The sequence below is a fragment of the Paenibacillus lentimorbus NRRL B-30488 genome (assembly GCF_000411595.1).
GTDB classification, from domain to species: Bacteria; Bacillota; Bacilli; order Bacillales; family Bacillaceae; genus Bacillus; species Bacillus velezensis.
Map to the genome: position 1 here is coordinate 1 of NZ_ANAT01000023.1, position 57,671 is coordinate 57,671.

Sequence of the window (57,671 nt, forward strand, 5' to 3'; positions counted from 1 at the left end):
ATATTAGCAGAGCTGGATAAGTTCACAACGTCATTCATGGGGAAAGTGGACGAAATCGCAAGCAAATTCAGCCCGGCAACGATATTAGCTGAACTGGACAAGTTCACGACCTCATTCATGGGGAAAGTAGACGAAATCGCAAGCAAATTCAGCCCGGCAACGATATTAGCAGAGCTGGACAAATTCGCTGATTCGTTTATGAAAAAGGTAGACGGGGTCGTGAGTAAATTCAGTCCGGAAGCCATATTGAAAGAACTGGATAAATTCACTGATTCATTTATGAAAAAGGTTGATGACGTTGTCAGCAAATTCAGTCCGGAGACCATATTGAAAGAGCTGGATCATTTTACTGATTCGTTTATGAAAAAGGTTGATGACGTTGTCAGCAAATTCAGTCCGGAGACCATATTGAAAGAGCTGGATCATTTTACTGATTCGTTTATGAAGAAAGTCGACGACGTTGTCGGTAAATTCAGTCCTGATAAGCTAATCGACCGTGCTGAACAATTTGTAAATGACACGATTGACCGAATTTCTGAGAAATTCGATTTTCTCAATCCGGATAAGATTTTGGAAAAAGTGGAGCAGTTTACTTCCTCACTGTTCGGAGGCATTGATAAAAAGTTCGGCAAATTCAGTCCTGATGCGATCATCGAAAAAGCTGAGGCATTTGTTGATAAAATTGTCAGCAAGATTGCCAAGAAATTTGAGAAATTCAGCCCGGACAAAATCATCGAAAAAGCCGGGGAATTAATAGAAAAAATATTTTCAGGAATCGCTGAAAAATTAGGCAAACTCAATGTCGGCGGATTATTAGGAGGCGGCACGAAAAAAGAAAAGAGTAAGGGCAGCCTTTCTGCCGGCGGCACCAACAGCCCGAAGCGTCCTGATCTGACAAAGGGTCCGCAGCGCACAGGACCATCACCGAAATCTTCAGGAAGGTCAGCCAAAAAAACCGGCGGGGCTTTGGGGGGCTGCTGCTGTACCGGAGTGACGAGAGGTAAAAGCAGTAAAGTCGAAGGGCGGAATAAATCTTCGAAAAGAGGTTCCTCCGTAAAGGAAAGCAAACAGGCATCCGTAAACACGCCGAAAACAAAAGGGGCAGGTAAAGGCATCGGCGGGCTTTTGAAAGGCTTAGGAGATTCAAAGGCGCTGAAAGGCGGTATGAAAGGGTTAAAAGGTGCCGCTAAAGGAATTCCCGGCATAGGTGAATTGTTATCACTTACTGATTTAGCCGGCATCAATAAAGATAATGCAGGAGAGAAGGTCGGCTCAGCAGGCGGCGGTCTTGCAGGAGCCGCGGCCGGAGCGGCAATCGGCAGCGTTGTTCCCGGAGTGGGCACATTAATCGGCGGCGCGGTAGGCGGCATCGCCGGCAGTTTAGGCGGTTCCAGCTTGGGAGAGGCCTTTGATTCAGGGGCTTTGAAAGACACATGGAATGATATTTCCGAAGCGGCGCAAAGTGCTTGGACAACAATACAAGATACTTGGGGAAGCGTTTCATCCTGGTTCATGGAAAATGTATGGACGCCGGTTTCATCAGCTGTCGCCGGAGTGGCGACAAGCATCTGGTCAAATATCGTGAATGCGTGGACGACGATTCAAGGGATTTTCAGCACGGTGTCATCCTGGTTCATGGAGAATGTATGGACGCCGGTTTCAACGGCTGTCGTCGGAGTGGCAACAAGCATCTGGTCAAATATCGTGAATGCGTGGACGACGATTCAAGGTGTCTTCAGCACAGTATCCGGCTGGTTTATGAGCACTGTCTGGGAACCCGTAAAATCGGCTGTCGTCGGAGTGGCGACGTCCATTTGGAGTAAAATCACAGGAGCTTGGGATAAAATTAAATCTGTTTTCAGTACGGTATCCGGCTGGTTCATGGATATTGTCTGGAACCCGGTGAAAAACATGGTGGAAAAAGTCGGAAAAGGAATATCAGACGCTTTCACGACTGCTTTAGATACGGTAAAGGATATATGGAAAGGGTTAAGCGGCTGGTTTGAGAAACATATAAAAGAACCTCTTGTCAAAGTGGGAACAGCCATATCAGATGCTTTTTCTGCAGCATTCGACTGGGTGAAAAAGATTTGGGATAAAACCGGCGGCAAATTGATTTCAGGCGTAATGGACTTCGTCACAGGCGGCGGAGATAAAAAGAAAAACCGGACAAAAACGCCACGGGCGGCTACATTACAAAGCCGACCATTTCCTGGATCGGTGAAGCCGGAAAAGAATTTGTCATCCCCGTCGACAACAATCGCGGCCGCGGGAAGATGCTGCTTTCACAAGCTGCGTCTAAGCTCGGCATGCGTGTTGTCGATGATATGGGTGCGGCTTCAACTCAATCTTCTGCTGTGCCGGCGGGAGCGGGCGGTGTTTCTTCTTCTGCATCTGTATCGGCCGCAGCGTCTGTAGAGGCATCCGGACTTGGCGGGACGGCTTCATCACTCGGCAAACAGTTTACTGAAGGCTTTGACAGCGGAATCAGCAATAAATCGGTGGATATGGACGGCTGGAAGGAGAAAAACATCGGAACGCCGTTCAATGCCCTCATTTCGTCTTCACCCGGTTACGGAAAGCAAGTCGTTGCGGGCTATGCCAAAGGTCAGAATACATCGCCGACGGGCACCGATTCATTTTTAAAAACAAAGGTGAAAACACCTTATCAATCGGCGGTTAATCAATCGTCATCATGGGGCGCCGCAACAGTGAAAGGATATTCGGCCGGACAGAATGCAAAAGATACGGGAACGTCGCAATACGTAAGCACACATATCAATAAACCGTTTGTTCAATCAAGAGATTCCGCGAACGGCTGGGGATCAGGCCTGATCGGACACTTCGTATCAGGAATGACTGCAAAAGGAAGCGAAGTCAAACAGGCGGCCAAAGATATGGCCAAAAAAGTCGAGGACGCATTCAGGGAAGAGCTTGATATTCACTCTCCTTCCCGTGTCATGATGAGTCTCGGACGCTTTGCTTCAGTCGGCGTCGTCAAAGGCCTCAGCTCAGTTGACGTGAAAAAATACGCCGAAAAACAGGCAGGCTCGCTTGCAGCAGCCTTTTCCGGCATGGGTGCAGCGGGAGGAAGCGTCAAAGAATGGCTTTTGGCCGCAATGAAAGCGACCAATACGCCGATCAGCTGGCTTCCGGGATTAATGACGATCGCACAGCATGAGTCAGGCGGCAACCCTAATTCCATTAATCTATGGGACAGCAACGCCAAAGCCGGACACCCGTCACAGGGGCTTATGCAGACGATTCCGAGCACCTTTGAAGATCACAAAGCGCCGGGCATGAATGATATCAGAAATCCAATCCACAACGCCGCTGCCGCTATCGGCTATATTAAAAGCCGATACGGCTCGATCAGCAATGTCCCCGGGATTAAAAGTATGGCTCATGGCGGCCCTTACGTCGGTTATGCCAATGGGGGTCTGATTACCAAGGAGCAGATCGCCCGTGTCGGCGAAGGGAACAAACGGGAGTGGATCATCCCTGAAGAGCGGGGCATCCGCGGCCGTTATCTGCTGCAAAAAGCGGCTCAGGCGCTCGGCATGGAAGTGTCCGATCCGTCCCAGACGGAACCGGCGGCGCTTTCAGCCGGCACGGTATCCGCAGCCGTTAAAGGCGGCGGACAAACCGTTCAAAAACGGGAACAAAAGAAATTAAAATCGAATTCAGCGGCGATCAGCATTTCCATAACGGACAGGACGCCGACAGCCTCGCCGCCAAAATCAAACAGGCGCTGATTGATGAACTGCAAAAAGATATTTATACCGGAGCAAAGGGGGCCGTTGCTTTTGACTAAATCTGTTTACGAATTTTGGCTGTCTCAGGGGAAGGACAAGCTCCGGCTTCCCGTTCTCCCTGAAGCGATTGATATCGCAAACAGCGTGCAGAATGATTCCGTGAAAGTCACCGGACTTGGAGAGGTGACGTTTATCGAAGAACCGGGAGCGAAAGAAATTTCGTTCTCTTCTTTTTTCCGAAACGGTACAGCCCGATTGCCGAATATCAAAGCATTCCTTCGCCGGAAAAAGCCATTTCAGTCATTGAAACATGGATGAAAGCGAAAAAACCCGTTCAGTTTTTGATTACAGGGACAAAAATCAATGTCGCATGCAGTATTGAAAGCTTTAATTACAGCGAAGGTGACAATGAAATCGGCGACCGGAATTTTGATATCGTACTGAAAGAATATAAAACCGCTTCGCCAAGAAAAATCAAACAAAAGAAAAAACGAAAGCGAAGCGCCCGTCCAAAGCTTCACCCAAAACATATACCGTCAAAAAAGGGGATACGCTTTGGGACATCGCCGGTAAGTTTTACGGAAAACACACAGAGTGGCGGAAAATCTGGAACGCGAATAAAACCGCCATGATTAAACGCAGCAAACGGAATATCCGGCAGCCGGGGCATTGGATCTTCCCGGGGCAGAAGCTGAAGATACCGCAATGAAACGGGTGAAAAGATGATTGAACTATTTGTCATAAAAGAAACGGAGTGGCTCGAGCTTGTCACAGAAAGCGTAACGCTGGAAGGACACAGATATCAGGCGCCCCGCTCCATCGAAGCGACGATTGTCGTAAAGCAGGGCAGCCAGACGTATTACGGCGTATCAGAAGGGGATACGGTTTTGTTCAAATGGAACGGAAAAGAGCTGTTCCGCGGCATTGTTTTTGCAAGAACGCCCGATGAGCATACCGTCGCCTTCACCGCATACGATATGCTCCAATACCTTGTGAAAAACCAGGACGTTTACGTGTTTTCCAACAAGCGCGCCGATCAAATATTAAAAAGGATCGCCAGCGATTTTCAAATTCCCGTCACATCCATTGCCAACACAGGCCATACCATTAAATCACTCGTTTTTAAAAATGATACAAGCCTTTACGATATGATGCTAAAAGCGTTAAAGCAGACAAAAAGCCAGACGGGGCGCAATTATCAGCTCTATTCAGAAAAAGGCAGGCTCGGCTTGCGTGAATGGCCGGAGCCGTCTGACATATGGGTGCTGGAAACAGGAGTTAATATTACAGGGTATCAATACAGCACCTCAATTGATGACACCGCAACCCGTGTCGTCATGCGGCTGCAAAAAGACAATAAAACGATAAAGGCTTCCGCCTCAGACAGCGCCGGCATGAAAACATTCGGCGTTTTGCAGTATACCGAAACGGTTTCTGACGACATTAACGAAGCCCAGCTGAAACAGCGCGCAAAAGTGAAGCAGGCTGAGAAAAAAGGCATTAAAAAAGAGCTGAAAAATATACAGGCGATCGGTATTCCTGGGTTGGAAAGCGGATTGCCCGTCTATATTTCAATTCCGGAAATCGGGCTGAAGAAAACCTATTATGTAGATACGGACCGCCATGAATTCCAAGGAACAAAACATACCATGACGATTGATGTCACGGAGAAAAATTCACTTCCGGAGGGGACATCCTGATGAGATTAAGTGATGCCATTAAACATTTAGCCGTCGGAGCGGTTGACGCCGAAGCGCCGGTGGAGCTGATGCCGGCCGAAGTGACCTCCGTTTCGCCGCTCGAGCTGAAACTGAAAGATCACGACAAACTTTTGATTCCGTCTGATGCACTCATTGTGCCGAAGCGGCTGAGATCCGGGGGAGAGGATCAGCTCCAGGCGGGTGATCGGGTGATGACCGCCGCTTTAACAGGAGGACAGTCTTTCTTTGTACTGGACAAAATTTAACCGGCATCCGGACGGAGATATACGAGAATATCAGCCTATTAAAGCCGCTTCATCTGCCGAAGAGGGCTTTTTTACATGAACAAATCTAAAAGGAGCGGGTGCAATGGCCCTGACACCGGAAATCGAATTTGAAGATTTGGAGGATGCGAGTGAGGCCGTTGAGACTTCACAAACCTACCGAATTGATTTTGAAAACAACCGGATTACCAATGAACTGATTAACGGACTGGACGCAATCAGACAATTCGTCTATATCGCTCTTCACACAGAACGGTATTCATATTCGGTTTTCAGCCATGATATCGGAAACGAACTTCAGGAAGTGCTTTCAGATCAGAACACGACGGATGCTTATAAAAAAATGGAGATTCCAAGACTGATAGAAGAAGCCTTGCTGTATGATGACCGGATTTTGGCCGTTACCAATTTTGAGATTGAGAAAAAAGATGATGCTTTCATCGTCTCTTTTACCGTTGAAACTGATGAGGGCATGCTTGAGATAGAGGAGGTGCTGGGTGAGGATGTTTGAAGCTCAGACGTTTGACGACATTATGGACAGAATGCTGGCGCGCGTTACGGCGGACATTGATACGAGAGAAGGCAGCGTCATTTACAATGCGCTCGCGCCTGCGGCCGCTGAGCTCGCAAAGTCTTATATTTGGCTGGATACCGTGCTGGAGCTCGTGTTTTCCGATACGGCTCAGGGAGAATTTCTGGACAGGCGTGCTGCTGAAGCGGGAATTGAACGGACACCTGCCACAAAAGCGGTCAGAGCCGGAGAATTCACAGCGGGCATTACCATTCCGCCAGGCTCCCGTTTCTTCGTTGATAACCTGTATTTTCAATATACGGGGGATGGAACGCTTGAATGTGAAACAGCCGGTGAAGCGGGCAATGCCGGCATTTCGGGGCGGAACCTGCTGCCGCTTGATACGATACCCGGGCTTGAGAAAGCAGTCATGCGCGATATATTAATTCCCGGCCGTGAGGAAGAAGATGACAACAGCTTAAGGGCGCGCTATTTTACCCGTGTCCGCCGGGAAGCAGTCAGCGCAAATAAACAGCACTATAAACAATGGGCCGAAGAGGTTGACGGCGTCGGCAGGGCAAAAATCTTTCCGCTTTGGAACGGAGACGGAACGGTGAAAGTTGTCATCACAAATGCGAATTTGGAACCGGCATCAGATATTCTGATCAAAAAAGTAAAGGATTATATTGATCCGGACGAAGGGCAGGGAGAAGGACAGGCGCCGATCGGAGCGGCAGTAACGGTGGAAAGCGCCGTATGGAAAGAAATCGAAATCTCCGCTTCCGTGCTGCCTGAGCTGAACAGCTCGATCGATGACGTAAAAGCGGAGATTGAAAAAGGCGTCCTGAATTTATTTAAGAAAATGGCCTTCGAAGAAAACACCGTCCGTTTATCACAAATTAACAACATCGTTTATAACTCGGCATCCGTCAGTGACTACGCCGATATCAAAATGAACGGTGCGGCGGAAAACCTCGTGCTCAGTGACGTGGAAATTCCTAAACTCAAAGAGGTGAGAGTCCTTGAGCAGACTCGATGAGATGACGGCGTACCTCCCGCCGTTTTTAACCCGATTAAAAGAGATGGCACAACTGCTTGAGGCGGAAGCTCCTGAGTTTGAGCGGCAGAATAACGATATTTTCGATTTGACGGATCAGCTCTTTATTACGACGGCGACATGGGGGCTTGACCGCTGGGAAAAAATATTAAAAATACCGCGGGAATCAGGTGACACGGAGGATATGAGACGGCTCAGGCTGATTTCGAAGATGTCGAATATTCCGCCCATCACACATCAAGCGATCGAGCAGGCGCTAAACCGTTTTTTAAAACATCCGTCAGCTTATGTTCGGATGTTCCCGGGGCAGTATCGTTTTTATGCCGATATCGGGCTTGATGACCTGCAGCACATGAACGAGCTGATTGAAACGCTTGAAAAAATCAAACCCGCTCATTTGGCGTATACACTGAGAGCCGCATTAAACGAAACACTGGAAATCAAAGACCGGGTCATTCTCAACAATCGGAGATACCGAAAAGTCAGTGAACTGAAGGTCGGTTATTCCGTCACACTCAACAATAACGAGGTGGTCTTACCATGATATCAGCCGCTTACAGACAGCGTGCCGCAGCCGATCTGAAAAACAGGATCACGAAAGTGCTGTTAAACGGCAAAGAAACTCCGATTGCGGACATTTCCGTAAAAGATGCCGCAGTCACCGTTCTCACACGCAGAGAAGAAGACGTCAAACACATTGAAACCGTGCAGATGCTTGACGAAACAGGAAGCGTCATTACAGAACGAAAAACAAATTTAGATCTCAGCAATAACAGAACGCTTGATTTAAGATTTACCTTTGAGGTGGTGTAACGATGGCTTACGAAGAAAAAACAGACTGGCTTCCGGACGATCCGATTAATGAAGATGATGTCAACCGCTGGGAAAAAGGCATAAAAGACGCCCACACGGCTCTGGCGGCCCATAAAAACGACATGAACAACCCGCACAAAACGACAAAGGCGCAAATCGGTCTCGGAAACGTGGACAACGTCCAGCAGGCAGCAAAAAAAGATTTCGACCGGCACAATCAAGATCTGGACCGGCATGTGACGAAAGAAGAGCGGGCTGTTTGGAACGGTGCTCAGCTTTCTAAAATCACAAAAGATAATGGCTCCGCTTTTATTGATATCTCTGACGGACAGGATTTTCATCAGATCGCTGCCAGCCAGAATAAGACCTTTACTTTCTCAGCAGCTGCAACTGGAATAAATACACCGCCTAAACCGTCAGAGGGTATATACCTTTATTCTTCAAAGAATAACGGAGAGGCGGCCGCTTTCTCAGATGACGGGGGATTTTGGAGAAAAACACTGAAAAACGGCATCTGGACGGAATGGATGCCATTTGAAACAGCTGCCGGAGCACAAGCAAAAGTAAATGAGCATGCCGACAAAACAGATCTTCATGTAACCAAATCTGACAAAGACAAATGGAATGCAGGGCAGTTATTCAATCTGACTGACAATGACGGGAATGCTAAAACGGTAACGGAAACAAACTTAGACAATATAAAAACGTCCGGCATCTACTATATATCAGTTCAGCATACGGAAAATAAGCCTGCGGAATACGGACAATTAATTGTCATGCAAAGAACCCGCGGAGCATCACCGACTTTTGTCCAAATGTTTATAGACACAGTGGCCGCCGGAAATCCCATATACGTCCGAAGTTTCAGCACTAAAGGCGTATGGTCGGAATGGAGCCAACAAGAAACAGATTCAGGCTCTCAAGCAAAAGTAGACGCTCACGCCAATAAAAAAGATATTCATGTCACACAGGCGGATAAAGATATGTGGAACGGCGCACAGCTTTCGAAAATAACAAACGATAACGGCGGCTATCTTCTGACAATTGGTGATGATGATAACTTTCTTGAAAAATCGTTAAAAACGGCAGGGCGTTCGGCACCTTTTATTCAACCGGCAAAGCGGCAAACAGTCCGAGCAACGCTTCAACCCGCGGCATGTTTCATTTTACCTCTCTTGACAGTGAGGGGAAAGGAACGTTTGGGTATGTCATTGCCGTCGATTATAAAAATAATATGTTCACGAACTATTTGGATTTGAACTTGGGCTGGCAGGGCTGGCGTCGCCTCGTTACCGAACTTGATACTGAGAATGTACCTTGGATAAATGTTCCTTATAAAAATGGGGCTAAATCAGGAGACAGGCCGCTTCAATACCGCAAAGTGGGAAACACCCTTCACCTGAACGGACACGTTCTTACGGACAGAGAAGTGGTGTTCGGGAGTGTGCCGTCCTCTTGTGCGCCGGCCAAAGGCGTTGTGACTATGGTTGCAGCCAGCGGCACCACCGGTTACAGCAAATTTATTATCTATTCTAATGGAGATATGAAGCTGACGGGAATTATGGCCAATATAGAAAATAACGTGAACGGCTATTATATTGACCTTGTTTTGGCACTCACGTAAAGGAGCGAGAATATGAAATTAATATTTCCGTATGACAATGACAACATTTATACAGGCACTCCGGTTGAGCTTTATCCGGATTCTGAGACAGGAGATTATATGATGCCGCCTAACGCTGCGGACTTTCCGCCGGAAATAAACGGCGAAGGCATGTGGCGCCCATTTTTTGATGAAGAGAAACATGAATGGGTGGAAACCGCTGACGAAGCATATAAAGAGAGCTTAAAAAAAGATACGGCTCCCGATTCAAACCAGCTTGCGGGCCTCGGCGGACAGCTGGCGAATGAGAAATTGGCCAGAAAAGCAGCCGAACAAGCGCAGCAGTCACTCGGCAGGCAATTAGCGTCTTTAAAACTGGAACTCTTACACGTAAAAGGAGAATGAAAAAATGAAAAAGCTTAACTTTTGGGTTTACGCCTTGTTTTATGAGTGGGCCTCAACAGAAATGGTAAAACAGGCTATGGGCTATGATGACTGCTCTGCCGAAGATCTGGCTGAAGGTGTGGCCGCGAAGTATGTCACACCTGAGGAATTTCAAGAAATAACGGGTGAAACATACGAAGACTATAAAAATGCTGTGTCATAAGCCAGACGGCTTTTTTTATTTGTCATTTTTAATAAATGAGAAAAGGAGGACGGCCGATGAAAAAGCATCCATTTGAATTTCCCGCCGATCAACTTGGCAGGCCCGGCGCTGTAAAAGCTTATCGCGGTAACAAAAACGATTATGTCACACCGGTTGCTGATTTGTCCGGAATGGCAGAGCTTCTTACCAATACGCCGCTAGAAGCGATTGAAGTTTACAGTCAATTCGGACAAGACCGTTTAGGAGCCGTCTTAATAAACAGAGCACAGGGGTGGGCTTATTCGGACCGCAGCGGAACTCTTTTTATCGAAGAGAGCGAGGATAACAATTCGTGGACAGCTTCACATTCTGTCGCAGTAAAAGGCGGAGTGCTGACCGCTTCGGGGTGGGTCTGCCTGACAAAAAGATATTACCGGTTCCGTTTTGAAAATGGAAATCAAAAACAGTCCGAATTTGTTTTATACCAATCTGTCGGTTCGGGCGGTGATATGGCGTTTTCATATACTGACGTGATTTTTCATGAAAATGCAGCAGAGGCGGGCGTGGGAAGTATCTTCTCAGCGGGCGCTTGGAAAAAACTTCTCGTCGAAATCACCGGCACGGCTGAGTCGGGCCATGTCGCGTTTTGGGGGAGATCCATCTCGGGAAAAAATGTGCCGATCAGAGGAATCAGGTCTGATGACGGGACATCAGCCGCCGGTACGTCAGGCACAGAAGAAGTGTGGTCATTTGATATTGCCGGCTTTAAGGAAATCGTCATGGAAATCAAAAGCATTTCCGGCGGGAGCCTTTCTGTCAAAGGCACGGCATTTTCTTAAGAATGAAGCTTCCGAAGGGAGGTGAGAACAATGTAAGAGGGGGGAGCGGAAGTGCTTCTGGATGAACAAGCGGTGCAAAAAGAATTCGCAGGCATCAAAGGTGAACAAAAGGTGCTTGAACAGCGGGTAGCCGCATTAGAGCGGGTATCAGACCGGCAGGATCAGCAAATCATGACGCTGAATGAAAAACTGAACAAAATTGACGAAAACACAACATGGATTAAGCGGACCATTACAGGAGCGATCGTGACAGCAATCTGCACGGGCGTCATTGGCGGAGCCATCGCCATCATGTACAATCTGCTGCAAAAGTAAGGGGGAAACCGATATGAAATTCGCGGACAAAGGCACGGTCGTCAGGACAGTGCTTCTTTTGCTTGCTTTATTGAATCAAACTTTGCTGATGTTCGGCAAATCGCCGCTGAATATTCAGGAGGACCAGGTCAGCCAGCTTGCAGATACGCTGTATGCCGCCGGGTCGGCCGTTTTTACAATCATAACGACTGCCGCCGCCTGGTTTAAAAACAATTATGTTACAGCAAAAGGGAAAAACAGCAGGCTTTATTAAAAATAAACAATTTATCGAAATAGGAGAGATGAGAATATGGTAAAAATCACACAGGATTTTATCCCGGCAGGAAACAATAACCGCCCAGGCTATGCAATGACACCGATTTACATTACGGTGCACAATACAGCCAATACCGCAGTCGGAGCTAACGCCAAAAGTCACGCAAGCTATGTGAAAAATCCCGATACACCGACAAGCTGGCATTTCACAGTCGATGATACGGAAATTTATCAGCATCTTCCGCTGAACGAAAACGGCTGGCATGCCGGTGACGGAAACGGGGACGGCAACCGTAAATCCATCGGTATTGAAATTTGTGAAAACGCAGACGGCAACTTTTCACAGGCCGTGGCAAACGCCCAATGGCTCATCCGCACATTAATGACGTCGCACGGCATCCCGCTTGCGAATGTCGTTGCGCACAAGCATTGGTCAGGAAAGCTTTGTCCGAGAAGACTGCTGGATACATGGGATGAGTTTAAAGCGGGAATCGGTTCTGAGGAAAGACAGACGTATACCGTCCAAAAAGGAGATACGCTGTCGGCGATCGCGCGGAAATTCGGCGTCAGCGTGGCCGATCTGCAGAAATGGAATAACATCGCTGACCCGAACCTGATTAAAGTCGGACAAGTGCTGATCGTCAGCCCGCCGGTTGAAGCACTGTATTCTCTTCCGGACGAGGTGATCAAGCTGACAGAGCCGTACACGTCCGGTGAAAAGGTATACCAGGTGCAAAACGCGCTCGCCGCGCTTTATTTCTATCCTGAAAAAGGAGCTGTCAATAACGGCATTGACGGTATCTACGGTCCGAAAACGGCAGATGCCGTGGCCCGCTTCCAATCTGTAAACGGACTGACGTCTGACGGCGTCTACGGTCCCGCTGTAAAAGCGAAAATTCTGATGCAGCTTTAACAAAAAAGGCTGAGTCCCGTTCACATTGCGGGATTCAGCCTTTTTTCTTTTTTAACCGGTTCAATAGCCCGAGATTCCTCGCCCGCATCCTCAGCGAATAAGCGGAAAGCCCGAAGCGTCCGTAATCCACAAACTTTACACGCCTGACAATTTTCTTCACATCATCACCTGTCGCATCTCTTTGTTGGTTTTATTATATGAAAGATAAGGAAAAAAGGAATAAGGACAAGAGCCGTGTCTCCTGTCCTTAGTGTAATCAAGCTTTTTTTTGTTTATACTTGTCAATCAGCCGCTCGTTTTCTTTGAAAATTCTGGCGGTATGAGGGCTGACCTGGTAACTTGCGATACTTGTCATTGAACGTTTTTTAAACATTTTGAACGGTTTCGCTCTTTGTTCCGGCTGCCCGTTTTGAAATGCCTGCTCCATTTAACCGTCACCTTCCTCTTCTATTGGCAGCATTAAATCATAAATGCTCGTTAGCGATGTGAAAAGCAAATAATCGAATTCCGTCAACAGGTTTTCCGACGTGAGTTTGATCACGTAATGGCGGTTCTGGACTGTAAACGGAATAAGCACAAGCCTGCCTTTTTGATCATAGTAGACGTCTTTACGGTTAAGACGGGACTGAACGTCCGCCGCATCAGGCATATGCTCCGTCAAGCGATCCTTATCCGATTGTGCGGAATAGTCGCACAAGGAAGCCGTGACATTCATTTTTTCTCCATAAGCTGCCAGCAGTCTGCTGATGCCTTCCGCATAAGCTTCTGTACTTCCATAATATACATGGATCGGTTCATTTTTCAACAGATATTGATAGGTTTTCAGTTTTTCAAGATAGGAGTGAAGCATTTCGTTATTTTCTTCTAAAATTTCCCGCGTATCCGTCTCTAATTCATTGCCGGCGAGCTTTTTGATATACGCGCTCAAAAAGATAAACGCATCAATAAGGGCAAAGCAGACGGCAACAATCAAATATTGTCTCCATGCGGCAAAGAGCGATTCGGGATCATATGTCCAATAGACCATGGCGCCTACTACAAATAGTAAATACCACGTTTTACGGATGGCAAACATTTTTTCTTTTACCTTTGCCTCATACCGCCAGGATGCGTACACATATAAAATGAGTGCGGCCGCCATCGTCCACACCATGATCTGAAAAAACAAAAGCATGAGCATCCCTCACAATTCGAAAAATGGTCTGCTATGTTCATTCTATGTCATGACATCATTTTCCTGTCACAAAAAAAACCGCTTCTGTAAAGAAGCGGATGTCATCAGAAAAAGAGATCTAAGATGAAAAAGGCGATGGCGCCGAGAGTACCTGCAATCGGCAGGGTGATGACCCATGTAATGAGCATCCGTTTAGCCGTTCCCCAGTTTACGCCTTTTACGCGGTGGGAAGCACCCACACCGAGAATGGAAGACGAAATGACGTGCGTCGTGCTGACAGGGAGATGAATAAACGTGGCCCCGAAAATAATGGCTGCGCCGGTTAAGTCGGCAGATACGCCGTTTACCGGACGGATTTTCATAATTTTTCCGCCGACGGTTTTAATGATTTTCCAGCCGCCGATGGATGTGCCGAGACCCATTGCCAGGGCACAAGAGAGCTGCACCCAAAAAGGAATGGCATCACTTTTATGTAAATTGGCCGTCATAAGCGCCATCGTAATGATACCCATCGCTTTTTGCGCGTCGTTCGTTCCGTGTGTATAGGACTGAATGGCAGCCGTCAAAATCTGCACTCTGCGGAAGCGTTTATTTGTTTTCGCCAGATTGCTGTCTTTAAAAATCAGCTTCACGATCGAATATACGATAAAGCCGAGAACAAAGGCGATAATCGGCGATAAAATAAGTGCTTCGATAATCTTAATGAACCCTTTATAATTAAGCGTCGCAAAACCTGACGCTGCAATGGCCGCTCCGGCGATCGCTCCGATAATCGCATGTGAAGAGCTGCTCGGAATGCCGAAATACCATGTGATCAAGTTCCAGGCGATTGCGGCGAGTAGAGCCGCAAGAATGACAACTGACCCGTTGTCTAATGTATAAGGATTCACAATGTCCTTCGTAATGGTTTTCGCCACACCGGTAAATGTCATCGCTCCGAGAAAGTTCATGATGGCGGCCATGACGATTGCGTGCCGCGGCTTCAGCGCTTTTGTCGAAACTGAGGTGGCGATTGCGTTTGCGGTATCGTGAAATCCGTTAATGAAGTCAAATACCAAAGCGCATATGACAATTAATATCGTTAAAAGTAATAGAGTATCCATTATAACCCCTCGTTACGCGTTTTTCATAATAATGGTTTCAAGGTTATTGGCAACGCTTTGGCAAGAGTCGGCAATTTCCTCAAGCGTTTCGTAAATCTCGCGGTACTGAATCACTTTAATCGGATCGGTTTCTGTGCCGAACAGATTTTTTAATGATTTACGGTGCAGGTTATCACAGCTGTGCTCGTATTCCTTAATTTTAATGGCGTGAGGGTGAATGTCCTTCAATCGGTTTTCTGCAAGCAGCTCAATCGTGATTAAAATTTCCTTCGCGCACTCTCTGATGTATCCGCTGAACTTATCGATATGCTCATCTGAAGAAGTGATCGAGAAAATCTCCATCATTGCTGAAAAATGTTCGATTCCGTCAAGCACGTCATCGAGGCTGTTTGTCAGCTCAAGGATGTCTTCACGTTCAATGGGAGTGATAAAAGCTTTGTTCAGCTCTTTAATCATGACATGAACATGATTATCTCCTTTTGTTTCAAACTCTTTTAACGTATCGGCAAATTCCTTTAAAGTCGTCTGGTTCGTCACTTTAAAGTTGACAAAGTATTCTGCGGTTTCGTCTATGTTTTTTGCGATTTCTGTTAAAAGGAGTGAGAACTTATCTTTTTTCTTTTTATCATTAAAAACCCTCCATTGTTTGAATGAGACAATGCACACATCAAATTATTATATAGCCTTTTGTCGAAAAAAACAGATAAAGTCGAAAAAAACGCCTCTTGATTTTTTCGTAAAAACGTGTCTCATCCTGTTTTTCTTATGTTACCCACTTCGCCAAAAAAACGTAACATACTTCGAATTCAGACATCTTGCTTAAAAAGTATAACAAAAGATGTGAATTTGCTGTCAACTTTTGCACGTGATTTTGCCAGAAAAAAAACGGCTCCCGTAAAAGGAACCGTTTTTGTCAGTTTTTTCTGCCGTTTTTCAGCCAAAAATAAAGCGGCAGCCCGGCGAGGCCGATCAAGAGGGACAGCGCGCAGCTCAGTGTATCTGTAATGATCGTGCTGATCAGCACAAACAGTGAACCCGCGATGGCCAAAACAGGAATGATCGGATACAAAGGCACGCTGTAGGCGCGCGGTTTTCCTCCGCTTTTTTTTCTGAGGATAAACACGGCGAAAAAAAGCCATGACGTAAAAAATATAAATCATGAAAATAGAGATTTCAGACAGCTTATCGGGATTGCTGGCGATCATGAAAATAATGGCCAGCGCGATCTGAAATGACACGGCAATCCACGGGGTGCGGAATGTCGGATGCACCCGCGAAATCTGTCCGGCAAACGGCAGCTGTTTCCGTTCCGCCATCGCAAACGAGACACGCGGAAAAGCGAGAATCTTTCCGTTTAAACAGCCGAAGATGCTGACGATGATTCCGACGCTGATCAATTTTCCCCCGATGTCGCCAAACAGCATTCCGGCAGCGGTGCCGGTCGCATTTTCACCGAGTTTGACGATGTCGGTCGCAGGAAGAATGTGCAGCAGCGCAAAGTTAATGAAAAGATAAATGGCGGTGACGACCAAGAGTCCGCCCGTCATCGCTCTCGGGAGCAGCTTTTCCGGATTTTTCATTTCGCCGCCGAGTGCCGCAAGCAGAATCCATCCGTCATAAGCAAACAAGGTGGCCAGTATGGCAGCGCCGAAATTCATTTCCGACATGCTGCTTGTGACAGCTGTGAAAATATGCTGATCGCCTTTCCAAAGGCCGAACACGATCATGCAGATAATCGGAATCAATTTGCCGACAGTCGTAATTCCCTGTACGATGCCGCCATATTTCGTTCCGATAATGTTAATGATGCTTAAAAATAAAACGGCTGAAATTCCGATCAATTTAGACCAGCCGGAATCCCAATTGAACAAGTGCGCCATCAAAGAGCCGAAATACAAGCCGATTGCTCCGATAATGGCGGGGCCGTAAATGATAATTTGAACCCATCCGCACAAAAAGCCCCAAAATTCGCCGTACACTTCTTCGAGATATGTATAAAGTCCGCCCGTTTTCGGAATCTGAGTGCCGATTTCCGCAACGGTCAAGCCGCCGGCAAGCGTCAAAATGCCTCCTAACAGCCACGCGATAAGCGCGGTTTTCGCATCACCGGAGTAGGCAAGCACGGCGCCTGGTTTCATAAATACGCCGGAACCGATGATGGTGCCGATAACAAGTGAGAGGGCGATGGTAAGGCCGATCTCTTTTTTAAGTCCGTTCTCTTCAATCTGCATATCCTTTCCCTCCAGATGTAAAATCGTCATGCTGAAAAAACTATTTTCCATATTGTAAACCCTAATTGCTGAAACACGAATAAAATAAATTTTCTGATTTTGGTGTTTTGCCTAAAAGAGAGAGGTTTCTGCTTTTGAGAAGGAAAAAATTCGGTTTTAAAAGCGAACATTAATGGTTTTTTAATTTCAAAAGTTCGTTATTTTGAGAGCGGTAGTCTGCAGACCGTCTGTGAAGCAGATGGGTTGACTTTACGATCCGGATAACATAAATTGTATATATAAAATATCTCGAAATCGAGATAATCGACTGGAGGATAATATAATGAAAGTTAATGGAATACACCATGTATCAGCATTGACGGCTGATGCGCAGAAAAATTTAGATTTTTATCGAAATATCCTGGGGCTGAAGCTTGTGAAAAAATCGGTAAACCAGGATGAACCGACGATGTATCACTTATTTTACGGTGATGAATCAGCCAATCCGGGATCGGAATTGACGTTTTTCGAGATTCCGCGGATCGCGCCGTTCCATGCGGGGACAAACAGTATTTCTTCAATCGGCCTGCGTGTTCCGGATGCACAAGCGCTTCAATATTGGAAAAACGATTTGAAGAGCATCAGGTCTCTCACAGTGAGATCGTGAAAATAGCGGGCAGGGACACACTCGCTTTTCAGGATCATGAAGGACAGCGGCTTGTGCTGACAGCTGACGAAAAAGGAAAAGACATCGGTGAAGCGGTGAAGCAAAGCGGCATACCGGAAGAATATTCTTTCCGCGGTCTTGGTCCCGTTGAATTGACCGTCCCGTACGCAGAACCGACGCTGCGTGTGTTAACCGATGTGCTGGGCTTCACTGAAATCGGGAAAGAAACACATGAAGACCGGGGCACGGTTACGGTGCTCGAATCCGGAAACGGTGGCGCGCGTACAGAAGTCCATCTCATTGAAAGAAACGATCTTCCGCGCGAGCGTCCTGGAAAAGGCAGCGTGCACCATGTGGCCTTCCGTGTTCAGAATGAGGAGGAGCTTGCTTTATGGCACCGCATCATTACGAAAGAAGGTTTCAGCAACTCAGGCATTGTAGAGCGTTATTATTTCAAAGCGCTGTACTTCCGGGAACCGAACGGAATTCTGTTTGAATTGTCAACGGACGGTCCTGGATTTATGGTTGATGAAAAACCTGAGGAGCTAGGCAAAACGGTTGCGCTCCCGCCTTATCTCGAACACCGCCGTTCTGAAATAGAAGCGCGGCTGAAACCGATTCAGTAAATCAGAAATAATGACAGATGCCTCCCGGCTTGACGGGGGCATCTTTTTTTTTGCTTTTTTACCCGTTTTGTCATTCTTTTTACCTATTTGTAAACGGCAAAATAATTGTCTTTGTTTATTAATAAATTTTTCACATTTGGTTGTTACACTTGTTCAAAGTTAAACAAAAGGAGTGAAAACACAGGTGAAAATGAAAAAACGCGAGATAGACGCGGTCTTAATCCTCATTTTACTCGCTTCCGCATTCTTGAATATGTACAACATCTGGAATGACGATACGGTGAATCCTTATTACACCGCAGCGGTAACGAGTATGCTTCAAAGCTTTCATAATTTCTTTTACGCTTCATTTGACGCAGCCGGATTTATCACGGTAGATAAACCGCCTGTTACATACCAGATTCAAACGATCAGCGCGCTGATATTCGGTATGCACGGGTGGAGCGTCATCCTGCCTCAGGCATTGGCGGGGGTAGGTTCAGTTCTATTCATGTACTTATTAATAAAGCCGACGTTCGGAAAAACGGCGGCGCGCATCGCTTCGTTTGTCATGGCGTGTACACCGATTGCTGTAGCCGTAGCGCGCACAAACAATGTTGATGCGTTGCTGGTCTTTTTCCTCTTGTTCGCCACATGGCTTCTCTTTAAAGCGATTCGAAAAGGAAAACTGATCTGGCTTTTGGCGGCATTTTTTGTCGTCGGAGTAGGCTTTAACACAAAAATGCTTCAGGCTTATATGATCTTACCGGCCTTCTTGCTGTTCTATATGATGGCGGCAAATACCACGATTAAGAAAAAAATCATTTCACTGGTAAGCGCGCTGGCCGTATTAGCAGCCGTTTCATTGTCATGGCCGCTCATTGTTGACAATATTCCTGCCGGCAAAAGGCCATATGTCGGAAGCAGCCAGACAAACTCCGTATTGGAATTGGCTTTCGGATATAACGGGATTCAGCGGCTGACGGGGCAAAGTTCCGCCGGCCAGGGCGGGCCCGACGGAAACGCATCGAAAGAGATGTCTTCTTCCGGCGGTTCTTCACAAATGCAAAAACCGCCTGGACAGTCTTCAAGCAGCAGTTCATCAAGCGGAGACAAATCACAAACCGGCAGTATGACGGCACCTCCATCTAACGGCCAAATGCCAAGCGGCGGTCAAGGAGGCCCTCCAAGCGGCGGAGACGGCGGCAAAGGCGGTCCTGGCGGAGGAAAAAGCGGTACAGGCACCGGCTCGAAAATGCAGTCAGGGTCAGGAATGTTCGGTACGGGAACACCCGGTCCGCTGAGACTCTTCCAACAAGAATTATCCGATCAGATCAGCTGGCTCCTGCCGTTTGCGATTTTTGGATTGGCCGGTTTAGTGATCGCCGGGGCGAGAGAAAGAAGAAGATTATCTGCAGAACAGAAGGAAACGATCTTTTGGGCAGCGTGGCTTGTGCCGATTGCCGGATTCTTCAGTGTGGCGGAATTTTTCCACCATTATTATCTCATTATGCTGGCGCCTCCAATCGCTGCTCTTACCGGTGCGGGATGGGTCGCCCTCGTTCATCTGTACCGCGAGCAAACAGGCTGGAAAACTTGGCTTCTGCCGGCCGCTATTTTTGTGACAACCGGATTTGAGCTGTTTATCCTTAGAAACTACAATGATCAAATCGGCGCGGGCTGGAGCATCGGAGCAGGTGTTATCGGCGCAGTGGCTGCAATCGCCCTGTTCGTGTTCAAACAGCGTCAAAAACCGCTCAGTTACTATGTTTCACTTGCAGCCCTTCTCGTCTTGATGGGGATGCCGATTTATTGGGCGAGCACACCGCTTCTGTACGGAGGCAACAGCTCATTGCCTGAAACAGGCCCTCAGCTTGCGTCAGCAAGCGGAAAAGGCATGGGAATGGATAACGCATCTGTCAATACAAAACTGATCAACTATTTAGAGAAGCATAACGCCGGAGCAGACTATCTATTTGCTACAACCGATTCCAACACAGCGGCGCCTTACATTATAAAAACGAAAAAAGCGGTCATGGCGATCGGCGGATTCAGCGGGTCTGACCCGGCCATTACGCTGACTCAATTTAAAAAGCTCGTAAAAGAAGGGAAAGTAAAATACTTCTTAACATCCGGAATGGGCAAAGGCGGAAACAACGATATTGTTGAATGGGTTGAGAAAAACGGAAAGAAAGTATCTTCAGACAAATGGCAATCAAGCACAGATCAGAAAACGAAAAATCATGATGCAGCTGATACAAAAAGCAGCAAGGTCGCGGGTAAAAACAGCCGGATGAGCGGCGGGCCGGGCGGAATGAATCAGTCAGCTTCACTATACGAACTTCAATCTGATGAATAGGAGGAAAAAACATGAGCAGACATATTCAATATTCAATAGTCGTCCCGGTTTATAACGAAGAACTCGTCATTCAGACAACCTATCAGCGCCTGAAAGAAGTCATGGATCAAACAAAAGAGCATTATGAATTGATCTTTGTTAATGATGGAAGCAAAGACCGCAGTATTGAGATTTTAAGAGAGCAAAGTCTGATTGATCCGAGAGTGAAAATTATTGATTTTTCCAGAAACTTCGGACATCAGATCGCGATCACAGCGGGCATGGATTATGCAGAGGGGAATGCAATCGCCGTCATTGACGCCGATTTGCAGGATCCTCCTGAATTAATCCTTGATATGATTGAGCAGTGGAAAGAAGGCTACGATGTGGTGTACGCCGTCAGAACGAAACGAAAGGGAGAAACCTTTTTCAAGAAACAGACGGCCTCTCTGTTTTACCGGCTGCTGCGGAGCGTGACTGATATTGATATTCCGCTCGACACCGGAGATTTCCGCCTGCTGGACAGAAAAGTCTGTGATGAGATGAAAAGATTAAAAGAAAAAAACCCTTTTGTCAGAGGACTCGTCAGCTGGGTCGGCTTTAAGCAGACTGCTGTAGAATATGAACGAGATGAGCGGCTTGCGGGGGAAACGAAATACCCGCTTAAAAAATGCTGAAGCTTTCCATGGACGGGATCACAACGTTCTCTCATAAACCGCTCAAGGCGGCAAGCTATGCGGGAATGCTCATGTCCGGAGCGGGTTTTCTCTATATGTTTATCGTTTTATACATGAAGCTTTTTACAGACAGCACCATTACGGGCTGGTCCTCTCTGATTGTGATACAGCTGTTATTCAGCGGCATCGTTCTATTAATGCTCGGAATGATCGGCGAATATATCGGAAGGATTTATGACGAAGCAAAAGACCGTCCGCTCTATATCGTGCAAAAAGCGTACGGTATGAAAAACGAAAAGATTTATCGGGACCAGCATATGTCTTAACAAACACCCTGTCCGGCCAGCGGACAGGGTGTTTTTATGTAAAATAAAAACCGCGGGATGACAGAATGTCCCGCGGCTTTTTTCATTCATCTGCGGCCGGTCTGGGTGTGCAGAGAGCGCATGATCAGTCCGGTTCCCGAAAGGTTCAGTAAAATGCTTGCACCAAGCGTCATTCCCCAAGCAGCATTTTGCTGAGGAAGCTGAATGCTCAGCTGCAGCAAGATCAGGCCGGTAACGACCAGCAAAAGTCCGGTTTGTTTCATGTGTATGTATCCTCCTTTGTACACTGAGTCATACGGCTGATCTAGGCCTAAAGTTTCAGCTGTATATAAAAAAATCCAAGGCGGCTGCCTTGGATTTTTGTTAAGAAGAGGTTTCTTCTTTTTGAGTCAGTTTCATTTTTTTCGTCATTTCCTTGCCGTTTCTGATAATCTTCACGTCAACGGTGCTGCCGACTTTCGTATTCTTGTAGAGAATATTGCGAAGTTCGCTGCCCGTGTCAGTTTCTTTCCCTTTTAAGCTGATAATGATGTCTTCTGCTTTTAATCCGGCTTTGGCAGCAGGGGATCCCTGCGCCACTTCGCGAATGTAAACCCCTTTATTCAGCTGTTTGCCGAAGAGGCCGAGTGTGCCTTCCTGATAGTTTTGCGGCACTTGTTCCAAGTCGATCATGCTCACGCCGATATAAGGGCGCTCCACCTGTCCTTTCGTGAGAAGCTCTTCGGCGATCGGTTTTACATCGTTGCTCGGAATGGCAAAGCCGATGCCTTCTACATCATTTTCGCTGATTTTCATGCTGTTGATGCCGATGATTTTGCCGTCTGTATTCAAGAGCGGTCCGCCGCTGTTTCCGGGATTGATGGCGGCATCGGTTTGGATGACGTTGATGCTTGACTCACCGGCTGACGTGGAGATCGAGACGGTTCTGTTTAAGCCGCTCACGATGCCCTGTGTGACGGTGCGGGAAAGGTCTTTTCCGAGCGGATCACCGATGGCGATGACGGATTCACCCGTTCTGAGAGCGGATGAGCTGCCGAAGCTTGCCGTTTTTGTTACGTGTTTATCACTGATTTCTAAAACGGCCAAGTCTGTCAGAGAGTCGCTGCCGACGAGTTTAGCTGTTACATCGGTGCCGTCATATAATGACACTTTAAGGGAAGAGGCACCTTCGACCACGTGGTTATTCGTAATGATATACGCTTTGCCGTTTGCTTTCTTAAAAATAACGCCTGAACCCGATCCCGTTTCCGCATCATCACCCGACGAATTAGAGTTTGAATCCGAGCTTGATCCGAATCCGAATAAATCGGAACTGCTTTGCTGCTTTTGCAGATTGGTGATTCCGACAATCGCCGGTGAAATGTCTTCCACCATATTCGAAATGCTGCTTGAATTTGCCGATGAGCTGTTTGCCGATTTGCCGCTGCCGGATTCAGAAGATGTCTGCTTAGCGGTTACCGATGACGTTTCCTGAGCGGGAGCCGGATTGGAAGTATCTTGAGTCTGATGGTCTCCAAGCGGCGTAAATGTATAGATGCCGAGGGCGAGCCCTCCGCCGATCACTCCGCCGAGAAGCGGTCTGAACCAGCCGAAGCTTCGTTTTTTCTTGTCCTCGTCCGGCGCGGAATATCCGGCCGGCTGCGGGTGTTCTTTTACTAAAAGGACTTCCTGTTCTTTTTGGTCTGTCCGATTTTCATCACGATAGTTATCCATCATGTTCACTCCGTTTCTCTATTTCATCATAGCATGATTTGCCTATTATTACTGACTCCATCTTAAACAAAAAGTGTGGGATAATAATGAAAAGATTGTGGGAAATTGTGAAAAAGACGAAATCGGACGGCGGCGCTTTATATTGACAATTTCCATCGGATTTGAAATAATAATGAGATATTATGTTCAATCCTTCACATGAAAAGATATGAAAAAATTCTGTCAAGCTAATGGGGGAAATCTGTTAGCTTTTTCACTTTGTCAAATAGTAAGAAAGGAGCTGTCAAATGAAAGAAAAACATCACTGGATCATTTCTCTGCTTGCTGTGCTGGCGGTCGGGCCGGGGCTGATGTCGAATACGGCTCTTTCGGCTGTCCAAAGCCTTGTCCGGCAGACGGTCGGCGGGGAAAACTTTGACTCTTTTCATCCGATTATTATCGGTAATATGGCATTTGCCTTATTCGTGCCGGCGGGGCCGTATTTAAGAAAAAGATTCGGCTCCCGGCCTGTCTATATGATTTCGATGGCCGCGGGTGTCATCGGAGCGCTGCTTGCTGCTGTGACAAATGATATTTATCCGCTCGCCGCGGGCCGTTTTTTACAGGGGGCTGCGGCGGGCACTATGCTGATGATTATGATTCCGATGCTGGTGCTTTCGTTTCCGATTGAACGCCGGAATTACGCATTATTTGTGTTAATCGGCGGATTTTACGGGTCCGTCATTATGGGGACCGTTTTAGGCACGGCGGCGGCAAGCGCCGGCCACTGGCATTGGCTGTTCGGCATTTTTGGCCTGCTGTCTTTTTTCGGCCTCATTTTCAGTTATATGTGGCTGAGGGATGACGCTCATAAAAATACTGAAAAATCTCCATTTGACGGCATCGGTTTTCTGTTAGCGGGTGTATCAGCCGTGCTGACCGCCTATACATTTATTCATCTGCCGAAATGGGGCTTTTCATCATGGCAGACATTGGCGGGATTTGGAGGAAGCATCGTCATTCTCCTGATCTTGCTGATCATGCAGTACAGAAACGAACATGCGCTGATTTCGATTAAACTTATGCTGATTCCAAAGCCGATTTTGGGTGTTTTCATGATCGCTGCGGGCAGTATTTCCATAGCGGTCAGTCTTTCTGCATTTCACGGGGAGCTTCAGACCGCATATCACATGTCACAAACTCAACAGATATTCCTATATGCATGCCTTTTGGGAGGCGTGGCCATCGCCGCTGTTATCAGTGCATTAGCATATGATAAAGTCGGTCCGGGCATGCTCGGCATAACAGGCTCTGTTATACTGGTGTTCGTGAATTTCCAATGGATGACGGCGGATCATCATATACCCCTTATTCTATTTGCGGGGCTTTTCGTGATGCTGGCGGCCGGGACAGGGCTTATCGTGGCAGCCGGACTGATGGGAGCCGCGTTGGGCGGACCGCTTCCGGAACTGGTGAAACGCATGACGGCCGTTCAGTTTTTGAGGCTGTTCATTTATATGGGCGCACCTGTTTTAATAGGGTATTTTACGAAAAGAGATGCTTCCGGCATGCTTCGGGGCGCGCGCGGCACACAATCGCCGCATGACCTGCTGATGGGGACATACAGCGATTTGTTTCTTATTGCTTTCATCTTAAGCTTGCTTTTAGTGTGTTTATCATTTGTCATGAATGCGACCGGCATGGGACATAAGCTGGCGCATAAACCGCATGCCGTCTGTAAGCAGGCGGCTGAAGAGCCTTCGCCGCAGACTCCTGGACCGATCAGGCATCAGGTCATTCCCGATCGCGAATACAGAAGTGCGGTCAGACAGTTTCGGGGTCACCCTATAAACAAAAACGGTATGTAACTTTTTCTACCAGCAAACCCTTTTCCCGGTGAAAAGGGTTTGTTTTTTCCCATAATGGCAGAATGGTATATTGCATGTTTCATCCTTTTTTAATATAATTTGTTAGAATATTCATAATTTAATATCGAAATTTTAAGTAAAAAAGGAGGCATTACATGAAACTGTATCTATCTGTGGATATGGAAGGGATTTCCGGACTGCCTGATGAAACATTTGTCAATTCCCGCATGCACAATTATGAGCGCGGCAGGGTTCTGATGACCGAAGAAGCAAACTGGTGCATCGCAGAAGCGTTTAATAACGGATGCACGGAAGTGACCGTGAATGACAGCCACTCAAAGATGAATAATCTGCTCGCGGAAAAACTTCACCCTGAGGCAGAGCTGATTACGGGGGATGTCAAGCCGTTTTCCATGATGCAGGGGCTTGATGAATCGTATTCAGGTGTGATGTTTATCGGCTATCATGCGAGAGCGTCGATGCCGGGCGTCATGTCGCACAGCATGATATTCGGCGTCCGCCACTTTTACATAAATGATAAGCCGGTCGGTGAACTGGGGTTAAATGCCTATCTCGCCGGATTTTACGATGTCCCGGTCATCATGGCTGCCGGAGATGATTGCGCCGCAAAAGAGGCGGAGGAGCTGATCCCGAATGTGACGACTGCCGCCGTCAAACAAACCATTTCAAGAACTGCGGTCAAATGCCTGTCCCCTCAAAAAGCCGGACGGCTCCTGACGGAAAAAACAGCCTATGCGCTCAAAAATAAAGATAAGGTCAAACCGCTGACTCCGCCTGAAAGACCTGTATTAGGCATTGAATTTGCCAATTACGGACAGGCTGAATGGGCCCATTTAATGCCGGGCACAGAAATCATCCCGGGAACGACAATCGTTCAATTTCAGGCAAAAGACATGCCGGAAGCCTATCAGGCCATGCTCGTCATGACAGAACTCGCCATGAGAACAACATTCTGTTAAAGGGGTGAACGGCATTGCTGCGGTATTTTATCAAACGTTTTATCGCCATGATGATGACCGTCCTCGTCATCACCACTCTGACATTTGTCATGATGAAAGTGATACCCGGCTCGCCTTTTAACGAAGAGCGGGGCACAAACGAAGCGGTCCAGCGAAATCTCGAATCCTACTACCATCTGAACGAACCTCTTATCACTCAATACGCCATCTATCTAAAATCCATTCTTACCTTTGATTTCGGTCCTTCAATCAAAAAACCGTCAGACAGTGTAAACGCCATGCTTGAACGCGGATTTCCCGTCTCCTTCGAGCTTGGGATAACGGCGATCATCATCGCTGTGATTTCCGGACTCGCGCTCGGCATAACGGCCGCTCTCAGGCGCGGCGGCTTTCTCGATTATGCGGCCATGAGCCTTGCGGTGCTCGGGATTTCCATTCCGAATTTTATAATGGCTACGCTGCTGATTCAGCAATTTGCGGTTCATCTGAAATGGTTTCCGGCAGCTACCTGGACGAGTCCCGTTCACATGGTTCTGCCGACTGTTGCGCTTGCCGTCGGTCCCATGGCCATTATCGCGCGGCTGACAAGATCAAGCATGGCCGAAGTGCTGACTCAGGATTACATCCGCACGGCAAAAGCAAAGGGGCTTTCTCCCGTCAAAATTGTGATCAAACACGCATTGAAAAACGCTCTTATGCCTGTTGTGACAGTGCTCGGGACGCTTGCCGCAAGTATTTTAACGGGCAGTTTCGTCATCGAGAAAATTTTTGCCATACCGGGAATGGGCAAATATTTCGTAGAAAGCATCAATCAGCGTGATTACCCGGTCATCATGGGAACGACCGTATTTTACAGTGTGATTCTGATCGTCCTGCTGTTTCTGGTTGATTTGGCATACGGCCTGTTAGATCCGCGCATAAAACTTCATAAGAAAGGGTGACCCTGATGAATCTCCCGCAAGAAACGGTAAAACACACAGAAGTGCCTGATGACTGGTTTCAGCCGGGCGCGGAAAGAAAGGGTGAAACCGAGTCGGTCAAGCGTCCGAGCCTGTCTTACAGTCAGGATGCGTGGCGGCGGCTTAAAAAGAACAAATTGGCGATGGCCGGACTTGTGATATTATGCTGCCTGTTTCTATCGGCTGTGTTCGGTCCGCTGATATCACCGCACAGCGTGACAAGGCAGACGCTCGCCGAGCAGAATCTTCCGCCGTCTTTTTCACACTGGTTCGGAACCGATGAACTTGGCCGGGACGTGTTTACAAGAACGTGGTACGGAGCGAGAATCTCTTTATTTGTCGGTGTGATGGCGGCACTGATCGACTTTTTGATCGGCGTTATCTACGGAGGCGTCGCGGGCTACAAAGGGGGCCGGACAGACAGCGCCATGATGAGAATCATCGAGGTTCTCTACGGATTGCCGTATCTGCTCGTTGTCATTTTGTTAATGGTGCTGATGGGGCCGGGGCTCAGTTCCATTATCGTCGCTCTGACCGTGACGGGATGGGTCGGCATGGCGCGGATTGTCAGAGGGCAGGTGCTGCGGATGAAGCATGATGAACACGTATTGGCTTCGAAAACGTTTGGAGCGAAAACATTTCGGATCATTAAGAAAAATCTGCTGCCGAATACGATGGGAGCCATTATTGTCCAAATGACGCTGACGGTGCCGGCGGCGATTTTTGCGGAATCATTTTTAAGTTTTCTCGGACTCGGCATTCAGGCGCCGTTTGCAAGCTGGGGAGTTATGGCAAATGACGGGCTGCCGGCGATTTTATCAGGCCATTGGTGGCGGCTGTTTTTTCCCGCTTTTTTCATTTCCTTAACGATGTACGCGTTTAACGTGCTTGGAGACGGCTTGCAGGACGCGTTAGACCCGAAACTGAGGAGGTAGGAAAAATGGCGCAGCAAGTTCTTTCCGTTCAAAATCTGCATGTTACTTTTTCAACATACGGAGGCACTGTAAAAGCCGTCAGAGGCGTCAGCTTCGATTTATATAAAGGTGAAACGTTTGCGATCGTCGGTGAATCGGGATGCGGAAAAAGCGTGACGTCACAAGCCGTGATGGGTCTTCTTCCGAAACATTCGGCAAAGATTGAATCCGGAAGCATACAATTTAAACAGAAAGACCTTTGCCGAATGTCGGATCGGGAAATGCGGGGAATCCGGGGGCGCGATATTTCTATGATCTTTCAGGACCCGATGACGGCGCTCAACCCGACTTTGACCATAGGGAATCAGCTTTCAGAAGCGCTGTTGGAACACCGCGCCATGACAAGAAAACAAGCTGAATCCGAGGTTCTTGCCATGCTGGATCTGGTCGGTATCCCGGACTCGAAATCCCGCCTGAAGCAGTACCCCCACCAATTAAGCGGGGGCATGCGGCAGCGGATCGTGATCGCGATGGCTCTGATCTGCGAGCCGGAAATTATGATCGCCGATGAACCGACAACGGCTCTTGATGTGACGATTCAAGCACAAATCCTTGAATTATTTAAGAAGATTCAAAGAAAAACAGGCGTGTCTATTATTCTGATCACGCATGATCTCGGCGTTGTCGCTCAGACCGCCGACAGAGTCGCCGTCATGTATGCGGGGAAAATCGCCGAAATCGGCACGAGGCATGATATTTTCTACCGTCCGGTTCATCCATACACAAAGGGGCTGCTTCGTTCAGTGCCGCGGCTGGATATGGAGGATAGTGAGCTTTCGCCGATTGACGGGACGCCGCCTGATTTATTCGATCCGCCGCCGGGCTGCCCGTTTGCCGCCCGCTGCCCGGACAGGATGATCGTCTGTGAAAAGGTATACCCGGCAACAACCGTGAAATCCAAAAGCCATATCGTCAACTGCTGGCTTCAGGATCACCGTGCAGAGCGGCTGAAGCAGCAGCTGACGGCAGCAGAGGAAAAAGGGGGATTGAAATGAAAAAGAGATGGGCGATCGGTGTGATTGCTGTTGTTTCGTTTGCTCTGATGGGCTGTACAGCCAATGAACAGGCGGGGACAGAACCCGGCAAAGCAAAAGAACAGGGGGGTGAGACGGTGCTGCGGCTCAATAACGAAAATGAGCCGACCTCACTTGATCCGCCGATCGGATTTAATAATGTTTCCTGGCAGCCGCTGAATAACATCATGGAAGGATTGACGAGGCTCGGAAAAGATAATAAGCCCGAACCGGCCATGGCGGAAAGCTGGAAGGTGTCCGCTGATAAGCTGACATATACCTTCAATATCCGTGATAACGCCGAATGGACAAATGGCGATCCCGTCACGGCGGAAGACTTCGTGTACGCCTGGAAGCGGATGCTCGATCCGAAAACGGGCGCATCTTCCGCTTTTCTCGGCTATATGATCAAAGGCGGAGAAGAATTTAACAGCGGAAAAGGCAAACAAGAAGACGTGAAAGTCACGGCAAAGGATAAAAAAACGCTTGTCGTCACATTGGCGGCCCCGCAGGATTATTTTTTGAGCGTCGTGTCCAATCCGGCGTATTTCCCGATTAATGAGAAGGTCGCCAAGGCTGATCCGAGATGGTTCACTGAAGCAAAAACTTTTGTCGGCAACGGGCCGTTCAAACTGACGGAATGGAAGCATGACGACAGCATGACGATGGTCAAAAACGAGACGTATTGGGATAAAAAGACGGTAAAACTGGATAAAGTGACATGGGCGATGGTCAGTGACCGGAATACCGACTATCAGATGTTCCAGTCGGGGGATTTGGATACCGCCTTTGTGCCGGCAGAGCTGAGCGAGCAGCTGATGGGAGGAAAAAATGTCCGCACGTGGGATCAGGCCGGACTCTATTTCTATCGTTTTAACGTTAAAATGGAGCCGTTTCAAAATGAAAAGATCAGAAAAGCGTTCGCGGCAGCGATTGACCAGAAAGAAATCACGGATTATGTGACCAAAAACAGTGAAAAGCCGGCACATGCCTTTGTATCCCCGGGATTTACTCAGCCTGACGGGAAAGATTTCCGCGAAGCGGGCGGCAGTTTACTAACTCCGGATGAATCAGAAGCCAAAAAAACTGCTGGAAAAAGGCATGGCAGAAGAGCATTATGACAAGCTGCCCGCCGTTACATTGACATACAGCACAAAACCGGAGCATAAGAAAATAGCGGAAGCGATTCAGCAGAAGCTCAAAAGTGTGCTCGGTATAGACGTTAAGCTCGCCAATATGGAATGGAACGTCTTTTTAGAAGAGCAGAAAGGACTGAAGTTCCAGTTCTCTCAAAGCTCATTTTTACCGGATTACGCAGATCCGATCAGTTTTCTGGAGGCTTTCCAAACGGATAATTCCATGAACCGCACCGGCTGGGGCAGCGCGGCATACGACGGCTGCATCAAGCAGGCAAAACAGGAAGCCGATGCCAAAAAACGTTTTGCGCTCATGCATAAAGCGGAAAAGCTGCTCATGAACGAGGCTCCGATCATTCCGATTTACTTTTACAATCAGGTGCATCTGCAGAACAGCGGTGTGAAGGGCATTGTCCGGCACCCCGTCGGTTACATTGATCTGAAATGGGCGGAAAAGTCCTGATCTTACAGCGGAAACATATGCCGCTCTTTTGCCGTTAAAGGAGCGGCGTGTTTCACTTTTCAATCCGGAAAGGAGATTGAAAAAGTCATGAACCATAAACCGAAAGCACTGCAAAAAGGCGACACGGTCGGTGTGATTGCGCCCGCAAGCCCGCCTGAGAGCGGGACGCTGCAAACCGCGCTGCTGTTTTTAGAGAATGAGCTTGGCCTTCAAGTGAAACTCGGCCGGGCGCTGAAGACCCGTCACGGCTATTTGGCGGGAGAAGACCGGGCGCGCCTCGATGATCTCCATGACATGTTTAGTGATCAGAATGTCAAAGCGGTGATATGCGCGTGCGGAGGCTTCGGCACGGGCCGCATTGCCGCCGACATCAATTTCGGCTTAATCCGCCGCAATCCGAAAATTTTCTGGGGATACAGCGATATTACGTTTTTACATACCGCCATTCATCAAAATACGGGGCTCGTCACATTTCACGGCCCGATGCTGAGCACGGATGTCGGGCTTGAAGATGCTGATCCCCTGACAAAAGCGTCGTATCATCAGCTTTTTACAGAAACGGAATTCACCTATACGGAGGACATTTCTCCGCTTGAGGTGCTGACAGGCGGAAGGGCCGAGGGAGAGCTTGCGGGCGGCAATCTGTCGCTCATTACATCCACACTCGGCACGCCGTTTGAAATTGATACGAAAGACAAATTGCTGTTTATCGAGGATATTGATGAGGAGCCGTATCAAATCGACAGGATGCTGAATCAATTAAAGATGGCCGGAAAACTGTCAGACGCAGCCGGAATACTGGTCTGTGATTTTCACCAATGCGAACCGAAGCATAAAGAAAAGTCGCTTACTTTAGAGCAAGTGCTGAACGATTACATTGTCAAATCAGGGAAGCCCGCGCTCAAAGGCTTTAAAATCGGCCATTGTTCACCGAGCTTCGCCGTTCCGATCGGAGCCCGCGCAGTTATGGATACGGCGGCCAAAGCGGTAACGATTGAATCGGGGGTTTCCGGAAGGGAGTGATCAGGCGTGAGGATTACAGATATTCAAACGGGACGGATGTCCGTGCCGCTGAAAAAGCCGTTTAAGACCGCTTTGCGCACGGTTTACAATGCTGAATCGGTCATTGTGAAGCTCACTTTTGACAACGGTCTGACCGGCTGGGGCGAGGCGCCGCCGACGGTTGTTATTACAGGCGACAGCACGGACGGTATTGAAAGCGCCGTCCGCGATGTGCTGAAGCCTGCTCTCTTGGGGCGGAGCCTTTCCGGCATGGAAGCTGTTTTGTATGATATCAGCCGGCTGTTGGAAAGAAATCAAAGCGCAAAAGCCGCGGTGGATATGGCTGTATATGACGGATGGGCGCAAATGCACGGACAGCCGCTTTACCGGCTTCTCGGAGGCTATCGGAATACACTGGAAACAGATTTTACCGTCAGCGTCAATTCTCCTGAGGAGATGGCGGGGGATGCAGACCGCTATGTGAACAAGGGATTTCATATTTTAAAGATAAAAGTCGGCATAGGTGACATATCGGACGATGTTGCCCGGATTCAGGCGATCAGATCACGTGTCGGCGGAAACGTCAAACTGAGATTGGACGCCAACCAAGGCTGGACGCCGAAAGAAGCCGTGACTGCGATCCGAAAGATGGAAGACGCCGGCCTCGGCATTGAGCTGGTCGAGCAGCCTGTTCATAAAGACGATATCGCCGGGCTGAAGCAGGTCACCGATGCCGTAGACACGCCGATTATGGCGGATGAGAGCGTCTTTACCCCCCGTCAGGCCTTTTGCGTGCTGCAGACGAGAAGCGCCGATTTAATCAATATTAAGCTGATGAAAGCGGGCGGCATAAAGCAGGCGGAAACAATCAATGCGATGGCCGAAACATGCGGCGTGGAATGCATGGTCGGCAGCATGATTGAGACCAAGCTCGGCATCACCGCCGCGGCTCATTTTGCCGCGGGCAAACGGAATGTGACAAGGTTTGATTTTGATGCGCCGCTTATGCTGAAAGATGATTTGATTAAAGGCGGCATCACATACAGCGGCAGTCAGATTACGATTCCCGATGAACCGGGTCTCGGCATTATCGGTGTGTCGATACAAGAGGAGGCGAAAAGATGAGAGCAGCCGTTACAGCGGCGGCAGCCAACGTATGGACGCTGCCGTCATCTCCCCGTTCGTATGATGCGCCGATGCTTGAAAACCCGCCGCAGATCAGAAAATGGTTAGCGTCTATGGGATATGAAGAGCGGCTGCAATTATGCACAGACAACCTTGTCCAAACGCAAGCGCTTTTCGGGGAAGAGGTGATCATTCTCAAAGAGGAAGGGGAATGGGCTTTTGTTGCCGTTCCCGGCCAGCCTTCAAACAAGGATGCGCGCGGATATCCGGGCTGGATGAAAAAAAGCCAGCTTTCAAAAGACGGCTTTTATACATCTTCCCCCGCCGTATGGATTACCAAACCGACAGCTTTTTTATATCACACAAACGGCGAACCGGACTTGGAAGTAAGTTTCTTAACGCGTCTTCCGGCATCAGGACGTGAGAACGGCTTTTTTCGGGTTGTGACGCCTCTCGGAGAACGGTTCGTAAATGAAGCTGACACAGACGAGTGCCGGCATACGGAAGGACGGGCAGCCGATGTCATCGAAACGGGCATGATGTTTCTCGGGCTTCCGTATTTATGGGGAGGACTGAGCGGTTTCGGGTTTGACTGTTCCGGGTTTATGTATTCGATATTTAAAGCAAACGGCTATACCCTTCCCCGTGATGCAAAGGACCAAGCAAAAGCCTGGTGCGGCGCGGCGGTAAACGATATCCGGCCGGCTGACCTTTTGTTTTTCGCCTATGGAGAAGGAAAAGGCGCGATTCACCATGTCGGTTTGGCGCTGGGAGACGGCCGAATGCTGCACTCCCCGAAAACGGGAAAAACAATCGAAGTGCTGTCTTTGGAAGGAACGATCTATGAAAAAGAATTATGCACCGTACGCCGCTGTATAAGCGAAAAGGGGGAATAGAAAATGACGGCATCTCCGCTCCTTGAAGTCAGCGGGCTGAAAATGCATTTTGACGCAGGAAGAAAGAAAGCCGTAAAAGCAGTCGACGGTGTCAGTTTTCACATTAAAAGAGGGGAAACATTCGGACTTGTCGGAGAATCGGGATGCGGTAAATCGACGCTCGGAAGAGTTATTCTCCGTCTGTATGACCCGACGGCCGGTTCGGTATCATATGAAGGGACGGATATACACCGTGCCGCGGCAGAACAGCGGTCGGTCTTCTTCCGCAAGCTGCAGATGATTTTCCAAGACCCTTACGCCTCGTTAAATCCGCGCCTGACCGTAAGGGAAATTATTTTAGAGCCGATGGAAATCCACAATCTTTACAATACAAGAAAAGCCCGTCTGATGATGGCGGATGAACTGCTTGAAGCTGTCGGGCTCCACCCGGATTTCGGCAGCCGGTATCCCCACGAATTCAGCGGCGGACAGAGGCAGAGAATCGGAATTGCCAGAGCGCTCTCTCTGCATCCTGAATTTATCGTGGCGGATGAGCCGATTTCCGCGCTGGATGTTTCGGTACAGGCTCAGGTCGTCAACCTTTTAAAAAGGCTTCAGAAAGAGAAAGGGCTGACATTTTTATTTATCGCCCACGATTTATCAATGGTCAAGCATATCAGCGACCGGATCGGCGTGATGTATTTGGGCCGCATGATGGAAATTACAGAAAGCGCTGCGCTTTACCGGGAACCGCTTCACCCTTATACGAAGGCGCTTTTATCCTCAATCCCGATTCCTGATCCGCTTCTTGAGGACAAGCGTGAACGGATTATTCTGAAAGGGGAGCTGCCGAGCCCCCTTAACCCGCCGAGCGGCTGTGTATTCAGGACGCGGTGTCCTGAAGCGATGGAGCTCTGCGGTAAGATAACGCCTGAGCTTGAAGAAGTGAAGGCGGGGCGTTTTGTCGCCTGCCATTTATACAAAAAAGAAAGCTGACAATATAATGTCAGCTTTCTTTTTGATTAAACCTGATGCAGAAATGACACGCAGACCGGATACGGAACCGGAATGTCAGATTGAAGCAGAGTCAATTTGCCTGTTTCCGGATCGCGTTCAAACAAAACCAGATTTCCCGTTTCTTCGTTTGACGCGACAAGGAATGTCTCGGAAGGGTCAAACGTGAAATCACGCGGCCAGTTGCCTTCTGTCGGCACCCATTCAATAAGAGACAATTCACCGGAATATTGGTTGATCTTAAAGATGGCGATGCTGTCATGTCCGCGGTTGGCGGCATAAAGAAATCTGCCGTCTTTAGATATGCGGATCGCGCTGCCCTGCGATTTGTCCGTAAAGCCTTCAGGCAAAGCGGAAATGACCTGCAGCTCTCTGAATTCACCTAAGGTCGGGTTGTATTCAAGCGCGATGACTTCATTGCTGATTTCCGTCATGACATAGGCGTATTTTTCCGCCGGATGGAAAACAATGTGGCGCGGCCCTGAACCCGGTGCGAAAGAGTGAGTTTTCACCTCTGTGAGCGAACCGTTTTTCATTTGGTACGTATACAGCGTATCCGTCCCTAAATCGACGGCTGCAATGTAGTTATGCTCAGGTGTATAGCCTGCGAAATGGGTATGCGGTTTCTCTTGTCTTTCATGAGGACCTGTTCCCGTATGAGCGGCTTCGGCAGCCGGCTCCTGCAGACTTCCGTCCTCATTGACGGGAAAGGCTTGCACTTTTCCGCTGTGGTAATTAGCGGTTAACACATATTCATGTTTATCATCAATGCTGACGTGGCATGGAGACGGGCCTTCAATCAGCTGGTGGTTTACAAACGTTAATTCCCCGCTGTTCTGATGAATCTGATAGGCTGCGACGCCGCCTTTTCCGTCTGCCTTTTCAATGGAATACAGCATGCTGTTATCAGAATTCGGAGTGACGTATGTCGGGTTGCCGAGCTTTGCTGCCAGCTTCGGCCGGCTGAGCCTTTTCGCTTCTGTATCAAGTTCAAAACAATAAATGCCTTCGCTTCCGCCTTTTGTATATGTTCCCGCGTATCCTATGTACTTAGCCATTCGGTTTCCCCCTTTTGAGTCTTGTCTTCTCTATATTAACGTATCTTGAAGGAAACTGCCTTGTAAATGTTTAAGATGTTCTGACAAGCGGCAAGGTGCAGCAGCGGAAGGAACCGCCTGATTTGATAATTTCGGAAAACTCGGTTTCGATGACCGTATAACCTCTTTTTCTGAGCTCGCGGTTCGTATGACGGTGCTGCGGCAGGCTGATAATTGTCTGATTGCCGATTGACAGGATATTCGGGCCGAGCGTGAATTGCTCTTCTTCAGGCACTTCTATCATCTCAAAACGTTCGGCGAGAAGATCAATTTCTTTCTGCCGCAAGCCATTTTTGCAGTATAGCGCTTCCGTTTCCGAGATCATATTAAATACACAGTCCAAATGTAAGAAATTCTCCTTGAGAGGGATCGGCACAACCGTCATCTCCGGCAGCGCCTCCCGCAGCTCCCGGACAGCCTCTTTATCAGTGCGCTTGCTCAGCCCGGCGTAAACGGTGCCGTCTGCGATCAAGATGTCGCCGCCTTCAATGTTCGCTTTTTTCAGTCGCGTATAAGGGATTTTCTTATCGTCAAGCAGGTCTTGAAACACTTTTTCTTCTCCCTGCCGGACTGAAGCCGCCATGTTTGAAATAAACGCCGTCTCGCCTAATACAAATCCGATATCCCGGGTGAATACCTGCTCAGGCAATGCGGGATCGGCAGGCAGCAGGACGACTTCAATCTGATGAGATCTTAAAATGTCAATAAACTCACTATGCTGTTTGAGGGCAACGGGTATGTTAATATTTTCTTGTTTGAAATGTTTCTGCGTTCCGTTAATAATATCTTTGATGGTCATGTGTTCCGGCCGGCATAAGATGACTGTCTGTAAAGCATCAAACTCACTGCGGCAAGCCGGTTTCCGCGTGGATTTGGGAATGGATACGTCCATGTGATATCCTCCTATCGGTATTCAATGTGCGTTTATTATTCCCGGATGTGATAAATAATGAAACATTTCTGATAGAATATCTAACCAACTTAATATTTAAAATTTTAGACAAAACGATCAAAGTATTGTTTAATAGGGTACAGATGAAATGTCAAAACGACCAGACACCAAAGGGGAGTTTAAATAATATGAAGTTGCCAGAATCAAGATTTTGCAAAGAAACAAGGGTTGTTAAAACAAGCAGGGTTTTTCCGCTTGATACGAATAATCACAATACGCTGTTTGGCGGAAAGCTGATGAGCTACATTGATGATATCGCTTCAATTTCCGCGGCCCGCCACTGCCGGTGTGAAACAGTCACGGCCTCAATGGATTCTGTAGATTTTTTGCGCCCGATCGGCCAACAGGATTCCGTATGTCTTGAATCCTACGTCACGTGGGTCGGCACATCGTCTATGGAGGTGTTTGTCAAAGTCATTAAAGAACATCTGATGACGGGTGAACGCGAGCTTGCGGCAACGTCGTTTCTGACATTCGTCGCGCTCGATTCAAATGGGAAATCGGTGCGCGTTCCGCGAATCGTGCCGGAAACCGAGGAAGAAATCATGCTTCACAATACGGCCGTACAGCGCGCCGGAGAACGAAAAAACCGCTTAAAACACAGCAAGGCCCTGGCCGAGGCGCTCGGAACAGATAAGCCTTGGTAATCGTCAAACCGCTTTTTTAAAAAGCGGTTTTTTTTGCTGAAAAAGGACTTTTCCTGCCGGATCCATAATCTATTACAGGGAAAGGAGACGTGGCGTGCATGATGAAACATAAGTCTTCCGGCACCATCCTGACAACCGGGCGTATCCGTCTGCGGACTATGCGGGATGACGATGAAGACAATTTGTACGGGCTGTTTACCGACAGAGAGGTCATGAAATATTATCCTTCTCTTAAAAGCAGACGGGAAACGAAGGAATGGATTGCCTGGAACAAACGATTGGCCGCAGGATACGGCGTCAGTCTTTGGATCGCAGAGGATAAAGTGTCGGGTGCATTTCTCGGTCAATGCGGAATCGTTCCGCAGACGATAAGCGGAAACACTTTGATGGAAATCGGCTATATGTTTGCCCGCCGCCGCTGGGGCTGCGGCTATGCGACAGAGGCGGTGAACGCCTGTCTGGATTACGGTTTTCATACGCAGCAATACGGACGCATAGCGGCGCTGATTGATCCGGAAAACGCTGCCTCCGTCCGCGTCGCGGAAAAAATCGGCATGGTGCCCGGTGAGACCGTTACCAAATGGGGGAGGCGGCTGACGGTATTTGACATCACATCTGACGTTGAACGTTTCGGCGAAATGTAGTATGATACGAACAGACATGTTTTCTAGGGTTCCGCATGTTCATACATGGCCTGGTCCGAGAGAAAACACATATGCGGACATATCCCGCATATGCACACGGAGGGAAAAAAGCCCGGGAGAGTCAATCTCATGTGAGACGACTATTCCGGGCTTTTTGTATTGTCCGGAAACAGAAAGGATGAAGAACATGAAATGGGGTTTAGTGGTCATAGCGGCCGTATTTGAAGTGGTATGGGTCACCGGCCTGAAACATGCTGATTCAGCACTGACGTGGAGCGGTACGATTACGGGAATCATCATCAGTTTTTATCTATTAATCAAGGCGACAGACAGCCTGCCCGTAGGAACGGTATATGCGGTCTTTACCGGACTCGGAACAGCAGGCACCGTGCTCAGTGAAATCCTGCTTTTCAAAGAACAGGCCGATCCGGTGAAAATCGTGCTGATCGGCGTTTTGCTGATCGGCGTCATCGGATTAAAGCTGGTCACACAGGATAAGCCTGAGACGAAGGAGGAGAAGGCGTAATGCATTGGATCAGCCTGATAGCCGCGGGTCTTTGTGAAATGCTCGGGGTCATTTTAATGAATCAATTTCAAAAAGAAAAGAAAGTCAAGTGGATTCTCTTCATAATCGTCGGATTTGCGGCTTCTTTTTCCCTGCTTTCTTATGCGATGGAGACGATTGCGATGGGCACGGCCTATGCGATCTGGACTGGTATCGGCACGGCGGGCGGCGCTTTAGCCGGCATTCTTTTCTACGGCGAGCAGAAGGATGCGAAGCGCATCTTTTTCATTGCGCTTATTTTGTGCGCAGCCGCAGGGCTGAAAATTCTTTCGTAAATTGATTTTTATCAAATTTTCAGTATAATCTATAATAAGTTACGAATTATGAAGATACGAGGGATTAAAACAGATGAATTCATATATGACACAGCGGCTGAAAGAATACCGCCGCGGGAATGAGGAAAAAGGGCGCCTGCTTGTCAGCTGCCCCGATCAGCCGGGAATTGTATCGGCTGTGTCCGCGTTTTTGTTTGAACACGGCGCGAATATTATTGAATCAAATCAATATACGACTGACCCTGAAGGCGGACGTTTTTTTCTCAGGATTGAATTCGACTGCAAGGGCATTCGTGAGAAAAAAGAGGATTTAAAGCAGGCGTTCGCCTCAATCGCCCAGACATTCGGCATGACATGGAGCCTCTCTCTGGCAAGTGAGCTGAAGCGAGTGGCGATCTTTGTATCCAAAGAGCTGCACTGCCTTCATGAACTCATTTGGGAATGGCAAAGCGGCAATATGATGGCCGAAATTGCGGTCGTCATCAGCAACCATGAAGAGGCGAAAGAAGTGGTCGAGCCGCTGAATATTCCGTTCCATTACATGAAAGCTAACAAAGACATCCGCGCCGAAGTGGAGCGGCGCCAGCTTGAGCTGCTGGAGCGGTATAAGATTGATGTGATCGTTCTGGCCCGCTACATGCAGATTTTGACGTCTGATTTTGTATCTGCCCATCCGAATCGGATTATTAACATCCACCATTCATTCCTGCCGGCCTTTATCGGCGCTAATCCGTATAAACGGGCTTATGAGCGCGGAGTGAAATTAATCGGCGCGACCTCTCACTATGTGACGGACGATCTTGACGAAGGGCCGATTATTGAACAGGATATTGAACGCGTCGATCACAGAGATCACGCAGAGGATCTGAAGAATATCGGCAGAACGATTGAGCGGAGCGTGTTGGCAAGAGCCGTAAAATGGCATCTGGAAGACCGCGTCATCGTTCACGGAAACAAAACGATCGTATTTAATTAATGACGGTCCGCCGGGGAGGCGGGCTGTTTTTTATGGATGAAAATGTCTTGACAAGAACCTGTTTTCTTTGCATAATATAAAAAAATCATTGAGCGTTGAAGAGGATCAGTACGCAGAACTTTCTGTGACAGAGAGCAAAATGGCCCGCTGAAACATTTTGCCGCATGAAACCTGCCGAACCTGCCTTGGAGTCCTGAGGGGAAAACTCAGGCGCGATACCTGGCGTTACAGGAAAGCGGGACGCGTGAAAAACGCGTTCAAACAAGGTGGTACCACGGAAAGCCCATTTCGTCCTTATTTTTCAGGACGGAATGGGCTTTTTTTATTGACGAGAGCCGGTTTGGATTGATTGCCACGGAGGAGAAACGATGAAAAAACAAAGAATTGTTGTGAAAATCGGGAGCAGCTCGCTCACCAACAGTAACGGAAGTATTGATGAAGCAAAAATCAAGGAACATACGGAAGCCATTTCTTTATTAAAAGAAAACGGGCATGAAGTGATCCTCATTACCTCAGGCGCGGTGGCAGCGGGTTTTTCCGCTCTCGGCTATCCGTCGCGACCCGTTACGATAAAAGGAAAGCAGGCAGCTGCCGCAGTCGGCCAGACGCTTTTAATGCAGCAATATATGGACCATTTAAAAGGATACGGTCTGACGCCGGCACAAATTTTATTAACAAGAAATGATTTCTCAAAAAGAGAGCGGTACAGAAATGCCTATGCCACCGTAATGGAACTGTTGGAGCGCGGCGTCGTGCCGATTATTAATGAGAATGATTCCACATCAGTCGAAGAGCTGACGTTCGGTGATAACGACATGCTGTCGGCGCTTGTAAGCGGTTTGATTCATGCAGACCAATTAATGATTCTCACCGACATTAACGGGCTGTACGATGCCAATCCGAATGAAAACCCGGACGCAAAGCGGTTTGACTATCTGAATGACATCACACCTGAATTGCTCGGATATGCCGGGTCAGCAGGCTCAAAGGTCGGCACCGGAGGCATGAAGTCAAAACTTCTCGCCGCCCAGACCGCATTGTCGCTCGGGGTGAAGGTGTTTATCGGAACCGGCTCCGGACGTGAAAAACTGATGGTGATTTTAGACGGAAAAGGCGACGGCACTTATATCGGCGATAAAGACCTGTCCTCAGTGAATAATACACGGCAATGGATCATGTTTCATTCTCCGATATCAGGGGAAATTATCATTGATGGGGGAGCGGAGCAGGCGATGATCCATAACGGGTCAAGTCTGCTCCCGGCCGGCGTCGCCGATGTCTGCGGCAGTTTTCCGAAAGGAGCCGTAGTGGAAGTCAGAGGGCCCGGCGGCATTATCGGCAAAGGGCAGACGCAGTACTCTTCCGATGAAATTTTAGAAGCCAAAGGGAAGCGGAGCGACCAGCTTTCAGGAACGAAGCAGGTGGAAGTGATTCACAGAGATGATTGGGTGAATTTATTTGACGAGGGGGAACACAAATGAGTGAAGTATTGCAAAAAGCGGCTTTGGCAAAAGAAGCGGCTGCCGAAATGGTCATGAAAACGACGGCTGAAAAAAATGAAGCGCTCCAATGTATTGCAGACGGACTCAGAAATGAACGCCGGCTTATTTTAACAGAGAATCAGAAAGATATTGAAGCAGGACAGAAAAGAGGATTGACAGCTGACATTATTGACAGGCTGACGCTTGATGAAAAACGTCTGCTCGATATCGCGGACGCTGTGGAACTGTTAATCGGTCTTGAAGATCCCGTCGGTGAATCATTGGAGACCATTCAAAAAGAGAATGGATTATTCATTGGAAAAATCCGCGTGCCTCTCGGAGTAGTAGGCATGATCTATGAAGCCAGACCGAACGTTACCGTAGACGCGGCCACACTCTGCCTGAAAACCGGAAACGCGGTTGTGCTCAGAGGAAGTTCTTCCGCCATCCACAGCAACATAGCGCTTGTCAGTGTGATGAAGCGCGCACTTGGGCTGTCAAAGCTTCCGATTGATGCCGTTCAGCTCATAGAAGATACAAGCAAAGAAACCGCCAAACAGCTCTTTACATTAAATGACGGGCTGGATGTATTGATCCCGCGCGGCGGTAAAAATTTAATTGATCTTGTGGTCAGGGAATCAACCGTACCCGTTTTAGAAACCGGAGCGGGCAATTGCCACGTGTACATAGATGAGTCAGCAGACCCCCTTATGGCAAGCGAGGTCGTCATCAACGCCAAAACACAGCGTCCTTCGGTCTGCAATGCGATTGAATCTCTTTTGATTCATGAAAAATGGGCCGAAGAACACGGGCGAAAGCTGCTGAATCAGCTGACAGAAAAAGGGGTGGAGCTCCGAGGAGATCAGGTGATTTGCGGGCTGGAGCCTCAAGCGAAACAAGCAGAAGAAGCCGATTGGGGAGCGGAGTACCTGGCGCCGATTCTCAGTGTGAAAACGGTGCAGGACGTACAGGAGGCGGTCCGCCACATTCAGCAGTACGGCACAAACCATTCAGAAGCCATTCTGACGGAGAACGCCGAGCATGCGGCTTACTTCCAGACCGCCGTCGACGCCGCCGCCGTGTATCATAATGCTTCAACCCGGTTTACGGACGGTTTTGAATTCGGATACGGAGCCGAGATCGGCATCAGCACGCAAAAGCTTCACGCGAGAGGGCCGATGGGACTTCCGGCGTTAACATCTACAAAAATCATCATCAAAGGAAACGGACAAATCCGGGTATAATCTTTTAAGCTTATCCTTCAAAAAGGGTAAGCTTTTTTTATGCGGAAAGATTGACGGTTTCCATTATATTTCGTAAAATTAAATTGTGCACAATATAACAGAGGTGAATTTACATGACAAAACCATTATTTACTGCAACCGTATCAGCCGACGGCGGACGTGAAGGGAAAGTCACGTCTTCTGACGGGGCGCTGAATCTTGATGTTGCCATGCCGGGAACGCCAAGAGCAAAAAAGCTCGAACAAGCCACAAACCCTGAACAGCTGTTTGCCGCAGGATATTCAGCCTGCTTTGACAGCGCTCTTCAACTCGTAGCAAGAAAAGAGCGTCTGAGTATTGAAACAGAGGTCACTGCGCATGTCAGTCTGCTGAAAGATGAAAGCGACCAAGGATATAAACTCGGTGTTACGCTTGAGGTCAAAGCATCCGGCATTGAGAAACAGGAGCTTGAAGCCCTTATCCAAAAAGCGCACGGTGTCTGCCCGTATTCAAAAGCGACGGCGGGAAATATTGAAGTGAAGCTTCTGGCAGCAGAATAAAAATAAGGATGCCCATTCGGGGCATCCTTATTTTTTGCCGTGCAGCGTTTTCAAAACCTCATAAAGCGACTGTTTTACCTGCTTTAATTCCTCTTTTGACAGTCCCGTCTGTTCCAGCATGGCAATGGGGATATCCGCCGCTGTATTCTGCAAGGCCCGTCCTTCATCTGTGAGCCTGATCGTCACGGATCGCTCGTCTTCAGCCGACCGCTTTCTCATGATGATTCCGTGCTGCTCCATCCGTTTCAGCATCGGTGTCAGCGTTCCGGAATCCAGGTGCAAAAGCTCACCCATCCGTTTCACATTCAGTTCTTCGTGCTCCCATAATAAAAGCAGCGCCAAATACTGGGGATAAGTTGCGTTGAGCTTATCAAGCAGCGGTTTGTACCGTTTCGTCATTTCCCTTGAGCTTGCGTACAGCAAAAAACAAAGCTGATTCTCCAGTTTCATATGTTCAAAATCTTTTTCTGCCATTACTTCTTTCACCAACTCTTTTTTGTTAACGTTACCCCTATTGTAGCCGAAAAACGGCCCATTTCCTATTGCAATCATGTTTAAAAATATGAGCAGGGGCAATATATACAGTAAGTACAATGAGGAGGCTGATAATAATGGCATTATTTACTTCAAAAGCGACCGCAGTCGGCGGACGAGCAGGACATATTAAATCCGAAGACGGGGTGCTGGATTTTGACATCATCATGCCGAATGCAAAAAAAGACGGAGAAACCGGCACAAACCCTGAACAGCTCTTTGCGGCAGGATATGCCGCCTGCTTCGGGGGAGCGCTTGAGCTCGCCGCCCAAAAACAAAAAATCGACATGACCTCTGAAATTGAAGGACAGGTCAGCCTTTTAAAAGATGAGAGTGACGGAGGTTACAAAATCGGTGTAACGCTCGTCATTGATACAAAAGATCTTGATAAAGAAACGGCGGAGAAGCTAGTGCACGCCGCTCACGAGTTCTGTCCGTATTCAAAAGCAACAAGAGGAAATGTAGACGTCAAACTTGAATTGAAATAAAGAAACGAACGAATATCCCGGATTTCATATCCGGGATATTTTATTAACGAAAACATCAGTAATGATCTCTTCCCTCCCGGAATAAGAATACGATATAGCACTTTTGCATAATGACACCAAGAGAAAAGAGGGAGAAATCGATGTCTCTTCCAAACATACCGAACATCACCCCCGACATTACACTCTCCAGATGTGAGACCCTGAACCTCCTTCTTTCATCCGTGGCTATGGAAGAAATCGGACTATCCCATATTCTGCAGGCGGAAGCGGAAAGGATTCAAATGTTTCTCAGCGCTTCCGGCGATCCCTCCTTAGGGGAATTATCATCAATCAATAGAAGCACTGAACGGCTCCTGCGCACCGTCATGAAATCACAACTCCTTTTGCAGACGAAGCTTGAAGACATTATCTACTTACAGGATGCTGAAGCCTGTATAGACCCGGACGATCCAAGTAATCCGAGTGATCCGGGTGATCCGGGTGATCCTGATGACCCGTGGAATCCGGATGACCCAAGTAATCCGAGTGATCCTGATGACCCGTGGAATCCGGAAGATCCCAGTGATCCGGAAGATCCGTGTGACGACCTGTTTTACGGCCGCATTGGCTGCTGTGAGTGCGGGGATTGTGAGGAATGCGATTGGAAGAAAAAAGGCGGGGAGCGTTCATAAAAAAAGAGACGGGTGAAGCATATGCCGTATCCAAGCATCTCAAAAGCGAAACAGACATCTTTTGAAGCCTTGCATTGTCTCACGATGGCGCTGTTAAATATATTATCTGTGACCGTGGATAAAAGAAGGGGTTCAAATTACAAAGAAGAAATCAGGCTGTTCTCCGCATTGTGCCGCTGGCAGATGGAAACAGGCGGCCGGCTGTTTTTAATGATCAGCTTGGAAGAAGAGCAGAAGCAGATGTATGAGCGGCACTTTCATGAAATGAAGACAGTGACGGAACGAACGAAAAAATTCATTTGTGAAAGCCCGTGCGAATTCCGGGCGCATCCCATTACGAAGCGGGCTGTCAGGCAGCTTCAGGAATGGGATGCAGAATCAACTGCCGAACCTGCCGTCAGATGGGTGCGGCCTGTCATCATAACGATGAACGGCACTCCTGAACGGCCTTGGTTCAATCAACAACTCCAAAATCGGGAAAGGTGAGAAAATGAGCGGAAATGCTGAATGTAAGCTGACTCTTTGCATGATTGTGAAAAACGAGGAGAGATACATCTCCCGTTGTTTATCAAGTGTACAAGACATCGCTGATGAGATCGTCATCGCAGACACCGGATCACAAGATAATACAAAAGATATATGCAAAAGCTTTCAGGCAAGAGTGTTTGATTTCGAATGGGAGAATGATTTCGCAAAGGCCAGAAATTACGCCCTGCAGCATGCCGAAGGGGATTGGATTTTAGTGCTTGACGCGGATGAAGAGCTCGATCAGGAGACAGGCCGTTTTTTAACTTCGCTGCTTCATGACGGATTACCGAGCCGGGGCCTTTTGAAAATCATCAATTATACGGGGAAGCAGCTCGATGAAAACGAAGCGTTTGAAAGCATGCAGCCGAGGCTGTTCCGCAATCATAAAGGCCTTCTGTATCAAGGCAGAATTCACGAGAATATCTCGGCTCCCAATGAGGAAGAAAACAATGCTTTTTTCACGCTCCCATGTGTGATTCATCACTACGGCTACTTGGAGCAGGAAGAAAAAATCAAGCAAAAACATAAACGGAATATCAGCATATTAAATGAAGAACTTTCAGAGGAAAATCCTGATCCGTGGCTAGTCTATCATTTGGCAAGTGAATGTTACAGAATAAAAGACTATGAAAAAGCATTACATCTTGTCAACGGCTCAATATTTCAATTTTTAAGTGAGAAACGAATGCCTCCGTCTCTTCTGTATTTTCTAAAATATACAATATTGCTTGAGCTCAAGCGATATGAAGAAGCCGAACAAGGGATTGAAAAAGTGCTCAAGCTTTATCCTGATTACAGCAATCTTCATTATTATAAAGGCCTTGTATTATATCATTTGGAAAAGTACAGAGCGGCAATCAAAGCATTTGAAGCCGGAACGCAGGTTGAAGGAGAAAACGCTGATCACTTCATTTTAAAAGGTGCCGCCGATTTCAGAGCTTTTTATTATATGGCGAAATGCCATGCTGCATTAAACCATGATATGACGGCCATCGCTTACGCCAAAAAATCCGTGAAATTCAATCCGCAATTTAAACCCGCGCAAGAACTTCTGTCTCAATTAAAAAAGGATCAGCGGACAAACGCCTGATCCTTTTTTTGCATGTTCCATTAAGATAATCGAATAATGTTTAAAGCTGCGCCGGCACTTCCTCCAAGCAATGTGGCCGCACCCAATAATCCGAACAGCTGGAGCTGAATGGTGCTGCCTGCTGTCAAAGTCACAATAAAGGAGTTATTGAAGTTTGCCAAAGACGCGACCGGGGCAATAATCGAACTTGCAGCCGGAGTGCCGTTGATTAAGATGCGCGAACTTACTAGCAGGCCGGCCGTTAAATTAATATGGTAGGAAATATAGTACCGTCCTGCCGGAGCAACGGTGAATACAGTATTTGCGGCATTAGCGGTAATATCCGCTGAGAGGTTTTGTTCATTCGGTAAGGAAATGGCCGTGCCGCCGTTAATAACTGCGACAACACCGCCGCCCGTATTGCTCGCATAGCCGGAAGTGGCTGTCAGACTTGTTCCGGTGCTTCCCGGAGGCCCTGTAATGCCGGTAGCCCCGGTAACACCGGTCGGTCCTGTAACGCCAGTAATTCCAGTTGATCCAGTACCGCCAGTAACCCCGGTAACTCCGGTAGGTCCTGTGGAGCCAGTAGCGCCGGTGCTTCCCGCCGCAGCTAAAAGTGTATAGTCAGCTGAGGTTTCAGGGGTTCCCGACGGGCTGTTTACGTTTGCGACGTAAGAGCTGCCGTTATACAAGACAACCTGTCCGGTCGTGTAAGTAGGGGCGGTCAGCGGATTAAAAGCAACAATCCCTTGAAGACCCGCACCGGTGACCCCCATCGGCCCGATCGGTCCGGTTGGCCCCGTCGCTCCGGCCGTGCCGATTGCTCCCGTCGGCCCCGCCAGTGTAGGGATATTTGAGATACTGTCCCATTTTGAACCGAGAAGAAGCTCCTGTTTCATTAAGCTGTCAAGCGTATCCCGGACGCTCTCATTCAGATTAAGAATATCCGCAAGACTTGACGGGGGTCCTGTTAATCCGGGAATCGTCCCGAGCGCGTATTGGATTTTTTCCCCTTCCGCATTCAGAATATGTGCCATTCCCAGCTCTTCCATAGCAATTGACGAAAGAAGAAGGTTAATGGTATCGTCTCTGGAAAGTGTAACGACAGGGGTGATATTGGGCAAATTAGGCTGTGACACAATGTCCCTCCTTATGAGTTGGCTGAAAATCATTTTATTACGAACAAAGTTCCCCCAAATGAGCGTAAGCAGTACTGTATCATTATATTCACTGATTCTGTCCAAGTTTCTGAACGAATTCCCTTCATTACTTTCATCATATATGAAGGAAATACTTTAAATATAGAGAAAATACATCGCACAGCATTCGCAAATCGGTCAAAATGACAGCGGGACATGTGATCGTCTATAAAGCGATGGCTATATATCTTGTGCGTTTCCTGCAAAAACGCTCTTTTTCATTTCAAGTTTTCTGTATAAAAGGGCGAGAAGCATGGATGGTATCGTACAAACAATCATTCCGATAAAGGCATACCGGGGTTCAATTTCATATAAAAAACCTCCGAAAATAGTAAATACCGCAGTGCTCCAGCTGAGAGCAAGCGCTGAATATATGCCTTGGGCTTTCGGGATTTGCGCGGGTGAAATATTTTTAATTAAGTATTTCATAAATGCATAGTGTCCCATCGCGAATGAACAGGCATGCAGCGTCTGCGCAATACAGAAAATGATGACATGCGGAAAGGCAAATACGAGTATCCAGCGTACGGTAGCACCAAGCGCCGCCAGGGCGAGCAAAGAGCCTGCCGTAAATTGATGAAAGTATCGGTCAGCGATTGCAAAGAAGATAATCTCCGCGATAACGGCGATGTTGATGATGATTCCGATGGCATATGCGGGCGCATCGATTTCCTGCAAAAAGAGATAACCGTAATTGTAGTAAGATGCATGTGCCGCCTGCAGTAAGATAACGATTGCGAGCACCAGACCGAAATATTTGATGCGGAATAAGGCAAACATACCCTCTTTTCTTGCGCGGTCTGTTTCCGGCCGTTTTGAAAGAACAGCTGGCGCATGCATAAAGCTGAGGCATGCGAATATCAGGGCGCCCAATAGCAGTGCCCATAAAATCGCTTGATCTCCGAATATACCTGTAAAGACGGACAGGATGACGCCGGCTGAAACAAAACCCGCAGACCCCCACTGTCGGCTAGTCCCATAAGCCTTTAATTCGTTATGCTGTACAAGGACGCCGCAAGCGCTGTCTAAAGCAGGCATTAAAGCCGGGTAAAACACATGCAGCACTAATGTGACAAGAAGCAGGCTTTGAAAAGAATCAGCGGGAATATAACATAAAAGTGCGAGAAGCGTCCCGATTCTGGCGCCGTTTAATAAGGCTTTGCTGCTGAATTTTCCTGATAAATAAGGGAAGAAAAATAATGTGGAAATCCCTCTTGCCGCCAGGCCCAGACTCATAATGAAACTGGCTTCGGATACGGAAACCCCTTTTATATGCACCATCCATCCCGTCCAATAGGGCAGAAAAACACCCCATGTCATAAAAAACTAAAAAAATGCAGACTCATCCAGCGATATGCTTTCATTCCCGTTCCTCCTTTAATTGGCATGTTATCATGTAAGGACATAAAGACAATATGAGATATCTCATATTTTTGGGGTGGACGATGGAAATTTATAAAGGCGAGAAAAAGCGGCATCAGTTAGAAAAACACTCAATCGCGCATTTATTCTCTTTCCCCGCTGAAGAGTTTATGGAAGTGCGCGAATATGAGCGGGACGAATGGATTATTCAAGAGGGCAGGAGACCTGACTTCCTGTTTTACATGATTGAAGGAAAAGCGAAAATATATGTAACCCACCAAAACGGGAAAGTCTCTTTAATTAATTTTATCAACAAAAATGATTACATCGGAGAGATGGAACTATTACATGAAGGGTATTACACAAAAGGAATTCAAGCCTCAGCGAAGACTGTTTGTTTTGCTCTGCCTATTTACCGCTGCCGCGCGCAATTGCTGCAGGATGCGAAATTCCTGCGTGAGCTGGCTAAGTTTTTAAGTGCTAAGGCAACGCTTATGGCTTCGAAATATTCACAAAGTCTGGCGTTCCCGCTTGAAAACCGGCTTGCTGATTTTATTTTGCAGACCGCTTATAAAGGGGTTTATAAAGAGAAGCACGTAACGGTCTGTGATTATTTGGGTGTATCTTACCGTCATCTCTTGCATGTGCTGACGCAATTCTGCCAAAAAGGGTATTTGCAAAAAGAAGGGCGGGGCTATCAAATGAAGCAGTATGATTCATTGTATGAACTTGCAGAAGCGCTGCAGAATAAGTAGCACGCCCAGAAAAACAGCCATCCGCAAATTACGGATGGCTGTTTTCATTATACAAGCTGAGCTTGTTTTTTCGTGCCTGTTTCGCGGCGTCGACCATATTTTTAATGCCGCAACGGTTTCTTCCTGCTGTCTTGTTTTCAGTCCGCAGTCCGGGTTTACCCAGAAGCGGTCAGTCGGACACACTTCAAGCGCGTCATCAATAATTTGATAGATTTCTTCAGTTGCCGGCACACGCGGGCTGTGAATGTCGTATACACCGAGTCCGAGGCCTTTCACGTAAGGATGTTCTTTCAGGTACTCTAAAAATCCTCCGTGGCTTCTGCTGTGTTCGATTGTAATGACATCCGCGTCAAGATCATTGATCGTATCTACGATATCTTCAAAGTTGCTGTAACACATATGCGTATGAATCTGCGTCTCATTTTGCACAGAAGATGTCGTTAACCGGAATGCTTCTGCGGCCCAAGTTAAATATTCATCCCAATCCTGCGTTTTTAACGGCAGTCCTTCGCGGAGAGCGGGTTCATCCACTTGGATAATCTGAATACCGGCATCTTCAAGCGCTTTTACTTCTTTTCTGAGGGCAAGCCCGATCTGGAAGGCGATTTCTTTTCTTGAAATATCCACACGCGGGAATGACCAGTTTAAGATGGTGACAGGTCCCGTCAGCATGCCTTTCATGTGTTTTTCCGTCAGCGATTGGGCGTAGACCGTATCTTTTACCGTCATCGGTTCGATAAATTCGACATCTCCGAAAATGACAGGCGGACGTACGCAGCGTGAACCGTAAGACTGCACCCATGCATATTTCGTAAAGGCGAACCCGGCCAGTTTTTCACCGAAGTATTCGACCATATCCGTCCGCTCAAATTCTCCGTGAACGAGCACGTCTAAGCCGATTTCTTCCTGAATGTCAACCCAGCGCTTCGTTTCCGCATTAATAAAGGCTTGGTACTGTTCATCCGTCCAATCTTTTTTCCGCCATTTTTGCCGTGCGCTCCGCACCTCGGCAGATTGAGGGAAGCTTCCGATTGTCGTCGTCGGCAGAAGAGGAAGACCGAGTGATTCATTCTGCAGCGCCAATCGTTCTTCAAAGCTTGCCGGACGGGAGAAGTCTTTTTCCGTCAGCTGATTCAGCTCTTCTTTTTGAGCTGAGTTCGCTCCTGTTGCGAATGCTTTTAAAGCCTTAAGTGCCGCTTTTGATTCTTCGATCTGCTCACTGACGGCCGCTTTGCCGGACAGAAGCCCTTCTTTTAAGACACCGAGTTCCGCCAGTTTTTCTTTAGCGTATGACAGGCCGTTCAGCAAATCCTTTTCAAGATGCTCGTCAGGGTGTTTCGCCACCGGCACGTGCAGAAGGCTGCTTGAAGGCTGAATCCATAACTCCTCAACATCAGCGTGGCTGAGGATATCCAAAGCTGCATCAAGGCGTTCTTCAACATCGATTTTCCAAATGTTCCGGCCGTCGACCACACCGGCTGCCAGCACTTTATCTTTCGGGAAGCCGTGCTTTTTCAATTGCTCAAGGTTTCTGCCTTTATCATGCACGAAATCAAGTCCGATTCCCTGTACAGGATAAGAAACGAGTTCTTCATATGCATCAACCGAATCGAAGTATGTCTGCAGGAGGACATTCAGTCCTGAAAGCTCTTTTGTGATCGCTTCATAGAGGTCTTTGGCGGCGCGGACGTCTTCAGAAGAAGCTGTCACAAGGGCCGGCTCATCAATCTGAACCCATTTGACGCCTTCTGCTTCAAGTTCTTTCAGAAGCTGCACATAAAGAGGAACAAGGCGTTTTTGAATCGCTTTCGCTTCTGATTCTTCGTATCCTTTCGCAAGCGTGACGAATGTATACGGACCGACGATGACAGGTTTCGTTTCCGCTCCGAATTCTTCTTTGATCCGGCGGTAGTCATCAAGCTGTTTATTTCTCGTCAGACGGAATTCAATGCTTTCGTCATATTCAGGAACGATGTAATGGTAGTTGGTATTGAACCATTTCGTCATTTCACTGGAAACGGCGTCTTTTACACCGCGGGCAATCGCGAAATATGTATCAACGGGATCCGTGATGCTGCGGAATCTCTCCGGAATCCAGTTAAAGCTGACGGCGGTATCAAGCACATGGTCATAATGAGTGAAATCAGAGACCGGCACGATATCGATATGTTGGTCAAGCTGGGTTTTGACAGCTGATAAGAATAAGCCGTCAAGCTCTTTAAGAAACGTTTCTTTATCAGTGTTTCCTTTCCAATAAGCCTCAAGTGCTTTTTTCCATTCTCTGTTCAAGCCGATTCTCGGAAAACCGAGGTTCGAAGTTTTGATTGTTGTCATTAAGTCTCCTCCTTTAAGTGAGATGTAACAAAAAAGCCTCTTTCTCATGAGAGAAAGAGGCTTTAACTTCAAAATGCAAGCCTCTCTTATCTCTCAGATCACGTCTGATGGAATTAGCACCGTGCCTTATGAGACAATTGTCTCGGCGCAAAAATCACGCGCCCCATTTCACAATGGAATTACGGTCGGTTGCTGTTGGGGTCAAAAGGCCAATCCCTCGCCCAACTCTCGATAAGAGAAAGTATTTCAATTTTTTTGAAAAGTTACATCATTTGTTGGTTATCTTATCAGCTTATTCAGATCACTGTCAATAGAAAATCTCACAATTTAAAAATTGGTGATGTGACAAACTGATCAATCATTATACGAGAAAAATATCAGAAAGACAGCAGCTGCGCCTGTTCGGCTCTTTCCATCAGCACATCAGGCGCGTCTAAATACAGAAATCCGTTCCCGGCCAATGTTTTGGCGATGTCCAAAGGAAGGGTCCGCCGCACGAGCTGGGCGTAGACTTCAGCCTCAGAAAGCGTCCGCTGAAACGCGTCCTGTTCAAGCCCTTTTATTAAGGCAAGCGCACCGCTCACATGCGGGGCGGCCATTGAAGTGCCCGTCAGCTTCCCGTATTTATGGTTGGGAAGGGTGGAGAGAATATTTTCTCCCGGAGCCACCAGGTCAATCTCTTTATTAGCGTTTGAAAATTCAGACGATTTACGGGCGATTGAGACTGATCCGACTGCGATCACTTCGTTGTAAGCGGCCGGATACGACAGTTCCTCTGTACGCTCGTCTCCGTCGCCTTCGTTTCCTGCCGCGCAAACGACCAGAACACCGCTGTTTACCGCATTTGTGACGGCTTCTTTCAATTCAGGCACATCGTTCGGCCCGCCGAGTGACATGGAAATAATGTCCGCCTTTTGTTCAACGGCGTAGTTGATGCCGTTAATGATCCATTCGTATTTGCCGCTGCCGTTTTGACCGCCGAGAACTTTAACGATTAAAAGGCTTGCTTCCGGCGCGACACCCGAAATTCCGCCGTTTGAATCATTGGCGGCAATTGTTCCGGAAACGTGTGTCCCGTGTCCGTTGTAATCGGAAATCACGTCTTCTTTGCCTCCGTCATCATCGGTGAAGTTTTTCCCGCCGACAATCCGGTCTTTCAAATCAGGATGATTGATGTCGCAGCCTGTGTCAAGCACCGCGATTTTAATATCCTTGCCTTTAAACCCTTTTGCCCACAACTCTGGCGCCTTAATCACTTTAATCCCCTCAGGAAGCTCGTTCACATCCATGATCTGTTCATCCGTGACATAAGGAATCAAATGCATTTCACCATTCATAAAAAAGCCCTCCTTTTTTATGCTTGCGAGTGGATACAAGGGTGTTGCTACTATTTTATGGCAGAGCATGCCGGCCGGAAAGAGTCATTTGAAGCATTTTCATAAAAAAGGCGTAATCTATCGTACTAAAAAATTTCAAATAAATGGATAGTTTAACAGCTTTCATTTTCATTCATGACCCGCTGACGCTATAATTGGAAATGGGAAAGGAGAAGAGATATGAAGATAAGTGAAGCATTATACAGCTATTTTTCAGAACAAGTGGATCAAATTGCGAAAGAGTGGATCGAAACGATGGAAGATTCGGATCCAAATTCGATTTATTCTTTGACAAATCCCGTCATCACAGAAGAACTGACGGAGCAGGATAAAGAATTTTACCGGCATATTAATAAAATGTATATCATGCCGGAAAAAGAATTTTTAGAAGAGTTCGAGCGGTGGGTGATTGAGCTTGCGAAAGACCAGAAGCATCTGGATACTCCCATCCAGTATGTGGTCCGTGAATTCATGAGAAATCGGAGACTATACATCAGTTATTATGATGCGTTTGCCGATAAACATGAATCTTCGTTTGCTCAGGGAGAAAGGAAGAAATGGGAGAATTTAATTACGCAAGTATTTGATTTTACGATTTACACGTTTGTCGATCATGCTGAGCATAACTCAAAAATGCAGCTGAATGCGCAAAGAGAAATGATTTTGGAGTTGAGCTCGCCGGTTATCACGCTGAGCAAACGGACGGCGCTGCTGCCGCTTGTCGGCGATATTGACACGGAGCGCGCCAAATTCATTCTTGAAAATACGCTGAGCACATGTGCAAAACGGCTGATTGAACATCTGTTAATTGACCTGTCGGGTGTAGTGGTTGTCGATACGATGGTGGCGCATCAGATTTTTAAATTAATTGAGGCGCTGAAATTGATCGGCGTCACGTCCACTTTATCCGGAATCAGGCCGGAAATCGCTCAAACCGCCGTACAGCTCGGCATTAATTTCTCAGATATTACGGTTAAGTCCAATCTCGCTCAGGCTCTCAATTATCATCAATAACATACATAACAAAACAGGCTGCCGAATCACTCCGGCGGCCTGTTTTTATATAAACAACAATGAAATGAGCCAGCTTGCCCCGAATAACAGAAGCACGAGCAGGAAAAAGCACCAGTCGGCGCGGCGCACAGTAACAGTTCTGTAAAACGTGCGGTTTCGGCTCCCCGTAAAGCCTTTAGATTCCATCGCGATCGCCGTGCGTTCCGCCTTTCTGATTGCGCCTGCCAATAGCGGAATGGTGAAGCGCCTGAAGGCGGAGAGCTTTCCTTTCAGCCCGGAATCAGACGCCGCACCCCTGATTCTGTGCGCCTGCCGGATGATCAGGATTTCATCTTTCAGAAGAGGGAGAAACCGGAATCCCGCGATAACGCCGTATGCAAGCTTGGGCGGCAGCTTACACTGCTGAATCAGACTGAGCATGAACAGAATCGGATCGGTTGTAAAAAGAAACATCATCGACAAAGCAGAAAAACATAAAATACGAAACGCGATAGAAATCCCGAGCGCCGCATTATCACTGTTGACGGCAATCGGCCCGAGCTTAAACAGCAGATTGCTTCCGGTTGTCGGGACGTTTCCGAATACGGCGGCTGTCCATAAAGAACCGAAGGCCAGAATGACAAACGGAATCGTGAACAGCAGCCATTTTTTCAGCGGCACACGCCCCGCCGAGAGGACGCCTCCCGCTATGATGATATAAAACAAAGCAGGGGTGTACGGATTATAAATAAACGACAGCATAATGACGCATAACAATACAGCCGCCGCCTTTATTGACGGGTTAACAGCCTCCAGCCGCAAGTTCATTTCTCCGCCTCCTGTCGTGTTTCATCCATTCATACCGCAGCGGCAAAGCCAAATGCGCCTGCTCGGCGATCCCGGTGTTATCAGAAAACAAAGCGTCGGGAGTTCCCCGGAATACCAGTTTCGTGCCGCAGAGCACAAGGATCGTGTCGGCATAATCCGAGACGAGTTCCATATCGTGTGTCACCATCAAAACAGCCGTTCCTTCCTTTTGAATCTCACGGAGCATTTGCATACACTCCCGCGCCGTTTTGGCATCCTGTCCGAAAGTCGGTTCATCAAGCATCAAAACGTTCACATTGTGCATAAGCATCGTCGCGACGCTGAGCCGGCGTTTTTGTCCTTGGCTTAAAGAAAACGGATGCTGTGAGGCATGGCGTCTCAGGCCGAATCGGGTTAACAGCTGAAGAGCTTTCTCCTTTGCGGCTCTGTTGCTTTCAAAACCGAACATCAGCTCTTGAATGACGGAATCTGTGACAAACTGGTGTTCAGGATTTTGGAAAACATATCCCATCTGCCGCCGCAGCTCTTTTTCAGAATAGGAATCAATCGGTCTGCCGTCTATTTTGATGTCTCCGCCCAGCGGACGGATGAGCTTGGCCGCGGCAGAAAGGAGCGTGGATTTTCCAGTTCCGTTAGGGCCGGCAATCGCGGTGATTGAACCTTTTTTACGGAAAAGCTCACATCCTGAAAAATGACGTCTGCTCCTCTTGAGAATGACAGCCCGTGAACGCTCAGCGCGTCTTCAGCCGAAAGCGCAACGGGCCTGGGTTCGGGCAGAGATGGTACAGGTTCGTGAAACAGATTTTCTTTACGCAAGGTAAAAGGAATGCTGACGTGCTCCTGCAATGAGATCACACGCGGAATCGGAATGCCGAGCTGCACCAGCTCTTCAATCTTTGTTTCAAAGATAACATCCGTCTCTCCGTCCATCACCTTCTGACCCGTTTCGTCAAGCACAATTGTCCTTTCCATCCACGGCGCCCAGTGATCAAGCTGATGTTCGATAACGAGAAGGCCGAAGCCTTTTTTTGCTTGAAGATCTTTGATCAGCCGCACTAATTCACATGCGGAATATGGATCAAGCTGTGCCGTCGGTTCGTCCAAAATAATGAGTTTCGGTTCCATCGCAATGATACAGGCAAGCGCCACTTTTTGTTTTGAACCGCCTGACAGAGAAGCGATCGTTCGCGTTTTCAGATGAGTGATCTCTAATTTTTCTAAAACGTCATCGATAATCGCGTCCATATCTTCTTTTGTATATTGCAAATTTTCCAGACCGAAGGCGATTTCATCTTCAACCGTCAGCATGCAAAACTGCTGGTCCGGATCTTGAAACACGACGCCGATGGATCTGGCGGCGGGTTCTGTCAGATGTGAAAGAGGTGTTCCGTATAAAGAAACGGTTCCCGATTGAACCCCATCGCATGCTTCCGGGTACAGACCGTTTAAACAGAGAGCGAGCGAGCTTTTGCCGCATCCGCTCGGCCCGAGCAATAAAGCCCGCTCTCCTTTGCGGAGCTGAAAGGACACGTTTTGAAAAATCGGCTTTTCATCCTGATCATAAGAAAAGGTAAGACAGCTGGCCGATAGAAGGGGTTCAGATGCCTGCATCTTGGTTCACCTGTTTCTTTTTCTTCTTGAATTGTTTTCCGAGCGCCATGCCGTTCAGCACTCCTGTGTAAGCCAGCGCATCACTGATTGCTTTGCCGAGAAGGCCGGCAAGAAGCGCACCTGAGACCAGACGGATGAGAAGCATGACGGCTAATAAACCCGGATTCAAAACAGAGTATCCGGAAACGAACAAGTCATAAATGAAGCTTGTCACAGAAGACCCCATACCGGCTAAAAGAAGCACGGGCAGGGTATACACCCGCCAGCGTGTCGCTAAAAAGACCGCTTCCGCACCGATTCCCTGTGCGATCCCGATCAGAATCACCATCGGTCCTGACGGATTTCCGAGTAAGCACTCCACAAACGCGGCGATGATTTCAGAAACGAGAGCCGCTCCCGGTTTTTGAATAATGTACGCGGCAATCACCGAGACGATAAACCAGATACCGTAAATCGGTTCATAACTCATCCGGCCGAAAAATCCTGCCGCTATATTGCTTGCATGAGTTGATACTAAATAAATGACAGCAAATACAACACTGATGACGGACATGACGACAATTTCTCTCATTTTCCAATTTTTCATTGTGATCTCCTGCTTTCTTATCGGATAGTTGTTTGTATGAAAGAGTTGATTTTACGAAAGACGATTGATCGTAAGTTTCATATTG

General features: G+C 47.9%; 51 protein-coding genes, 10 pseudogenes, 2 riboswitches and 1 other annotated feature. Of the genes and pseudogenes, 43 read left to right on the forward strand and 18 right to left on the reverse strand.

Annotation, left to right across the window (positions count from 1 at the left end; translation table 11 throughout):
* The 16 genes and pseudogenes from D368_RS12925 to D368_RS12995 form a co-directional block, all read left to right on the forward strand.
* Window positions 1-3,814 (forward strand): annotated as a pseudogene (locus tag D368_RS12925) (transglycosylase SLT domain-containing protein); the annotation flags it as partial.
* Window positions 3,807-4,464: pseudogene (locus D368_RS12930) on the forward strand (LysM peptidoglycan-binding domain-containing protein). The pseudogenes D368_RS12925 and D368_RS12930, both read left to right, overlap by 8 nt.
* Window positions 4,465-4,477: 13 nt before the next feature.
* The gene (locus D368_RS12935; RefSeq protein ID WP_039251762.1) at window positions 4,478-5,455 is read left to right on the forward strand and encodes an XkdQ/YqbQ family protein; all 978 of its coding nucleotides are present in this window, start codon (window positions 4,478-4,480) and stop codon (window positions 5,453-5,455) included.
* A complete protein-coding gene (locus tag D368_RS12940) occupies window positions 5,455-5,721 on the forward strand; it encodes a DUF2577 family protein (RefSeq protein WP_003154827.1) in 267 nt (88 codons plus the stop codon). The genes D368_RS12935 and D368_RS12940 overlap by 1 nt, the downstream gene beginning before the upstream one ends.
* Window positions 5,722-5,824: 103 nt before the next feature.
* Window positions 5,825-6,250, forward strand: a complete 426-nt coding sequence (locus D368_RS12945; RefSeq protein ID WP_003154825.1) for a DUF2634 domain-containing protein — start codon at window positions 5,825-5,827, stop codon at window positions 6,248-6,250.
* Complete coding sequence (locus D368_RS12950) at window positions 6,243-7,289, forward strand: baseplate J/gp47 family protein (RefSeq protein WP_071391958.1); 1,047 nt, start codon at window positions 6,243-6,245, stop codon at window positions 7,287-7,289. Before D368_RS12945 ends, D368_RS12950 begins: the two co-directional genes overlap by 8 nt.
* Window positions 7,273-7,851, forward strand: coding sequence for a YmfQ family protein (locus tag D368_RS12955; protein ID WP_007407262.1), 579 nt, complete (start codon window positions 7,273-7,275; stop codon window positions 7,849-7,851). Before D368_RS12950 ends, D368_RS12955 begins: the two co-directional genes overlap by 17 nt.
* Window positions 7,848-8,120: a hypothetical protein gene (locus D368_RS12960; protein ID WP_003154822.1), complete on the forward strand. Its 273-nt coding sequence runs from the start codon at window positions 7,848-7,850 to the stop codon at window positions 8,118-8,120. The genes D368_RS12955 and D368_RS12960 overlap by 4 nt, the downstream gene beginning before the upstream one ends.
* A gap of 2 nt (window positions 8,121-8,122) precedes the next feature.
* Window positions 8,123-9,379: a pyocin knob domain-containing protein gene (locus D368_RS12965; protein WP_486129258.1), complete on the forward strand. Its 1,257-nt coding sequence runs from the start codon at window positions 8,123-8,125 to the stop codon at window positions 9,377-9,379.
* 2 nt (window positions 9,380-9,381) lie between these two features.
* On the forward strand, window positions 9,382-9,744 hold the full coding sequence (locus D368_RS20185) for a hypothetical protein (protein ID WP_014721043.1): 363 nt from the start codon (window positions 9,382-9,384) through the stop codon (window positions 9,742-9,744).
* A 12-nt stretch (window positions 9,745-9,756) separates the two neighbouring features.
* The gene (locus D368_RS12970; RefSeq protein ID WP_070081681.1) at window positions 9,757-10,128 is read left to right on the forward strand and encodes an XkdW family protein; all 372 of its coding nucleotides are present in this window, start codon (window positions 9,757-9,759) and stop codon (window positions 10,126-10,128) included.
* 4 nt (window positions 10,129-10,132) lie between these two features.
* Window positions 10,133-10,330, forward strand: a complete 198-nt coding sequence (locus D368_RS12975) for an XkdX family protein (RefSeq protein WP_071391956.1) — start codon at window positions 10,133-10,135, stop codon at window positions 10,328-10,330.
* Between the two features lie 56 nt (window positions 10,331-10,386).
* A complete protein-coding gene (locus D368_RS12980) occupies window positions 10,387-11,148 on the forward strand; it encodes a phage portal protein (RefSeq protein WP_094247020.1) in 762 nt (253 codons plus the stop codon).
* Window positions 11,149-11,199: 51 nt separating this feature from the next.
* Window positions 11,200-11,463 carry a hemolysin XhlA family protein gene (locus tag D368_RS12985; protein WP_003154815.1) on the forward strand — a complete coding sequence of 88 codons (264 nt, stop codon included), beginning with the start codon at window positions 11,200-11,202 and terminating at the stop codon, window positions 11,461-11,463.
* Between the two features lie 13 nt (window positions 11,464-11,476).
* Window positions 11,477-11,739 (forward strand): annotated as a pseudogene (locus D368_RS12990) (phage holin).
* Window positions 11,740-11,752: 13 nt separating this feature from the next.
* Window positions 11,753-12,631 carry an N-acetylmuramoyl-L-alanine amidase gene (locus D368_RS12995; RefSeq protein WP_024085195.1) on the forward strand — a complete coding sequence of 293 codons (879 nt, stop codon included), beginning with the start codon at window positions 11,753-11,755 and terminating at the stop codon, window positions 12,629-12,631.
* Window positions 12,632-12,665: 34 nt separating this feature from the next.
* On the opposite strand, the gene D368_RS20190 is transcribed toward D368_RS12995, so the two are convergent.
* The 6 genes and pseudogenes from D368_RS20190 to D368_RS13020 form a co-directional block, all read right to left on the reverse strand.
* Entirely contained in the window at window positions 12,666-12,791 is a 126-nt protein-coding gene (locus D368_RS20190; protein ID WP_003154809.1) for a hypothetical protein, read from the reverse strand.
* A gap of 96 nt (window positions 12,792-12,887) precedes the next feature.
* Window positions 12,888-13,058: a type II toxin-antitoxin system SpoIISB family antitoxin gene (locus tag D368_RS13000; RefSeq protein ID WP_003154807.1), complete on the reverse strand. Its 171-nt coding sequence runs from the start codon at window positions 13,056-13,058 to the stop codon at window positions 12,888-12,890.
* Window positions 13,059-13,805, reverse strand: coding sequence for a type II toxin-antitoxin system SpoIISA family toxin (locus tag D368_RS13005; protein ID WP_057079950.1), 747 nt, complete (start codon window positions 13,803-13,805; stop codon window positions 13,059-13,061).
* 104 nt (window positions 13,806-13,909) lie between these two features.
* Entirely contained in the window at window positions 13,910-14,908 is a 999-nt protein-coding gene (locus tag D368_RS13010; protein WP_003154805.1) for an inorganic phosphate transporter, read from the reverse strand.
* Window positions 14,909-14,920: 12 nt separating this feature from the next.
* The gene (locus D368_RS13015; RefSeq protein WP_128574878.1) at window positions 14,921-15,568 is read right to left on the reverse strand and encodes a DUF47 domain-containing protein; all 648 of its coding nucleotides are present in this window, start codon (window positions 15,566-15,568) and stop codon (window positions 14,921-14,923) included.
* Between the two features lie 253 nt (window positions 15,569-15,821).
* Window positions 15,822-17,139 (reverse strand): annotated as a pseudogene (locus D368_RS13020) (APC family permease).
* 322 nt (window positions 17,140-17,461) lie between these two features.
* On the opposite strand from D368_RS13020, the pseudogene D368_RS13025 reads away from it, so the two are divergent.
* The 3 genes and pseudogenes from D368_RS13025 (at window position 17,462) to D368_RS13035 (ending at window position 21,731) form a co-directional block, all read left to right on the forward strand.
* Window positions 17,462-18,411 (forward strand): annotated as a pseudogene (locus D368_RS13025) (ring-cleaving dioxygenase).
* A gap of 184 nt (window positions 18,412-18,595) precedes the next feature.
* Window positions 18,596-20,749, forward strand: a complete 2,154-nt coding sequence (locus tag D368_RS13030) for a glycosyltransferase family 39 protein (protein ID WP_128574861.1) — start codon at window positions 18,596-18,598, stop codon at window positions 20,747-20,749.
* A gap of 11 nt (window positions 20,750-20,760) precedes the next feature.
* Window positions 20,761-21,731, forward strand: a pseudogene (locus D368_RS13035) (glycosyltransferase family 2 protein).
* 86 nt (window positions 21,732-21,817) lie between these two features.
* Here the strand turns inward: D368_RS13035 and D368_RS20195 are convergent.
* Window positions 21,818-21,994: a hypothetical protein gene (locus D368_RS20195; RefSeq protein WP_014417532.1), complete on the reverse strand. Its 177-nt coding sequence runs from the start codon at window positions 21,992-21,994 to the stop codon at window positions 21,818-21,820.
* A gap of 100 nt (window positions 21,995-22,094) precedes the next feature.
* Window positions 22,095-23,447, reverse strand: coding sequence for a serine protease HtrA (gene htrA, locus D368_RS13040; protein WP_032864178.1), 1,353 nt, complete (start codon window positions 23,445-23,447; stop codon window positions 22,095-22,097).
* A 284-nt stretch (window positions 23,448-23,731) separates the two neighbouring features.
* On the opposite strand from htrA, the gene D368_RS13045 reads away from it, so the two are divergent.
* The 10 genes and pseudogenes from D368_RS13045 (at window position 23,732) to D368_RS13090 (ending at window position 34,814) form a co-directional block, all read left to right on the forward strand.
* The gene (locus D368_RS13045; RefSeq protein WP_039251745.1) at window positions 23,732-25,291 is read left to right on the forward strand and encodes an MFS transporter; all 1,560 of its coding nucleotides are present in this window, start codon (window positions 23,732-23,734) and stop codon (window positions 25,289-25,291) included.
* Between the two features lie 155 nt (window positions 25,292-25,446).
* Window positions 25,447-26,271 (forward strand): M55 family metallopeptidase, encoded by an 825-nt coding sequence (locus tag D368_RS13050; protein WP_007407248.1) that lies wholly within the window; start codon window positions 25,447-25,449, stop codon window positions 26,269-26,271.
* Between the two features lie 14 nt (window positions 26,272-26,285).
* Window positions 26,286-27,212 carry an ABC transporter permease gene (locus tag D368_RS13055; protein WP_014304864.1) on the forward strand — a complete coding sequence of 309 codons (927 nt, stop codon included), beginning with the start codon at window positions 26,286-26,288 and terminating at the stop codon, window positions 27,210-27,212.
* Between the two features lie 5 nt (window positions 27,213-27,217).
* Entirely contained in the window at window positions 27,218-28,165 is a 948-nt protein-coding gene (locus D368_RS13060; protein ID WP_003154782.1) for an ABC transporter permease, read from the forward strand.
* Window positions 28,166-28,170: 5 nt separating this feature from the next.
* Window positions 28,171-29,199, forward strand: coding sequence for an ABC transporter ATP-binding protein (locus D368_RS13065; protein ID WP_128574862.1), 1,029 nt, complete (start codon window positions 28,171-28,173; stop codon window positions 29,197-29,199).
* Window positions 29,196-30,816 (forward strand): annotated as a pseudogene (locus tag D368_RS13070) (peptide ABC transporter substrate-binding protein). Before D368_RS13065 ends, D368_RS13070 begins: the two are co-directional and overlap by 4 nt.
* An 87-nt stretch (window positions 30,817-30,903) precedes the next feature.
* A complete protein-coding gene (locus D368_RS13075) occupies window positions 30,904-31,839 on the forward strand; it encodes a S66 peptidase family protein (protein WP_102421831.1) in 936 nt (311 codons plus the stop codon).
* 36 nt (window positions 31,840-31,875) lie between these two features.
* Window positions 31,876-32,943, forward strand: coding sequence for a dipeptide epimerase (locus D368_RS13080; RefSeq protein WP_217365440.1), 1,068 nt, complete (start codon window positions 31,876-31,878; stop codon window positions 32,941-32,943).
* The gene (locus D368_RS13085) at window positions 32,940-33,839 is read left to right on the forward strand and encodes an NlpC/P60 family protein (protein ID WP_128574863.1); all 900 of its coding nucleotides are present in this window, start codon (window positions 32,940-32,942) and stop codon (window positions 33,837-33,839) included. The genes D368_RS13080 and D368_RS13085 overlap by 4 nt, the downstream gene beginning before the upstream one ends.
* Window positions 33,840-33,842: 3 nt before the next feature.
* Complete coding sequence (locus D368_RS13090; protein ID WP_071391950.1) at window positions 33,843-34,814, forward strand: ABC transporter ATP-binding protein; 972 nt, start codon at window positions 33,843-33,845, stop codon at window positions 34,812-34,814.
* A 26-nt stretch (window positions 34,815-34,840) separates the two neighbouring features.
* Here the strand turns inward: D368_RS13090 and D368_RS13095 are convergent, their stop codons facing one another.
* A complete protein-coding gene (locus D368_RS13095) occupies window positions 34,841-35,890 on the reverse strand; it encodes a lactonase family protein (protein WP_128574864.1) in 1,050 nt (349 codons plus the stop codon).
* A gap of 70 nt (window positions 35,891-35,960) precedes the next feature.
* The gene (locus D368_RS13100; protein WP_101562936.1) at window positions 35,961-36,821 is read right to left on the reverse strand and encodes a dimethylarginine dimethylaminohydrolase family protein; all 861 of its coding nucleotides are present in this window, start codon (window positions 36,819-36,821) and stop codon (window positions 35,961-35,963) included.
* 188 nt (window positions 36,822-37,009) lie between these two features.
* Here D368_RS13100 and D368_RS13105 point away from each other — a divergent pair, with 188 nt between their 5' ends.
* The 8 genes from D368_RS13105 (at window position 37,010) to D368_RS13140 (ending at window position 43,252) form a co-directional block, all read left to right on the forward strand.
* The gene (locus D368_RS13105; protein WP_017417623.1) at window positions 37,010-37,528 is read left to right on the forward strand and encodes an acyl-CoA thioesterase; all 519 of its coding nucleotides are present in this window, start codon (window positions 37,010-37,012) and stop codon (window positions 37,526-37,528) included.
* 98 nt (window positions 37,529-37,626) lie between these two features.
* A complete protein-coding gene (locus D368_RS13110; protein WP_071391947.1) occupies window positions 37,627-38,172 on the forward strand; it encodes a GNAT family N-acetyltransferase in 546 nt (181 codons plus the stop codon).
* Between the two features lie 12 nt (window positions 38,173-38,184).
* A riboswitch (guanidine-I (ykkC/yxkD leader) is annotated at window positions 38,185-38,293 on the forward strand.
* 66 nt (window positions 38,294-38,359) lie between these two features.
* Window positions 38,360-38,698, forward strand: a complete 339-nt coding sequence (locus tag D368_RS13115; protein WP_071391946.1) for a DMT family transporter — start codon at window positions 38,360-38,362, stop codon at window positions 38,696-38,698.
* Window positions 38,698-39,012: a DMT family transporter gene (locus D368_RS13120; RefSeq protein ID WP_060962981.1), complete on the forward strand. Its 315-nt coding sequence runs from the start codon at window positions 38,698-38,700 to the stop codon at window positions 39,010-39,012. The genes D368_RS13115 and D368_RS13120 overlap by 1 nt, the downstream gene beginning before the upstream one ends.
* Before the next feature lie 73 nt (window positions 39,013-39,085).
* On the forward strand, window positions 39,086-39,988 hold the full coding sequence (purU, locus tag D368_RS13125) for a formyltetrahydrofolate deformylase (RefSeq protein WP_017417625.1): 903 nt from the start codon (window positions 39,086-39,088) through the stop codon (window positions 39,986-39,988).
* 86 nt (window positions 39,989-40,074) lie between these two features.
* Window positions 40,075-40,287 (forward strand) — a binding site (T-box leader).
* 69 nt (window positions 40,288-40,356) lie between these two features.
* Complete coding sequence (proB, locus tag D368_RS13130; protein WP_052585791.1) at window positions 40,357-41,469, forward strand: glutamate 5-kinase; 1,113 nt, start codon at window positions 40,357-40,359, stop codon at window positions 41,467-41,469.
* The gene (proA, locus tag D368_RS13135) at window positions 41,466-42,713 is read left to right on the forward strand and encodes a glutamate-5-semialdehyde dehydrogenase (protein ID WP_128574865.1); all 1,248 of its coding nucleotides are present in this window, start codon (window positions 41,466-41,468) and stop codon (window positions 42,711-42,713) included. Before proB ends, proA begins: the two co-directional genes overlap by 4 nt.
* Before the next feature lie 113 nt (window positions 42,714-42,826).
* The gene (locus D368_RS13140; RefSeq protein ID WP_128574866.1) at window positions 42,827-43,252 is read left to right on the forward strand and encodes an organic hydroperoxide resistance protein; all 426 of its coding nucleotides are present in this window, start codon (window positions 42,827-42,829) and stop codon (window positions 43,250-43,252) included.
* A 27-nt stretch (window positions 43,253-43,279) separates the two neighbouring features.
* Here the strand turns inward: D368_RS13140 and D368_RS13145 are convergent, their stop codons facing one another.
* Window positions 43,280-43,726, reverse strand: coding sequence for a transcriptional regulator, SarA/Rot family (locus D368_RS13145; protein ID WP_128574867.1), 447 nt, complete (start codon window positions 43,724-43,726; stop codon window positions 43,280-43,282).
* Between the two features lie 137 nt (window positions 43,727-43,863).
* Between D368_RS13145 and ohrB the strand changes: the two genes are divergently transcribed.
* From ohrB to D368_RS13165, 4 genes are all read left to right on the forward strand, one after another.
* The gene (gene ohrB / locus D368_RS13150) at window positions 43,864-44,274 is read left to right on the forward strand and encodes an organic hydroperoxide resistance protein OhrB (protein WP_003154758.1); all 411 of its coding nucleotides are present in this window, start codon (window positions 43,864-43,866) and stop codon (window positions 44,272-44,274) included.
* A 140-nt stretch (window positions 44,275-44,414) separates the two neighbouring features.
* Complete coding sequence (locus tag D368_RS13155) at window positions 44,415-44,945, forward strand: alpha-helical endospore appendage domain-containing protein (protein ID WP_128574868.1); 531 nt, start codon at window positions 44,415-44,417, stop codon at window positions 44,943-44,945.
* 21 nt (window positions 44,946-44,966) lie between these two features.
* Entirely contained in the window at window positions 44,967-45,431 is a 465-nt protein-coding gene (locus D368_RS13160) for a hypothetical protein (RefSeq protein ID WP_071391941.1), read from the forward strand.
* Between the two features lie 4 nt (window positions 45,432-45,435).
* Complete coding sequence (locus D368_RS13165) at window positions 45,436-46,563, forward strand: glycosyltransferase (RefSeq protein WP_024085212.1); 1,128 nt, start codon at window positions 45,436-45,438, stop codon at window positions 46,561-46,563.
* 20 nt (window positions 46,564-46,583) lie between these two features.
* On the opposite strand, the gene D368_RS13170 is transcribed toward D368_RS13165, so the two are convergent.
* Both D368_RS13170 and D368_RS13175 read right to left on the reverse strand, forming a co-directional pair.
* On the reverse strand, window positions 46,584-47,681 hold the full coding sequence (locus tag D368_RS13170; RefSeq protein ID WP_128574869.1) for a BclA C-terminal domain-containing protein: 1,098 nt from the start codon (window positions 47,679-47,681) through the stop codon (window positions 46,584-46,586).
* Between the two features lie 240 nt (window positions 47,682-47,921).
* A pseudogene (locus D368_RS13175) lies at window positions 47,922-49,105 on the reverse strand (MFS transporter).
* A gap of 81 nt (window positions 49,106-49,186) precedes the next feature.
* Here D368_RS13175 and yeiL point away from each other — a divergent pair.
* Window positions 49,187-49,858 (forward strand): transcriptional regulator YeiL, encoded by a 672-nt coding sequence (gene yeiL / locus D368_RS13180; RefSeq protein WP_128574870.1) that lies wholly within the window; start codon window positions 49,187-49,189, stop codon window positions 49,856-49,858.
* A 28-nt stretch (window positions 49,859-49,886) separates the two neighbouring features.
* Here the strand turns inward: yeiL and metE are convergent.
* Together metE and D368_RS13190 are read right to left on the reverse strand one after the other, a co-directional pair.
* A pseudogene (gene metE, locus D368_RS13185) lies at window positions 49,887-52,192 on the reverse strand (5-methyltetrahydropteroyltriglutamate--homocysteine S-methyltransferase).
* Between the two features lie 83 nt (window positions 52,193-52,275).
* Window positions 52,276-52,430: riboswitch (SAM riboswitch) on the reverse strand.
* Window positions 52,431-52,569: 139 nt separating this feature from the next.
* Complete coding sequence (locus D368_RS13190) at window positions 52,570-53,529, reverse strand: S8 family peptidase (protein ID WP_071391935.1); 960 nt, start codon at window positions 53,527-53,529, stop codon at window positions 52,570-52,572.
* A 219-nt stretch (window positions 53,530-53,748) separates the two neighbouring features.
* On the opposite strand from D368_RS13190, the gene D368_RS13195 reads away from it, so the two are divergent.
* Window positions 53,749-54,582, forward strand: a complete 834-nt coding sequence (locus D368_RS13195; RefSeq protein ID WP_094032380.1) for an STAS domain-containing protein — start codon at window positions 53,749-53,751, stop codon at window positions 54,580-54,582.
* Between the two features lie 45 nt (window positions 54,583-54,627).
* Here D368_RS13195 and D368_RS13200 read toward each other — a convergent pair whose 3' ends face one another.
* From D368_RS13200 to D368_RS13210, 3 genes and pseudogenes are all read right to left on the reverse strand, one after another.
* On the reverse strand, window positions 54,628-55,389 hold the full coding sequence (locus D368_RS13200) for an energy-coupling factor transporter transmembrane component T family protein (RefSeq protein WP_101562941.1): 762 nt from the start codon (window positions 55,387-55,389) through the stop codon (window positions 54,628-54,630).
* Window positions 55,364-57,000, reverse strand: a pseudogene (locus D368_RS13205) (ABC transporter ATP-binding protein). Before D368_RS13205 ends, D368_RS13200 begins: the two are co-directional and overlap by 26 nt.
* Window positions 56,987-57,586 carry an ECF transporter S component gene (locus D368_RS13210; protein WP_128574871.1) on the reverse strand — a complete coding sequence of 200 codons (600 nt, stop codon included), beginning with the start codon at window positions 57,584-57,586 and terminating at the stop codon, window positions 56,987-56,989. Before D368_RS13210 ends, D368_RS13205 begins: the two are co-directional and overlap by 14 nt.
* Window positions 57,587-57,671 lie beyond the last annotated feature (85 nt).

Bases quoted from the DNA above. Each gene is read 5' to 3' on its own strand.
- D368_RS13195 (WP_094032380.1), top strand. From the start codon at position 53,749: ATGAAGATAAGTGAAGCATTATACAGCTATTTTTCAGAACAAGTGGAT.
- D368_RS13155 (WP_128574868.1), top strand. From the start codon at position 44,415: ATGTCTCTTCCAAACATACCGAACATCACCCCCGACATTACACTCTCC.
- D368_RS13210 (WP_128574871.1), bottom strand. From the start codon at position 57,586: ATGAAAAATTGGAAAATGAGAGAAATTGTCGTCATGTCCGTCATCAGT.
- D368_RS13005 (WP_057079950.1), bottom strand. From the start codon at position 13,805: ATGCTTTTGTTTTTTCAGATCATGGTGTGGACGATGGCGGCCGCACTC.
- D368_RS13190 (WP_071391935.1), bottom strand. From the start codon at position 53,529: ATGAATGGTGAAATGCATTTGATTCCTTATGTCACGGATGAACAGATC.
- D368_RS13045 (WP_039251745.1), top strand. From the start codon at position 23,732: ATGAAAGAAAAACATCACTGGATCATTTCTCTGCTTGCTGTGCTGGCG.
- proB (WP_052585791.1), top strand. From the start codon at position 40,357: ATGAAAAAACAAAGAATTGTTGTGAAAATCGGGAGCAGCTCGCTCACC.
- D368_RS13105 (WP_017417623.1), top strand. From the start codon at position 37,010: ATGAAGTTGCCAGAATCAAGATTTTGCAAAGAAACAAGGGTTGTTAAA.
- D368_RS13110 (WP_071391947.1), top strand. From the start codon at position 37,627: ATGATGAAACATAAGTCTTCCGGCACCATCCTGACAACCGGGCGTATC.
- D368_RS13085 (WP_128574863.1), top strand. From the start codon at position 32,940: ATGAGAGCAGCCGTTACAGCGGCGGCAGCCAACGTATGGACGCTGCCG.
- D368_RS12975 (WP_071391956.1), top strand. From the start codon at position 10,133: ATGAAAAAGCTTAACTTTTGGGTTTACGCCTTGTTTTATGAGTGGGCC.
- D368_RS12965 (WP_486129258.1), top strand. From the start codon at position 8,123: ATGGCTTACGAAGAAAAAACAGACTGGCTTCCGGACGATCCGATTAAT.
- yeiL (WP_128574870.1), top strand. From the start codon at position 49,187: ATGGAAATTTATAAAGGCGAGAAAAAGCGGCATCAGTTAGAAAAACAC.
- proA (WP_128574865.1), top strand. From the start codon at position 41,466: ATGAGTGAAGTATTGCAAAAAGCGGCTTTGGCAAAAGAAGCGGCTGCC.
- D368_RS12950 (WP_071391958.1), top strand. From the start codon at position 6,243: ATGTTTGAAGCTCAGACGTTTGACGACATTATGGACAGAATGCTGGCG.
- D368_RS13080 (WP_217365440.1), top strand. From the start codon at position 31,876: ATGTCCGTGCCGCTGAAAAAGCCGTTTAAGACCGCTTTGCGCACGGTT.
- D368_RS13115 (WP_071391946.1), top strand. From the start codon at position 38,360: ATGAAATGGGGTTTAGTGGTCATAGCGGCCGTATTTGAAGTGGTATGG.
- D368_RS13145 (WP_128574867.1), bottom strand. From the start codon at position 43,726: ATGGCAGAAAAAGATTTTGAACATATGAAACTGGAGAATCAGCTTTGT.
- D368_RS12980 (WP_094247020.1), top strand. From the start codon at position 10,387: ATGAAAAAGCATCCATTTGAATTTCCCGCCGATCAACTTGGCAGGCCC.
- htrA (WP_032864178.1), bottom strand. From the start codon at position 23,447: ATGATGGATAACTATCGTGATGAAAATCGGACAGACCAAAAAGAACAG.
- D368_RS13050 (WP_007407248.1), top strand. From the start codon at position 25,447: ATGAAACTGTATCTATCTGTGGATATGGAAGGGATTTCCGGACTGCCT.
- D368_RS13075 (WP_102421831.1), top strand. From the start codon at position 30,904: ATGAACCATAAACCGAAAGCACTGCAAAAAGGCGACACGGTCGGTGTG.
- ohrB (WP_003154758.1), top strand. From the start codon at position 43,864: ATGGCATTATTTACTTCAAAAGCGACCGCAGTCGGCGGACGAGCAGGA.
- D368_RS13010 (WP_003154805.1), bottom strand. From the start codon at position 14,908: ATGGATACTCTATTACTTTTAACGATATTAATTGTCATATGCGCTTTG.
- D368_RS20195 (WP_014417532.1), bottom strand. From the start codon at position 21,994: ATGAAACAAACCGGACTTTTGCTGGTCGTTACCGGCCTGATCTTGCTG.
- D368_RS13200 (WP_101562941.1), bottom strand. From the start codon at position 55,389: ATGAACTTGCGGCTGGAGGCTGTTAACCCGTCAATAAAGGCGGCGGCT.
- D368_RS13060 (WP_003154782.1), top strand. From the start codon at position 27,218: ATGAATCTCCCGCAAGAAACGGTAAAACACACAGAAGTGCCTGATGAC.
- D368_RS13000 (WP_003154807.1), bottom strand. From the start codon at position 13,058: ATGGAGCAGGCATTTCAAAACGGGCAGCCGGAACAAAGAGCGAAACCG.
- D368_RS13090 (WP_071391950.1), top strand. From the start codon at position 33,843: ATGACGGCATCTCCGCTCCTTGAAGTCAGCGGGCTGAAAATGCATTTT.
- D368_RS13065 (WP_128574862.1), top strand. From the start codon at position 28,171: ATGGCGCAGCAAGTTCTTTCCGTTCAAAATCTGCATGTTACTTTTTCA.
- D368_RS12970 (WP_070081681.1), top strand. From the start codon at position 9,757: ATGAAATTAATATTTCCGTATGACAATGACAACATTTATACAGGCACT.
- D368_RS13165 (WP_024085212.1), top strand. From the start codon at position 45,436: ATGAGCGGAAATGCTGAATGTAAGCTGACTCTTTGCATGATTGTGAAA.
- D368_RS12940 (WP_003154827.1), top strand. From the start codon at position 5,455: ATGAGATTAAGTGATGCCATTAAACATTTAGCCGTCGGAGCGGTTGAC.
- purU (WP_017417625.1), top strand. From the start codon at position 39,086: ATGAATTCATATATGACACAGCGGCTGAAAGAATACCGCCGCGGGAAT.
- D368_RS12945 (WP_003154825.1), top strand. From the start codon at position 5,825: ATGGCCCTGACACCGGAAATCGAATTTGAAGATTTGGAGGATGCGAGT.
- D368_RS12960 (WP_003154822.1), top strand. From the start codon at position 7,848: ATGATATCAGCCGCTTACAGACAGCGTGCCGCAGCCGATCTGAAAAAC.
- D368_RS12935 (WP_039251762.1), top strand. From the start codon at position 4,478: ATGATTGAACTATTTGTCATAAAAGAAACGGAGTGGCTCGAGCTTGTC.
- D368_RS13160 (WP_071391941.1), top strand. From the start codon at position 44,967: ATGCCGTATCCAAGCATCTCAAAAGCGAAACAGACATCTTTTGAAGCC.
- D368_RS13120 (WP_060962981.1), top strand. From the start codon at position 38,698: ATGCATTGGATCAGCCTGATAGCCGCGGGTCTTTGTGAAATGCTCGGG.
- D368_RS13140 (WP_128574866.1), top strand. From the start codon at position 42,827: ATGACAAAACCATTATTTACTGCAACCGTATCAGCCGACGGCGGACGT.
- D368_RS13095 (WP_128574864.1), bottom strand. From the start codon at position 35,890: ATGGCTAAGTACATAGGATACGCGGGAACATATACAAAAGGCGGAAGC.
- D368_RS12995 (WP_024085195.1), top strand. From the start codon at position 11,753: ATGGTAAAAATCACACAGGATTTTATCCCGGCAGGAAACAATAACCGC.
- D368_RS13100 (WP_101562936.1), bottom strand. From the start codon at position 36,821: ATGGACGTATCCATTCCCAAATCCACGCGGAAACCGGCTTGCCGCAGT.